The sequence below is a fragment of the Frigidibacter sp. SD6-1 genome (genome assembly GCF_030143255.1).
Lineage (GTDB): Bacteria > Pseudomonadota > Alphaproteobacteria > Rhodobacterales > Rhodobacteraceae > TMP-24.
On sequence record NZ_JARJNR010000002.1, the window covers coordinates 332013 to 387049 of the forward strand.

56 protein-coding genes (2 of these 56 cut by a window edge) are annotated in these 55037 nt (G+C 65.5%); 28 read left to right on the forward strand and 28 right to left on the reverse strand.

Going from position 1 to position 55037, the window contains the following annotated elements; translation table 11 throughout:
- Positions 1-483, reverse strand: the 5' portion of a protein-coding gene (locus P0645_RS06155; protein WP_284163698.1) for an FAD-binding protein. Its footprint begins 624 nt before the window's first position; the window shows 483 of its 1107 coding nt (coding positions 1-483); its start codon is at positions 481-483; its stop codon lies beyond the left edge, outside the window.
- A 67-nt stretch (positions 484-550) separates the two neighbouring features.
- The gene (locus tag P0645_RS06160) at positions 551-1984 is read right to left on the reverse strand and encodes an FAD-linked oxidase C-terminal domain-containing protein (RefSeq protein WP_284163699.1); all 1434 of its coding nucleotides are present in this window, start codon (positions 1982-1984) and stop codon (positions 551-553) included.
- 76 nt (positions 1985-2060) lie between these two features.
- Between P0645_RS06160 and P0645_RS06165 the strand changes: the two genes are divergently transcribed.
- The gene (locus P0645_RS06165) at positions 2061-2768 is read left to right on the forward strand and encodes a DUF599 domain-containing protein (protein WP_284163700.1); all 708 of its coding nucleotides are present in this window, start codon (positions 2061-2063) and stop codon (positions 2766-2768) included.
- A gap of 60 nt (positions 2769-2828) precedes the next feature.
- Positions 2829-4220 (forward strand): arylsulfotransferase family protein, encoded by a 1392-nt coding sequence (locus P0645_RS06170; protein ID WP_284163701.1) that lies wholly within the window; start codon positions 2829-2831, stop codon positions 4218-4220.
- An 8-nt stretch (positions 4221-4228) separates the two neighbouring features.
- Here the strand turns inward: P0645_RS06170 and P0645_RS06175 are convergent, their stop codons facing one another.
- The 4 genes from P0645_RS06175 to P0645_RS06190 are packed head-to-tail and all read right to left on the reverse strand — an operon-like array spanning position 4229 to position 11023.
- Positions 4229-6334 (reverse strand): hypothetical protein, encoded by a 2106-nt coding sequence (locus tag P0645_RS06175; RefSeq protein ID WP_284163702.1) that lies wholly within the window; start codon positions 6332-6334, stop codon positions 4229-4231.
- The gene (locus P0645_RS06180; RefSeq protein WP_284163763.1) at positions 6331-9114 is read right to left on the reverse strand and encodes a DUF4159 domain-containing protein; all 2784 of its coding nucleotides are present in this window, start codon (positions 9112-9114) and stop codon (positions 6331-6333) included. The genes P0645_RS06175 and P0645_RS06180 overlap by 4 nt, the downstream gene beginning before the upstream one ends.
- A 14-nt stretch (positions 9115-9128) precedes the next feature.
- On the reverse strand, positions 9129-10022 hold the full coding sequence (locus P0645_RS06185) for a DUF58 domain-containing protein (protein WP_284163703.1): 894 nt from the start codon (positions 10020-10022) through the stop codon (positions 9129-9131).
- On the reverse strand, positions 10019-11023 hold the full coding sequence (locus P0645_RS06190; RefSeq protein ID WP_284163704.1) for an AAA family ATPase: 1005 nt from the start codon (positions 11021-11023) through the stop codon (positions 10019-10021). The genes P0645_RS06185 and P0645_RS06190 overlap by 4 nt, the downstream gene beginning before the upstream one ends.
- Before the next feature lie 86 nt (positions 11024-11109).
- Between P0645_RS06190 and P0645_RS06195 the strand changes: the two genes are divergently transcribed.
- Together P0645_RS06195 and P0645_RS06200 are read left to right on the forward strand one after the other, a co-directional pair.
- A complete protein-coding gene (locus P0645_RS06195; RefSeq protein WP_284163764.1) occupies positions 11110-11682 on the forward strand; it encodes a DUF1285 domain-containing protein in 573 nt (190 codons plus the stop codon).
- Entirely contained in the window at positions 11682-12431 is a 750-nt protein-coding gene (locus tag P0645_RS06200; RefSeq protein ID WP_284163705.1) for a hydroxypyruvate isomerase family protein, read from the forward strand. Before P0645_RS06195 ends, P0645_RS06200 begins: the two co-directional genes overlap by 1 nt.
- 86 nt (positions 12432-12517) lie before the next feature.
- Here P0645_RS06200 and P0645_RS06205 read toward each other — a convergent pair whose 3' ends face one another.
- Positions 12518-13495 (reverse strand): cation diffusion facilitator family transporter, encoded by a 978-nt coding sequence (locus P0645_RS06205; protein ID WP_284163706.1) that lies wholly within the window; start codon positions 13493-13495, stop codon positions 12518-12520.
- Positions 13496-13569: 74 nt separating this feature from the next.
- On the opposite strand from P0645_RS06205, the gene P0645_RS06210 reads away from it, so the two are divergent.
- Entirely contained in the window at positions 13570-13980 is a 411-nt protein-coding gene (locus P0645_RS06210; RefSeq protein ID WP_284163707.1) for a MerR family transcriptional regulator, read from the forward strand.
- A 25-nt stretch (positions 13981-14005) separates the two neighbouring features.
- Here the strand turns inward: P0645_RS06210 and polA are convergent, their stop codons facing one another.
- The 6 genes from polA to P0645_RS06240 form a co-directional block, all read right to left on the reverse strand.
- The gene (polA, locus tag P0645_RS06215; protein ID WP_284163708.1) at positions 14006-16837 is read right to left on the reverse strand and encodes a DNA polymerase I; all 2832 of its coding nucleotides are present in this window, start codon (positions 16835-16837) and stop codon (positions 14006-14008) included.
- Positions 16838-16932: 95 nt separating this feature from the next.
- Complete coding sequence (locus tag P0645_RS06220) at positions 16933-17643, reverse strand: TIGR02117 family protein (protein ID WP_284163709.1); 711 nt, start codon at positions 17641-17643, stop codon at positions 16933-16935.
- 1 nt (position 17644) lies between these two features.
- Positions 17645-18058, reverse strand: a complete 414-nt coding sequence (locus P0645_RS06225) for an SRPBCC family protein (protein ID WP_284163710.1) — start codon at positions 18056-18058, stop codon at positions 17645-17647.
- On the reverse strand, positions 18055-18240 hold the full coding sequence (locus P0645_RS06230; RefSeq protein ID WP_267633468.1) for a zinc-finger domain-containing protein: 186 nt from the start codon (positions 18238-18240) through the stop codon (positions 18055-18057). The genes P0645_RS06225 and P0645_RS06230 overlap by 4 nt, the downstream gene beginning before the upstream one ends.
- 60 nt (positions 18241-18300) lie before the next feature.
- A complete protein-coding gene (locus P0645_RS06235) occupies positions 18301-18678 on the reverse strand; it encodes an HIT domain-containing protein (protein WP_284163711.1) in 378 nt (125 codons plus the stop codon).
- An 8-nt stretch (positions 18679-18686) separates the two neighbouring features.
- Positions 18687-20264 (reverse strand): DUF5928 domain-containing protein, encoded by a 1578-nt coding sequence (locus P0645_RS06240; RefSeq protein ID WP_284163712.1) that lies wholly within the window; start codon positions 20262-20264, stop codon positions 18687-18689.
- A gap of 138 nt (positions 20265-20402) precedes the next feature.
- Between P0645_RS06240 and P0645_RS06245 the strand changes: the two genes are divergently transcribed.
- Positions 20403-21221, forward strand: coding sequence for a sulfotransferase family protein (locus tag P0645_RS06245; RefSeq protein WP_284163713.1), 819 nt, complete (start codon positions 20403-20405; stop codon positions 21219-21221).
- A 56-nt stretch (positions 21222-21277) separates the two neighbouring features.
- On the opposite strand, the gene P0645_RS06250 is transcribed toward P0645_RS06245, so the two are convergent.
- Positions 21278-21919 carry a TetR/AcrR family transcriptional regulator gene (locus P0645_RS06250; RefSeq protein WP_284163714.1) on the reverse strand — a complete coding sequence of 214 codons (642 nt, stop codon included), beginning with the start codon at positions 21917-21919 and terminating at the stop codon, positions 21278-21280.
- Positions 21920-21999: 80 nt separating this feature from the next.
- On the opposite strand from P0645_RS06250, the gene P0645_RS06255 reads away from it, so the two are divergent.
- Positions 22000-22608, forward strand: a complete 609-nt coding sequence (locus P0645_RS06255) for an SDR family NAD(P)-dependent oxidoreductase (RefSeq protein WP_284163715.1) — start codon at positions 22000-22002, stop codon at positions 22606-22608.
- Between the two features lie 73 nt (positions 22609-22681).
- On the forward strand, positions 22682-24298 hold the full coding sequence (locus P0645_RS06260; protein WP_284163716.1) for an FMN-binding glutamate synthase family protein: 1617 nt from the start codon (positions 22682-22684) through the stop codon (positions 24296-24298).
- 281 nt (positions 24299-24579) lie between these two features.
- Here P0645_RS06260 and P0645_RS06265 read toward each other — a convergent pair whose 3' ends face one another.
- The gene (locus P0645_RS06265) at positions 24580-25449 is read right to left on the reverse strand and encodes a helix-turn-helix domain-containing protein (protein ID WP_284163717.1); all 870 of its coding nucleotides are present in this window, start codon (positions 25447-25449) and stop codon (positions 24580-24582) included.
- A 75-nt stretch (positions 25450-25524) separates the two neighbouring features.
- On the opposite strand from P0645_RS06265, the gene P0645_RS06270 reads away from it, so the two are divergent.
- Genes P0645_RS06270 through P0645_RS06310 form a run of 9 tightly spaced genes read left to right on the forward strand, consistent with a single transcriptional unit; the run spans position 25525 to position 33520 of the window.
- The gene (locus tag P0645_RS06270; protein WP_284163718.1) at positions 25525-26289 is read left to right on the forward strand and encodes an aspartate/glutamate racemase family protein; all 765 of its coding nucleotides are present in this window, start codon (positions 25525-25527) and stop codon (positions 26287-26289) included.
- On the forward strand, positions 26286-27524 hold the full coding sequence (locus P0645_RS06275) for an ABC transporter substrate-binding protein (RefSeq protein ID WP_284163719.1): 1239 nt from the start codon (positions 26286-26288) through the stop codon (positions 27522-27524). Before P0645_RS06270 ends, P0645_RS06275 begins: the two co-directional genes overlap by 4 nt.
- 13 nt (positions 27525-27537) lie before the next feature.
- Positions 27538-28776 (forward strand): branched-chain amino acid ABC transporter permease, encoded by a 1239-nt coding sequence (locus P0645_RS06280; RefSeq protein ID WP_284163720.1) that lies wholly within the window; start codon positions 27538-27540, stop codon positions 28774-28776.
- Positions 28773-29963, forward strand: coding sequence for a branched-chain amino acid ABC transporter permease (locus tag P0645_RS06285; RefSeq protein ID WP_284163721.1), 1191 nt, complete (start codon positions 28773-28775; stop codon positions 29961-29963). The genes P0645_RS06280 and P0645_RS06285 overlap by 4 nt, the downstream gene beginning before the upstream one ends.
- On the forward strand, positions 29960-30727 hold the full coding sequence (locus P0645_RS06290; protein WP_284163722.1) for an ABC transporter ATP-binding protein: 768 nt from the start codon (positions 29960-29962) through the stop codon (positions 30725-30727). Before P0645_RS06285 ends, P0645_RS06290 begins: the two co-directional genes overlap by 4 nt.
- Positions 30720-31424, forward strand: coding sequence for an ABC transporter ATP-binding protein (locus tag P0645_RS06295; RefSeq protein WP_284163723.1), 705 nt, complete (start codon positions 30720-30722; stop codon positions 31422-31424). The genes P0645_RS06290 and P0645_RS06295 overlap by 8 nt, the downstream gene beginning before the upstream one ends.
- Positions 31424-32251 carry an asparaginase domain-containing protein gene (locus P0645_RS06300; protein WP_284163724.1) on the forward strand — a complete coding sequence of 276 codons (828 nt, stop codon included), beginning with the start codon at positions 31424-31426 and terminating at the stop codon, positions 32249-32251. The genes P0645_RS06295 and P0645_RS06300 overlap by 1 nt, the downstream gene beginning before the upstream one ends.
- Entirely contained in the window at positions 32248-32847 is a 600-nt protein-coding gene (locus P0645_RS06305) for a lyase family protein (protein ID WP_284163725.1), read from the forward strand. Before P0645_RS06300 ends, P0645_RS06305 begins: the two co-directional genes overlap by 4 nt.
- On the forward strand, positions 32837-33520 hold the full coding sequence (locus P0645_RS06310; protein ID WP_284163726.1) for a hypothetical protein: 684 nt from the start codon (positions 32837-32839) through the stop codon (positions 33518-33520). The genes P0645_RS06305 and P0645_RS06310 overlap by 11 nt, the downstream gene beginning before the upstream one ends.
- A gap of 122 nt (positions 33521-33642) precedes the next feature.
- Here the strand turns inward: P0645_RS06310 and P0645_RS06315 are convergent, their stop codons facing one another.
- Both P0645_RS06315 and nth read right to left on the reverse strand, forming a co-directional pair.
- The gene (locus P0645_RS06315) at positions 33643-34596 is read right to left on the reverse strand and encodes an adenosine kinase (RefSeq protein WP_284163765.1); all 954 of its coding nucleotides are present in this window, start codon (positions 34594-34596) and stop codon (positions 33643-33645) included.
- Positions 34597-34631: 35 nt separating this feature from the next.
- Positions 34632-35276, reverse strand: a complete 645-nt coding sequence (gene nth / locus P0645_RS06320) for an endonuclease III (RefSeq protein ID WP_284163727.1) — start codon at positions 35274-35276, stop codon at positions 34632-34634.
- Positions 35277-35382: 106 nt separating this feature from the next.
- On the opposite strand from nth, the gene P0645_RS06325 reads away from it, so the two are divergent.
- The 3 genes from P0645_RS06325 to P0645_RS06335 all read left to right on the forward strand — a co-directional run bounded on the left by P0645_RS06325 (position 35383) and on the right by P0645_RS06335 (position 37896).
- Entirely contained in the window at positions 35383-36231 is an 849-nt protein-coding gene (locus P0645_RS06325) for a methylated-DNA--[protein]-cysteine S-methyltransferase (RefSeq protein ID WP_284163728.1), read from the forward strand.
- Between the two features lie 122 nt (positions 36232-36353).
- The gene (locus P0645_RS06330) at positions 36354-37022 is read left to right on the forward strand and encodes a YiaD family glycine zipper/OmpA-like lipoprotein (RefSeq protein ID WP_284163729.1); all 669 of its coding nucleotides are present in this window, start codon (positions 36354-36356) and stop codon (positions 37020-37022) included.
- A gap of 103 nt (positions 37023-37125) precedes the next feature.
- Positions 37126-37896, forward strand: coding sequence for an FCD domain-containing protein (locus P0645_RS06335; protein ID WP_284163730.1), 771 nt, complete (start codon positions 37126-37128; stop codon positions 37894-37896).
- 141 nt (positions 37897-38037) lie between these two features.
- On the opposite strand, the gene P0645_RS06340 is transcribed toward P0645_RS06335, so the two are convergent.
- The 6 genes from P0645_RS06340 to P0645_RS06365 form a co-directional block, all read right to left on the reverse strand.
- Positions 38038-38592, reverse strand: coding sequence for a F0F1 ATP synthase subunit B (locus P0645_RS06340; protein WP_502854508.1), 555 nt, complete (start codon positions 38590-38592; stop codon positions 38038-38040).
- A 5-nt stretch (positions 38593-38597) separates the two neighbouring features.
- Positions 38598-39182 carry a F0F1 ATP synthase subunit B' gene (locus tag P0645_RS06345; RefSeq protein ID WP_502854510.1) on the reverse strand — a complete coding sequence of 195 codons (585 nt, stop codon included), beginning with the start codon at positions 39180-39182 and terminating at the stop codon, positions 38598-38600.
- 82 nt (positions 39183-39264) lie between these two features.
- Positions 39265-39504: a F0F1 ATP synthase subunit C gene (locus P0645_RS06350; protein WP_263720507.1), complete on the reverse strand. Its 240-nt coding sequence runs from the start codon at positions 39502-39504 to the stop codon at positions 39265-39267.
- A gap of 47 nt (positions 39505-39551) precedes the next feature.
- On the reverse strand, positions 39552-40319 hold the full coding sequence (locus P0645_RS06355; RefSeq protein ID WP_284163731.1) for a F0F1 ATP synthase subunit A: 768 nt from the start codon (positions 40317-40319) through the stop codon (positions 39552-39554).
- Positions 40303-40659 (reverse strand): AtpZ/AtpI family protein, encoded by a 357-nt coding sequence (locus P0645_RS06360; protein WP_284163732.1) that lies wholly within the window; start codon positions 40657-40659, stop codon positions 40303-40305. The genes P0645_RS06355 and P0645_RS06360 overlap by 17 nt, the downstream gene beginning before the upstream one ends.
- A gap of 181 nt (positions 40660-40840) precedes the next feature.
- Positions 40841-41764 carry a DMT family transporter gene (locus tag P0645_RS06365; RefSeq protein WP_284163733.1) on the reverse strand — a complete coding sequence of 308 codons (924 nt, stop codon included), beginning with the start codon at positions 41762-41764 and terminating at the stop codon, positions 40841-40843.
- A 156-nt stretch (positions 41765-41920) separates the two neighbouring features.
- Between P0645_RS06365 and P0645_RS06370 the strand changes: the two genes are divergently transcribed.
- From P0645_RS06370 to P0645_RS06380, 3 genes are read left to right on the forward strand one after another with little or no spacing between them, the layout of a single operon-like run.
- A complete protein-coding gene (locus P0645_RS06370; RefSeq protein WP_284163734.1) occupies positions 41921-42250 on the forward strand; it encodes an ArsR/SmtB family transcription factor in 330 nt (109 codons plus the stop codon).
- Between the two features lie 44 nt (positions 42251-42294).
- Positions 42295-43062 carry a tRNA pseudouridine(38-40) synthase TruA gene (gene truA / locus P0645_RS06375; RefSeq protein WP_284163735.1) on the forward strand — a complete coding sequence of 256 codons (768 nt, stop codon included), beginning with the start codon at positions 42295-42297 and terminating at the stop codon, positions 43060-43062.
- Positions 43059-43544, forward strand: coding sequence for a pyridoxamine 5-phosphate oxidase (locus P0645_RS06380; protein WP_284163736.1), 486 nt, complete (start codon positions 43059-43061; stop codon positions 43542-43544). The genes truA and P0645_RS06380 overlap by 4 nt, the downstream gene beginning before the upstream one ends.
- A gap of 48 nt (positions 43545-43592) precedes the next feature.
- Here the strand turns inward: P0645_RS06380 and P0645_RS06385 are convergent, their stop codons facing one another.
- The 3 genes from P0645_RS06385 to P0645_RS06395 all read right to left on the reverse strand — a co-directional run bounded on the left by P0645_RS06385 (position 43593) and on the right by P0645_RS06395 (position 48124).
- A complete protein-coding gene (locus P0645_RS06385) occupies positions 43593-45890 on the reverse strand; it encodes a glycosyl hydrolase family 28-related protein (RefSeq protein WP_284163737.1) in 2298 nt (765 codons plus the stop codon).
- 152 nt (positions 45891-46042) lie between these two features.
- A complete protein-coding gene (locus P0645_RS06390; protein WP_284163738.1) occupies positions 46043-46441 on the reverse strand; it encodes a DUF4864 domain-containing protein in 399 nt (132 codons plus the stop codon).
- 102 nt (positions 46442-46543) lie between these two features.
- Positions 46544-48124 carry a lysine--tRNA ligase gene (locus P0645_RS06395; protein WP_284163739.1) on the reverse strand — a complete coding sequence of 527 codons (1581 nt, stop codon included), beginning with the start codon at positions 48122-48124 and terminating at the stop codon, positions 46544-46546.
- A gap of 73 nt (positions 48125-48197) precedes the next feature.
- On the opposite strand from P0645_RS06395, the gene P0645_RS06400 reads away from it, so the two are divergent.
- The 3 genes from P0645_RS06400 to P0645_RS06410 all read left to right on the forward strand — a co-directional run bounded on the left by P0645_RS06400 (position 48198) and on the right by P0645_RS06410 (position 50307).
- Positions 48198-48659, forward strand: coding sequence for a tellurite resistance TerB family protein (locus tag P0645_RS06400; protein WP_502854515.1), 462 nt, complete (start codon positions 48198-48200; stop codon positions 48657-48659).
- Between the two features lie 9 nt (positions 48660-48668).
- Positions 48669-48926, forward strand: coding sequence for a hypothetical protein (locus tag P0645_RS06405; RefSeq protein ID WP_284163741.1), 258 nt, complete (start codon positions 48669-48671; stop codon positions 48924-48926).
- Positions 48927-49014: 88 nt separating this feature from the next.
- On the forward strand, positions 49015-50307 hold the full coding sequence (locus tag P0645_RS06410; RefSeq protein ID WP_284163742.1) for a DUF2330 domain-containing protein: 1293 nt from the start codon (positions 49015-49017) through the stop codon (positions 50305-50307).
- A 13-nt stretch (positions 50308-50320) separates the two neighbouring features.
- On the opposite strand, the gene P0645_RS06415 is transcribed toward P0645_RS06410, so the two are convergent.
- The gene (locus P0645_RS06415) at positions 50321-51799 is read right to left on the reverse strand and encodes a D-alanyl-D-alanine carboxypeptidase/D-alanyl-D-alanine-endopeptidase (protein WP_284163743.1); all 1479 of its coding nucleotides are present in this window, start codon (positions 51797-51799) and stop codon (positions 50321-50323) included.
- Positions 51796-52386: a nicotinate-nucleotide adenylyltransferase gene (locus P0645_RS06420; protein WP_284163768.1), complete on the reverse strand. Its 591-nt coding sequence runs from the start codon at positions 52384-52386 to the stop codon at positions 51796-51798. The genes P0645_RS06415 and P0645_RS06420 overlap by 4 nt, the downstream gene beginning before the upstream one ends.
- A gap of 243 nt (positions 52387-52629) precedes the next feature.
- On the opposite strand from P0645_RS06420, the gene P0645_RS06425 reads away from it, so the two are divergent.
- Positions 52630-53919, forward strand: a complete 1290-nt coding sequence (locus P0645_RS06425; RefSeq protein WP_284163744.1) for a reverse transcriptase family protein — start codon at positions 52630-52632, stop codon at positions 53917-53919.
- A 65-nt stretch (positions 53920-53984) separates the two neighbouring features.
- Positions 53985-55037: the 5' portion of an energy-dependent translational throttle protein EttA gene (gene ettA, locus P0645_RS06430; protein WP_284163745.1), read on the forward strand. The gene runs 603 nt beyond the window's last position; 1053 of the gene's 1656 nt are visible here — the first part of the coding sequence; it begins with the start codon at positions 53985-53987; its stop codon lies beyond the right edge, outside the window.

Sequence of the window (55037 nt, forward strand, 5' to 3'; positions counted from 1 at the left end):
CCCGAGCGTCCCCCAGCTTCCGGCCATCAGCTTCACCAGATCATAGCCGGTGACATTCTTCATCACCCGCCCACCGTTCTTCACCACCGTCCCGGTCCCGTCGACGAACCGGACCCCGATCAACGCATCGCGACAGGCCCCCGCCTGCACCCTGCGCGGGCCCGAGACATTCGCGGCAACCATGCCGCCCACCGTCGGCTCGCCCGCCATCCCCAGAAGCCCGCGCCAGTCGGCCGGTTCGAAGGCCAGCCTCTGACCCTCGCCCGCCAACAGCGCCTCGACCTCGGCAAGCGGCGTTCCGGCCCGCACCACCAGCGTCAGCGCCTGCGGCTCGTAAAGCGTCACGCCGCGCAGGCCCGAGACATCCAGCACCTCGCCCGCAACCCCCCTCCCGACCGGGCGCGTTCCTCCGCCAAGGATGCGAAGCGGCGAGGTCGCTGAGGTGATCCACTCGGATAGTTCCTGCTCGGTCGTGACCTTCACCCTGCCGCCTTCATCTTGGTTCAAATACCTTCGGGGGTCCGGGGGCAGACAGCCCCCGGCGTTCGTCTCAGGCGCCACGCCGGGCGGCGCTCGCTTCCAGCGGAAAGACCTTCGCCGGGTTCAAGAGCCAATCGGGATCGAAGACATCCTTCACCCGCATCTGCGCCTCCATATCTTCCTCTGTGAATTGCGCCACCATCAGGTCGCGTTTCTCGATCCCCACGCCATGCTCGCCCGACAGACAGCCGCCCACTTCGACACATAGCCTGAGGATATCGGCCCCCAGCGCCTCGCATTTCTCCAGATCGCCCGGCTTGTTGGCGTTGAAGAGAATCAGGGGATGCATGTTGCCGTCGCCCGCATGAAAGACATTGGCCACATCGAGCCCGTACCCCCGGCTCATCTCGCCGATGCGCTTCAGCACATGCGGCAGGGCCGAGACCGGGATCGTCCCGTCGAGGCACATGTAATCGTTGATCCGCCCCATCGCCCCGAAGGCCGACTTGCGGCCAAGCCAGATGCGGGCGCTTTCCGCCTCCGACCGGCTTTCGCGCAGCTCGACCGGGTCGTGGCGCCGCGCGATTTCGCCGATGCGGGCAAGCTGGTCGTCGATCTCGGCCGGGCTGCCCTCGACCTCGATGATCAGAAGCGCCTCGCAATCGGGATAGCCTGCCTTGGCGAACTCTTCGCAGGCGCGGATGCAGGGCCGGTCCATGAATTCGATGGCGACCGGCAAGACGCCCGCGCGGATGATGTCGGCGACGCAGGCGCCTGCCACCTCGTTCGAGTTGAAGCCGATCAGCACCGGCCGCGCGCCCTCCGGCTTGGGCAAGACTCGTAGCACCGCTTCCGTCACCACGCCCAATTGGCCTTCCGACCCGCAGATCACGCCCAAGAGGTCGAGCCCGCCCGCCTCCATCCACGGCCCTCCGATCTCCACCACCTCGCCCGCCATCGTCACCAAAGTGACGCCAAGAAGGTTGTTGGTCGTCACCCCGTATTTCAGGCAATGCGCCCCGCCGGAATTCATCGCGATATTGCCGCCGATGGCGCAGGCAAGCTGGCTGGACGGGTCCGGGGCGTAGAAGAACCCCTCGCCCTCGACCGCACCGGTGACCGACAGGTTGGTGCGCCCCGCCTCGACCCGGATGAAGCGGTTGGCGAGATCGGTCTCCAGCACACGGTTCATCCGCCCGAGGCCAAGGATCACCGCGTCAGAGGTTGGCAGCGCACCGCCCGACAGCGAGGTGCCCGAACCGCGCGGCACCACCGGCACGCGCTCCTCGCGGCAGATCTTCAGCGCGGTCGCCACTTCCGCAGTGGTTCCCGGCAGAAGAACCGCGAGCGGCGGGCAGCGATAGGCCGAGAGCCCGTCGCATTCATAGGCGCGGGTCTCGGCCGGATCGTCGATCACCGCCGCGCTCGGCAATACCGCGCGCAGCCGCGACACGATGGCGGCCTTGCGGGCGATCACTTCGGCATTGGGGCGCGGCAGCTGCATTTTCCCTCCATTTGGTAAAATCATATTACCAATTTATGCGATTGGCAAGCGAAAGCGCCGACGGCAGGATGCGCGCATGAGCTTCCTGCCGACCCTCTCCGCCCTTTCGCCGCTGGAACTTCTGGCCGGGCTCTTCCTGCTGCTCTCCTGGCTCGCCATCGGCTGGTTCATCGAACATCCGCCAGCGCGCCACCCGTCGGTCAGCCATCTCATGCAGGCCTACCGGCGCGAGTGGATGCGGGAGTTCGTGACCCGCCAGCCGCGCATCTTCGACGCGACCATCGTCGACAGCCTGCGCCAGGGCACGAGCTTCCTCGCCTCGGCCTGCATGATCGCCATCGGCGGCGGTGTCGCCATGATCGGCAATGGCGAACAGTTGCGCGGCATCGCCGACGATCTGGCACTCGGGCCGGAGCCTCTGCTGATCTGGCAGGGCAAGATGCTGATCACCGTCCTGTTCGTCACCAATGCGATGCTGAAATTCATCTGGTCGCACCGGCTGTTCGGCTATTGCGCGATCCTCATGGGATCGGCGCCCAACGATGTGGACAGCCCCGTGGCCTATGCCCGCGCCGCCCAGGCCGCAGAGATCAACATCCTTGCCGCGCGCAGCTTCAACCGGGGCCTGAGATCGGTCTATTTCGCGCTGGGGTCGCTTGGCTGGCTGCTCGGGCCGCTCGCGCTTCTGGTCACGACGGCGGCCACGCTCTACCTGACATGGCGGCGCGAGTTCGCCTCGCGATCGAGGGGGATCCTGCTGTTGGGCGCCGAGCCGACGCCTTAATCTTCTTGCCAAAGCCCGCAGAAGCGTCAGTATGGCGCTGTTTAGCAAGCGTTCTGGTTCATGGCGTCCCTTTCCAAACTTCTTTTCGTCGTCGGCCTGTGTTTCCTGACATTCGTCTGGGGTGTCGTCGCAACGACGAAGCAGGTCTTTCCCTATCGCTATGTCCAGCATGTCCTGACCGGGATCGACGCCTGGAAGAAGATGGAAAAGACCCGCCTGCCGCAGCATGTCATCGGGCCGGCGCCCGATGCCAGCGGCCCGTCCCCGGTCCGCGCCCTCGCGACCAGCGGCTCGGACGACCTGATCCTGATGACCGGGGGCTTCTTCGAACGGCAGGATATCTGCCCGTCCTTCGGCTGCATGGCCGCGATCATGGACCGAAGCGGCAAGGTGCTTCACAGCTGGCAAGCCGATCCGGCGATCCTGTTCGCCACCGAGAAATTCGCCGACTTCACCGGACAGCCCGATCCGCTGAACATGAACGTCCAGGGCGTCGATATCGACGGCGACGGCAATCTGATCGTCGTGTTCCAGGGCCGCAACATCTTTCCCTATCAGGTGGGGATTGCAAAGTTCGGCTGGGACGGCGGGCTTCTGTGGCAGCGGATGGACAACAGCCATCACTGGCCGACGGTCGGCCCCGACGGTCGCATCTATGTGCCGATCTCGCGCATCGCCCGCGACGAGACCCATGTGGCCGGCACCTCCGAACCGCTCGATTGCAAGGGCGGCGCGGTCTTTGAAGAGGGTGTCCAGATCCTCGCCCCCGACGGAACCGAATTGCACCGGTTCTGGATGGCGGACGCGGTCCTTGCATCCGACATGCAGGGGCTTGCCTATTCGGTGCGCACCGACTGCGACCCATATCATGTGAACGGCATCACCCTTCTGACGCCCGTGGCGGCGCAGAAACTGCCCGGAACGCAGGCAGGCGACCTTGTCGTGTCGCTTCGCTCCTCGTCGTCACTTGTGGTGATGGACGCGGAGACCGGCGAGATCAAGCATGTGACGGTCGGGCCAATGGTCGCACAGCACAGCCCGCATGTCCTGCCCGACGGCAGCTTCGCGGTCTTCGACAATCTCGGATCGCACGACACGCCCGGCGGCAGCCGCGTCCTGCGGCTCGATCCGGTCACCGGTCGCAGCGAGACGATTTTCCCCATCGCCGAGAATGCGGCGGGCTGGGGCCTGAATTCGAACGCACAGGGCCAGATCAGCTTTTCCGACGATGGCACGCGCATGCTCGTGGCCTCGACGCTCGAAGGGCTGGTGTATGAGGTAGAGGTCGCGACTGGCAGGGCCTTGTGGGAATACAGGTCGATCTCCGACATGCGGCCCTATCTGGAGATGACGGGGCAGTCGCCCGGAACGGACCGCTTTTTCCGGCTACAGACACAAGGCGCCCGGTTCGTGAGGGCGGCCGACTATGAGAGGTTCGCCGCAAGGGGCTGACCCGCCTGTCAGCCCGCGCGCCGCCTCTGCCCTTCGCTCAGCCAAGCGAGCAGCATCAGACCGGCACCCACGAGGAGCCAGGCCCAGTCGGGCATGAAAGGTTGCAATTTCAGATCGACGGTCCGGTAGGCCTCGCGCGGGGTGATGCCGATCCAGCCGCGGCCGATGGCTGGGCGCCCGGCGCGGACGGCGCGCACATCGGGCAGCCCGTCCTCGATCCGCGTCACGCCGCCGCCGGTCGCCTCGGCAAGCGGCGCGAGAAGATCGCCGCTCGCCACCGCCGCCTCAAACTCGCGCGGGCTTGCCGAACCCAGCGCGAAGACCCGTTCCAGATCGCCCTCGACGATACGGTAGAGGCCCGGGCCGGGCGGTGCCCAGACCTTGGCGTAAAGGCCGGGCTTCACTTCGGCCAGCGGCAGATAGACCGTCTTTCCATCCGGCCCGGTGACCTTGGCGACATGCTGCCCGCCCGGCTCCATCGTCCGCCGCTCGATCGTGACCTCGGAGCCCTTCACCGTCGCGGTCAGCGCCTCTTCCTCCAGGTCCGGTTCCTTCATCGCCCAATGAGCGAGGCGACGCAGCAATTCCTGTTGCGGTCCGCCCCCCTCGAACCCGCGGGTCCAGAGCCAGGCCTGATCGGACGCCAGAAGCGCCACGCGACCCTCGCCCGCCCGGTCCACAACCAGCAGCGGCTTGCCCTCCGGACCTTCCATCAGCGTCTGACCGCGCGCATGGCGCACATCGACATAGCGCAGCCAGCGCCCCCAGGGCCCCTCGCCGCCCGGTGGCCTGTCCTTGGCCCAGGCTTCCTCCAGCCCGTCGGTCACCGGATGGCGCTTGCCTAGATCGGACAGCTTGGGAAGATAGGGCCCCTCCAGCACCCGCGTCGTCGGCGCGGCGGGCATGATGTCGCCGAGCGCCGAATAATAGATGCTCTCGACCGAGGCATAATCCGCCCCCGCCGCCACCAGAACCGCGCCGCCGTTGAGGACATAAGAGCGGATATTGTCGAGATATTGCGCGGGCAGGATGCCGCGCAGGGGATAGCGGTCGAAGATGATCAGGTCGAATTCGTCGATCTTGTCGACGAACAGCTCGCGCGTCGGGAAGGCGATCAGCGCCAGTTCCTCGACCGGCACGCCATCTTCCTTCTCCGGCGGCCGCAGGATGGTGAAATGCACCAGATCGACCGCGCTGTCGGACTTCAGAAGGTTTCGCCATGTCCGTTCGCCCGCATAGGGCTCGCCGGAAATCAGCAGCACGCGCAGACGGTCGCGCACGCCGTTCACCTGCACTACGGCGGCATTGTTCCGCTCCGTCAGCTCGCCCGGACTGGTCGCGACCGTCAGTTGCACGATGTTCTGGCCCGCATGGTCGAGCTTCAGCGGCAATTCAAGGTCGGCATTGACCGGGATGTCGTAGGAGGCCGCAGGCCCGCCATCGACCGAAATCGCGATCTGCACCAGCCGACCCGCCTCGGCAGCGGGCATCGCGCCCTGTTCCTCGACCCTGAGGCCGATCACGCTTTCCTCGCCGATGATACCGAAGGCGGGCGCCTCGGTGATCTTCAGCCGCCGGTCCCAATCGCGCTTGCGACCGGTCAGCAGTACATTGAGCGGCGCGGGAACCGTCAGCGCGAGGTCGGGGTCGTGGATCTGCCCGTCGGTGATCAGGATCGCGCCGGCGACGCGCGATTGCGGTTCCTCGGCCAGCGCCCGCGCCAGCGCGGTCTTCAGAAGCGTTCCACCTTCGACCTCGGCATCCGGCACCTCGATCCGCCGCACATCGACGCCGGGCATCGCGTCAAGCTCTGCCGTCACCTTGGCGAGCGCCGCGTCCGCCTCTGCCATGCGGTCCTTCAGTCCCTGACTGGCGCTGCGGTCGGTGACCACCAGCACGATATCGTCAAGCTTCTCGCGCGTCTCGAATTTCAGTGCAGGCCCCGCGAGGGCGGCAAGGAAGGCCAGGGCCGCAAGTCCGCGCAGGACTGTCCCCCTCAGGCCGCGCCAGCCGGACAGCGCCACGGCCAGCACCGCAACAGCGGCCAAGGCCAGAAGAACCGGCAGCGGCAAGAGCGGCGCGAAGGCCAGCTGGCCGAGGTCGAGACCGGTCATTGCCCCAGCCTTTCGAGAAGTGCCGGCACATGGACCTGATCGGATTTGTAATTGCCGGTCAGCACATACATCACGAGGTTGATGCCGAACCGGTAAGCGATCTCGCGCTGACGGTCGCCTGCAAGGCCGCGCCCGACCGGATAGGCGGGATTGCCATATTCATCCATCGCCCAGGCCGAGGCCCAGTCATTGCCACCGATCACCACCGGGCTGACCCCATCGTTGAGGTTGCGGAAGGGCACGCCCTCGGCCTGTTCGGCATCGGGCGGCGCCGCCTCGACCCAGATGGCGCGAGAGGTATGGCGGCCGGGGAAGTCCTGCAGCAGATAGAAGCTGCGGGTCAGCACATGGTCCTTGGGCATAACCTCCAGGGGCGGAATGTCGAGAAGCGCGGCCAGTTCCTGCAGGCGCCGACCCTCCGGTGTCTGCCCCCCACCACCCGCAAGGTCGGCATCCCGCGTGTCGAACAGAATCATGCCGCCGGTCTGCAGGAAGCGGTTCAGTTTGCGGTATGCCTCGACCGAGGGCGCGGGCTGGTTCAGCGATATCGGCCAGTAAAGGAAGGTGAAGACCGACAGGTCGTCCCGTTCCAGATCGACCGCCATCGGCGCGCCCGGTTCGACCGAGGTGCGCTGGGTAAGGATGGCGGACAGGCCCGAAAGCCCGGCCTGTGCCATCTCGTCCACCCGCGGATCGCCGGTCACGACATGACCAAGCACCATGCCGCCCGCCGCCTCCAGTAGCCGCGCCTCGTCCGTCTCCGCCGCCCGTGCCGTTCCCCCCATCAGGCCGAGAAGCGCCGCGCCGCCCACCACGGCCACGAAAAGCGCCACCGGCACCCTGCGCGGTGCGCCGAGGCGGCCCTTGAGGCGCCCCGTCAGTATCAGCGTTGCCAATACGTCTGCGAGCATCAGCAGCACTGCCAGCGACAGCACCCAGCCCTTCAGCGGCCGCTCCTCTGCCCGGTCCAACCCCTCGATCACGGTTCCAGCGGGCCAGCGGGCGGGGCCGAGCGTCCGGCCGGGCGCGAGCACGTTCAGCGCGAAACTGCGCTCGTCGCTTTGGTAAAGTCCGGGCGGCATGTCGGGCGCCGGGATATTCCCGGCCAGCCGTGCGCCGGGCACGCCGCCGATATCCTCGGCGGGCGCAAGCGCGCCGTAAGCGTCCATCAAACGCGAGGCCTGCCAGACGGTTCCCGTCATATCCTTTTCCGCCGGGCGGTTCGGCTGACTTGAAATCGCCAGCCGGTCGAGCATCGAGACATAGAGGCCCGACAGGGGAAGGCCCGACCATTCGGCATTGGCCGTCACATGGAACAGCACCACCTGCCCGTCGCCAAGCGCCGCGCGCGTCACCAGGGGCGTGCCGTCGTCGAGCGACGCCAGCACCTTGTCCGCGAGGTCCGGCGAGGGTTCGGCCAGCACCTGCGCCGTCACCTTCACCTCGTCGGGCACGGTAAGGCCTGCGAAGGGTGACCCTTCGGCAAACGGCGCCACCGTGCGTGGTGCGCCCCAGCTCATCGTGCCGCCGACCGACCGGCCGCCAGGGCGGAGGGTGACCGGCAGAAGCGGGTCGCGCATCCCGTCAAGGCCCACGGCGGCCGCAAGGCGCGGACCGGCGAAGCGGACGAGCAGGCCGCCTTCTTCCACCCATTCCGCCAGCCGGTCGGCATCCTCGCCCGGCAGGCGCGCGACATCGGCCATGACGATCACTTCGGGCGCCGCAGGCAGGGCATCGGCAAGCGTGCCTTCCACCAGATCGACGTTCGGCGCCAGCGCCTTGCGCAGGTAGTGCAAGGGTGACAGAAGCTCCAACCCTTCCTGCGGCGTCCCCGAGGCGATCAGCGCCACCTTGCGGCGCTTCAGCGCGTCATCGGCCAGAAGCACCGCGCCCGCCGAGGCCTCGCCCTCGATCTCGAGCCGCGTCACCCGGTTGCGCAACTCGGACGGCAGGTCGAAAGAGACCTCCTCGATCGCCTCGCCCGGCGTCAGTGCGACGGGCGTGCGTGCCAGTTCCCGCTCGATCCCGGCCGGATCGAGGCCCTTGGCGATCACCACCGCCTGCGGTGGCCCGCCGGGAAGCGGGTGGAACAATTTGGCCGTCACCTTGCCGTCGAGAAGCCGCATCTCGCCCAGCGCCCGGGCGCCGCGCGGGCTCTCGATCACCTGAAGCGTGCCGCGCGCGACGAGTGCCGTGGCGAGCCCTTTCTTGCCCTCTCGGTCAAGCCCGTCCGAGAGCCAGAGCGTGTCGAACCGGCCCGCAGGCAGGGCGGTGGCCATGTCTCCCATCCGCTCGGCACCGGGTTCCCAGGCCATCGGATCAAGCGCCGCGAGCCGCGCCTCAAGCGCAGCGCCATCAGAAAAGGTCAGGTCGAGCGGCGCAGGGTCGGCGAGGTTCAGGAAAGCCACTGCCCGGCCCGCCCTCCGCGCCTCTGCCAGTGCCGCACCCAGACGGGCACGCCGGGCGGACCAGTCCGCCGCATCCGCCCAGCTTGCATCCGCGACAAGCAGAAACGGCCCGCGGCCTTCGGTTTTGGCAGCGGGGTTCAGAACCGGACCGGCGAAGGCGAGGATGGCGGCGGCGATAAGTGCGAGCCGGATTAGTAGCAACAGGGGCGGCGTGCGCGCGGCGGCGCTGTCCTCGTCCTTCAGGCCAAAGAGAAGGACGATGCCCGGAAAGCGCCTGAGGATCGGCGCGGGCGGCACGATGCGCAGGAGGATCCAGATCACCGGCAAAGCGGCAAGCGCCCAGAGCAGCCAGGGTGTGGTGAAGCCGATCATGCCGCCGAAGAGCGTCACCGCGCACCCCCGAGGACCGTGTGGATCCAGACAAGCGCCGCCATCGGCGGCTGGTCGGTGCGGTGGATGGTGAACTGCCAGCCCGCCTTCGCGGCGAGCGCCTGCAACCGGTCGCGCCGCTCGGCCAGCCGTTCGATATAGCGGCGGCGCAGACCGCCCGCCTCCTGCGTCTCATGCCGCGCGGCACCGCTCATCATCTCGAAGACGGTGCGGCCCGCGAAGGGAAAATCCTCTTCCGCCGGATCGACGATCTGCATCAGCGCGCCGATCACCCCCCGGGCCGCCGCTGCAAGGACAAGTTCCGACATCCGGTCGATGTCCCCGAAGAAATCCGACAGAACCAGCGCCCGCGCCCCGCTGACGAGGGTCGCCGTGGCGAGCGCAGCCTCGGCCTCGGGCAGAGGCGCCTCATCTGCGAGGATGCCTGCCACGCGGCCAAGCTGGGCCCGTCCCGCGCGCGGCGGCGCACGGTCGTCGGCCAGTCCGAACCTTTCGCCCGCCCGTTCCAGAAGAATGGCCACCGCCAGCGCCAGCACCCGCGCCCGCGCGCCTTTTTCGGGCCAGCGCTCGGAGGAGCGGAAATTCATCGAGGCGGAACGGTCGACCCAGAGATGCACCGACTGCGCGGCCTGCCATTCCTTCTCGCGGATATAGAACTGGTCCGACCGGGCCGAGCGGCGCCAGTCAATGCGGCGGGCCTCATCCTCGGGTCGCGCCGTGCGATACTGCCAGAATTCCTCGCCCACGCCCGCACGGCGCCGCCCGTGTTCGCCGGTCTGGATCGCCGCGGCCAGTTGCCGTGCCTCGGCCAGAAGCGGCGGCAAGGCATCGGCAAGGCCACCGGCCTGCTGCCGGAGGCCCGCTGCCGCGGCTGGGCCTGCTGGGCTCATGCCGCGTCCAGCTTGAGCGCGCCACGCGCCACGTCGGCGATCAGTTGCCCCAGGCTTTCCCCCCGCGCCCGCGCCGCGAAGGTCAGCGCCATCCGGTGGCTGAGAACCGGCTTGGCCAGCGCCGCCACATCCTCGACCGACGGCGCGAACCGACCGTCGAGAAGTGCGGCCGCGCGCACGGCAAGCATCAGGGCCTGCGCCGCGCGCGGCCCCGGACCCCAGCTGACCGAGGCTTTCACCGCGGCGCCCGCATCCGTCGCATCCGGCCGGCAGGCGCGCACGAGATCGAGAATCGCCTCGACCACACCCTCGCCCACGGGCATCCGCCTGAGGACGGTCTGCGCGGCGATCAGCGCGGGCGCATCAAAGACCTGCGAAGCGATCGCCTCACCTGCCCCGGTCGTGGCCAGAAGGATGTTCCGCTCGGTCTCGCGGTCGGGATAATCCACGTCGATCTGCACGAGGAACCGGTCAAGCTGCGCCTCGGGCAGGGGATAGGTCCCTTCCTGCTCGATCGGGTTCTGGGTGGCGAGCACATGGAAGGGCGGGCCAAGCGGCCGATGCTGGCCTGCGACGGTCACTTGCCGTTCCTGCATCGCCTGCAAAAGCGCCGACTGGGTGCGCGGCGAGGCGCGGTTGATTTCGTCGGCCATCAGCAGCTGGCAGAAGATGGGCCCTTCGATGAAGCGGAAGGCGCGGCTGCCGTCCTTCGCGGTCTCCAGCACTTCGGAGCCCAGAATATCGGCGGGCATCAGGTCGGGCGTGAACTGCACACGCTGGGTCGAAAGCCCCATGACGGTGCCGAGCGTATCGACGAGCATGGTCTTGCCAAGCCCCGGCACGCCCACGAGAAGCCCGTGCCCACCACAGAGAAGCGCGGTCAGCGACAGGTCCACGACCCGTTCCTGCCCGATAAAGCGCCGGGCGATCATGGCACGCGCTTGCCCGAGCCGTTCGCCCAGCGCCTCGATATCTGCAACCAATGCGCTATCCTCAGCCATGACAGATCGGTCCTTCCCTGCTAGGTATCCCATTAAAGGCAGATTATGCGTCTGACACCAATGGGGAAAAACCGGAAGGACACCCAATCGTGAAGCCCTCGGCGGAAAACATCGCAGCGGCCGCGAAAGCCGCAGGCAAGAAGGGGCCGCCGCCGGTCCATCTGTGGTCGCCGCCCTTTTGCGGCGATCTCGACATGGAAATCCGCCGCGACGGAACCTGGTGGTATCTCGGCACGCCGATGGGGCGCATGGGGCTGGTGAAGCTTTTCTCCTCGATTATCCGCAAGGATGGCGACAGTTATTTTCTGGTAACGCCGGTCGAGAAGGTCGGCATACGGGTGGTGGACGCGCCTTTCGTGGCGACTGACTTCCGGGTCGAAGGTACCGGGCGAGATCAGGTGCTGACCTTCGTCACCCATGTCGACGACGAGGCGATGGCGGGCCCCGACCATCCGATCCGCGTGGTACGCGACGCCGAGACCGGCGAACCCTCGCCCTATATCCATATCCGCGCCAACCTCGAAGCGCTGATCGACCGCAAGACCTTCTACCGGATCGTGGAGCTTTGTGTGCATGAGGCGCACGAGGGCGAGCAATGGTTCGGCCTCTGGTCCAGCGGTGTCTTCTTTCCCGTCATCCCCTCGGCCGAGCTGCCCTGATGCCTGCCTTCGCGGCCAATCTGACCCTCCTCTTCACCGAACTGCCGCTGATGGAGCGGTTCGCGGCGGCGAAGGCTGCGGGCTTCGAGGCGGTGGAGGTTCTCTTCCCCTATGACGAAAGCGCGCAGGAGATGCGCGACCAGCTGGTGGTGAACGGGCTGACGTTCGTGCTGATGAACACGCCGCCGCCGAACTGGACCGGCGGGGACAGGGGTTTTGCCGCCGTGCCGGGTGCGGAGGCGCGGTTCCGCAAGGATTTCGACCGCTGCCTGCGTTTCGCCGAAGTTCTGAAACCGCAGCAGATACATGTGATGGCGGGCGTGACCGACGATCCTGCGGCGCGGGCGACCTTCGTCGCGAACCTGAAATGGGCCTGCGCCCATGCGCCGCAACGCCGCCTGACGATCGAGCCGATCAACCGGATCGACATGCCCGGCTACTGGCTCGCCGATTTCGATCTCGCCGCCGAAATCCTTGACGAGGTCGCAGCGCCCAATCTCGCGCTGCAGTTCGATGCCTACCATGCCCACCGGATCACCGGCGACGTGACAGGCACCTGGGCGCGCCACCGGCACCGCGCCGCCCATGTGCAGATCGCGGGCTTTCCCGGCCGCCATGAACCCTCGGGCGGAGAGATCGACTATCCCGCCTTCTTCGCCAGGCTTGACACGGATGGCTACCGGGGCTGGGTCTCGGCCGAATACAATCCCAAGGGCGAAACGGCAGCGGGCCTTGGCTGGCTGGGCTGACGCCCTCGCGCCAGACAGGAGCAAGAGGCACCGCCGCCGTCAGGGCGCCTCCCTCCCCCTTGTGGGGAGGGATGGGGAGGGGGGCCTCAGCAGGCCCGCCCCGCGCAGCCCGCGCCTGCCCGCTCGACCTCGAAGGTCGTGTGCGACAGGCCGAACCGGTCGGCGAGCCGCGCCTTGAGGCGCCGCGTGACATCGGCGGCCTCGGCCCCGTCGGCGAGCACAAGATGCGCCTCAAGCGAATTGCGCCGCTCGTCGATCTGCCACAGATGCAGGTGATGCACGTCCACGATGCCGTCCTCGGCCAGGATCGCCGCGCGCAGGTCGCCATCGGCGACATCCTCGGGAGCGGCCAGCATCAGGATGCGGATCACCGGCCCGACCTCCCTGAAACAGTGCCAGAGAATCCACACCGAAATCAGAAGCGTGATCAAGGGATCGGCCAGCCGCCAGTCGAACCACATGACCAGAAGCCCGCTGACGATCACCGCAAGCGAGGTGCCCGCGTCAGAGAGATTGTGCAGGAAGGCTGCGCGGATATTCACGCTTTCCCGCGCCAGCCGGAAGGTCAGAAGCGCAGTGACGGAATTCACGATGAGAGCGACCCCGGCGAGGATCACGACCACGCTGCCCTCCACCGGCGGCGGGTCGACCATGCGTTCGACCGCCGCATAGCCAAGCCAGAGACAGATGACGATCAGCGTGGTGTAGTTTACCAGCGCCGCGACCACCTCGGCGCGGGCATAGCCGAAGGACATGCCCGGATGGGCGGGCCTGCGCGCGATCCGCCGCGCGGCGAAGGCGATGATGAGCGCGAGCGCGTCCGAGAGATTGTGCATCGCATCGGCGATCAGCGCGACCGACCCGGCGATGATGCCACCCACGATCTGCGCGACGGTCAGAACGAGATTGGTCGCGACCGCCGCCGCCACCTGCCAGTCGCCTTTGCCCTCGATCCCGTGGCTGTGCGTGTGGCTGTGACCGTGGTGGTCAGGCCCACCCGCGCGGCCATGATCCGCATGATCATGATGATGGGCGCCGCCCGCCCCGTGCCTGTGTTCCGCCATCTCTTCCGCTCTCTTGCGACTCACCTGTCACGACCCTAATTCCTCTAGCGGCTAGAGGTTCAAGGACATTCCCCATGCTCTCGATCGGAGACCTGTCGCGGCGCACCGGCGTCAAGGTACCGACCATCCGCTATTACGAACAGATGGGCCTTCTGCCGCCCGAAGGGCGGACCGAGGGCAACCAGCGCCGCTATGGCCATGCCGGGCTGGAGCGGCTGGCCTTCATCCGCCATGCGCGCGACCTCGGCCTGCCGATTGAAGCTATCCGCGAACTCACTGCGCTTGATGGCAGCGATTGCGCGAAGGCGCATCCGATCGCCAAACGTCACCTGTCGGATATCCGCCGCCGGATCGAGGCCTTGCGCGGGCTGGAGGCTGAGCTTGCCCGGATCGCCGCCGCCTGCGATGGATCGGAGGGTGCCTGCCGGACGCTCGCCGCGTTCGGTGACCACGACCGATGCGAGAGCAGCCACGGCCGGTCGTGAGGGCAGCCGCACGATCAGCGGCCCGTCAATGCGCCTCGGCCCAGTTCAAACCCCGGCCCGCATCTACCGTCAGCGGCACGTCGAGATGCACGGCCGGATGGGCCGCGCCCTCCATCACCGCGCGCGCGGCGCTGATGAGCGCATCGACCGCGCCTTCCTCGACCTCGAAGAGGAGTTCGTCATGGACCTGCAAGAGCATCTTCGCGGGCAGGTCCGCGATGGCCTTCGGCATGCGGATCATCGCCCGGCGGATCACGTCGGCCGCCGCGCCCTGAATGGGCGCGTTGATCGCCGCGCGGCGGGCGAAACCTGCGGTGGGCCCTCTGGAATTGATCTCCGGCGTATGGATCTTGCGGCCGAACAGGGTCTGGACATAGCCCTTTTCCTTCGCGAAGGCGGTCGTCGCGTCCATATATTCCTTGATGCCAGGGAAACGCTCGAAATAGGTGTCGATGAAGGCCTGCGCCTCTGCCCGCGGGATGCGCAGGTTGCGCGCCAGGCCGAAGCCGGAGATGCCGTAGATCACGCCGAAGTTGATCGCTTTCGCCCGGCGGCGGACCATCGGGTCCATCCCCTCGACCGGCACGCCGAACATCTGGCTCGCGGTCATCGCATGGATGTCGATCCCCTGCCGGAACGCCTCTTTCAGGGCCGGGATGCCCGCGACATGGGCGAGGATCCTCAGTTCGATCTGACTGTAGTCGAGCGAGACGAGCCGCATGCCCGGTCCCGCGACGAAAGCCTCGCGGATGCGGCGCCCCTCGTCTGTCCGCACGGGAATGTTCTGCAGGTTCGGGTCGGTCGAGGCGAGGCGCCCTGTGTTCGCCCCCGCGATCGAATAGGAGGTATGGACGCGGCCCGTTTCGGGATTGATCGCCTGTTGCAGCGCGTCGGTGTAGGTGGATTTCAGCTTGGATATCTGCCGCCAGTCCAGCACCGCCGCCGCCAGCCGCGCCGCCGTGGGGTTCACGTCTTCAAGGGTGGTTATGTCTTCCAGCACATCCGCCCCGGTCGCATAGGCGCCGGTCTTGCCTTTCTGGCCGCCCTCGACCCCCATCGTATCAAAGAGAATTTCGCCGAGTTGCTTCGGCGAACCCACATTGAAGGGCTGACCGGCGATCTCCTGTATCTCGGCCTCGAGCCCCGCCATCTTCTGGGCGAAGGTATTCGACATGCGGCTGAGGACCTGGCCATCGACACGGATCCCGACCATTTCCATGTCGGCCAGAACCGGCACCAGCGGGCGTTCCAGCGTCTCGTAGACGGTCGTCACCTGCGCGCGATGGAGGTTCGGCTTGAACGCGCGCCAGAGGCGGAGCGTGACGTCTGCATCCTCGGCCGCATATTTCACCGCTTCGTCAATGGGGACCTGATCGAAGGTGCGTGCGGACTTGCCTGAGCCCAGAAGCGATTTTATTTCAATGGGCTGGTGCGACAGGTAGCGTTCCGACAGCCCGTCCATGCCGTGATTGTGCAGGCCCGCATGCATCGCATAGGACATCAGCATCGTATCGTCGATGGGCGCCATGCGGATGCCGAGGCGGGCGAGGATCTTCCAGTCGTACTTGATGTTCTGGCCGATCTTCAGGACCGCATCATCTTCCAGCACCGGCTTCAGCGCCGCAAGCACCTCGTCGCGCGCCATCTGACCTTCGGCAAGCGTGGCGGAGCCGAAGAGGTCGCCCGCGCCCTGCCGGTGGCCGACGGGGATGTAGCAGGCCTGCCCGGGGATGACAGAAAGCGAGATGCCCACAAGCTCGGCGCGCATCTCGTCAAGGCTTGTCGTTTCCGTGTCGATGGCCAGATAGCCACGTTCGCGGGCGAGTGCGATCCAAGCGTCAAGCGCGGCCCTGTCGCGGACGCATTCATAGGCGGCGTGATCGAAGGGAAACGCCTCTTCGTGCGCCTGCGGCTTCTCATCGGCGCCGGCCGCTGGCGCGGCGGGTGCCTCCGGCAGGGCGGGCACATCGATCTTCAGCGCCTCGGCCACGCGCTTGGTCAATGTGCGGAATTCCATCTTGGTCAGGAACTCCATCACCGCGCCCGCCTCGGGCGCCTTGACCTCCAGCTCCTCCAGCGCTTCGGCGACCGGCGCCGCGGCATCGAGCGTCACGAGCCGTTTCGAGATGCGGATCAGGTCGGCATTCACCTCCAGCGCCTCGCGGCGCTTGGGCTGCTTGATCTCGCCTGCCCGGGCGAGAAGCGTTTCCAGATCGCCATATTCGTTGATGAGAAGGGCCGCCGTCTTCAGCCCGATCCCCGGCGCGCCGGGGACATTGTCGACCGAATCCCCGGCAAGCGCCTGCACGTCGATGACCTTCTCGGGCGGCACGCCGAATTTCTCGATCACCTCGTCGCGGTCGATGCGGCGGTTCTTCATCGCGTCGAACATCACGACGCCGCCACCCACAAGCTGCATCAGGTCCTTGTCGGAGGAGATGATGGTCACATCGCCCCCCGCCTCGACCGCGCGGCGGGACAGCGTGGCGATGATATCGTCGGCCTCGTATCCCTCCATCTCCAGACAGGCGACGCCGAAGGCGCGGGTCGCCTCGCGCGTCAAGGGAAACTGCGGGCGCAGATCCTCGGGCAGCTCGGGCCGGTTGGCCTTGTACTTGTCATAGATCTCATCCCGGAAGGTCTTCGAGGAATAGTCGAAGATCACGGCCACATGCGTCGGCCCGTCCTTGCCCTTGTTGGCAAGGATCTGGCCCCAGAGCATGTTGCAGAACCCCGCGACCGCGCCGATGGGAAGGCCGTCGGACTTGCGCGTCAAGGGCGGCAGCGCGTGATAGGCGCGGAAGATGAAGGCCGACCCGTCGATCAGATGCAGATGGCTGCCCTTGCCGAATGACATTCCGTCCCCCGTTTCGCCTGACCTTCCGGTCTTCGCATGAAGAGGGGCGCTTGGCCAGACGCTGCGGTCGGGCGCCGCGGACTCGTCGGCTGCCGTCAGCCCTGCTCCTGTCCGAACCGCCACTGCGACAGGTTCACCGACCAGGTGGCGGGGGTCCAGATGCCGAAGCGGATACCGGCGGCGCGCAACTGTCGCCCGACCCAGACATTGCAGGTGTTGAAGAGGTGAAAGCGCGTGCGGCCAGCGAAGAAGGCGTCGCCTTCATAGAAACCCGGCGCTTGAACCAGAACCGGACTTCCCGTTGCCCGGTCGCGCGCGAACTCCGCCTCGATCCCGGCGATCAGGGCCTGATATTGCGCCTCTGTCAGCGCGAGCCGACGGTAGGTCGGCAGGCCCGCAAGATCGACATCCCGCCAGACCTCGACCCGCAGGACCGAGGCGTCACCAATGACCGCGCGCCAGACCGCACCGGGCGCGATGTCAGCCATCGTTCCGGTGGTCGTGTAGAAGGCGCGCGCGCCCCAGCCGACGATCAGCCAGCGGGCATCCGGATGCCCCACCGGCACGCCGCCCTGCTCGGCGAACTGGAACCGGCGGCGAAGGTCGGGATCAAGCGGGAAGACGAAATCATTGTGGATCGCCCCGGCGAGGAGACCGACTTCGCGCGCCGGATGCCCTGCGCCGCCGCGCGGGCCGCCGACCGGTCCCGCGATCAGGCCGCCCAGAACTGTCGCCGCAAGAAAGACGACGGTCGCGGCGACCAGCCAGCGCAGTGCCCGCAGAAGCCAACTTGCCGGTCGGATCACCCTACCCTCGCTCGGCGGCCGCCTTCAGATTGTCGAGATGAAAGGACCAACCGCGCTCGTGCGCCGCAATCAGCGCGGCGCGCCCGTGTTCCGGTGCGCCTTCCCAGCCGCTGTGAGTCAGGCCCAGGCGGCTCGTCTCGCCCGCTGCGGTCAGGTCGAAACAGACCTCGGTCACGAAGGTCCAGTCCTCATCCGCCCAGTCCAGCACCAGGCGCCGCGCCGGGTCGGCCAGGATCACCCTGCCGCGGGTCGCATGCGCCGCGCCGGTCGCGTCACGCCATGGTTCGCGGAACAGGCCGCCGGGCCGGGCCTCGATCACCACGTCCGGGCCCCACCACAGGCTTGGCTCCACCAGAACCGCCCACAAGCGCGAAACCGGTACCGCGACCGATCGTTCGAGCGAGAGCCCGTTCACTCCCTGAGTTTCTCGATGAAATTCTCGTGGACGTATTTCTTGTCGCAATAGCCGCATTCGACGACGCCGGTGTCATGCGGCACGGCCAGCCAGACGCGTGGATGGCCGAGCGCGCCTTCGCCGCCGTCGCAGGGGATTTTCCAGACGTTGATCACTTCGGTCTCGGGCGCGGGGATCGGCATGGTCGGGCTCTTCACAACAAGGGTTCGGCCCATTCTAGCGATGGGCGGTCGGGTGACAAGTCAGCGGGCGAGCATCGGGCCGAGCGGGCGCCCGGCAAGGAGATGCATATGATAGTGCGGCACTTCCTGATGGCCGTGGTGACCGGCGTTCGACAGCACGCGGTAACCCTGCCCGCCCTCGCCCGGGCTGATCCCCAGCTTGCGGCAGATCCCGGCCACGGCGCGGTGGAAATCGGCGATCTCCTCGGCGCTCGCATCGGCGGCGAAATGGTCGAAGCACACATAGGGGCCTTTCGGGATCACCAGAACATGCACCGGCGCGCTGGGGTTGATATCCTCGAACGCCAGCGTGTGCTCGGTCTCGATCACCGTCCGGTTCGGTATCTCGCCGCGCAGGATGCGGGCGAAGATGTTGGTCGGGTCGTAGCTGTAGGCCATGGTTGCTCTCAATCGGCAAAGAGATGGTCGGTCGCGGCAATCGCGCGCGCGGTCTCGGCGGGAATAGCAAGGAAACGCGCCAAAGACACGGCATTTTCCTCCGCACTCGCGCGCTCGCGCAGATGGAAGGTCTTGGGCAGGTCCGCATCGCGGATCCGGTCGCTTTCGAACCGCACATCGAAGCGCACGGTGGGCAGAAGCGCCTCCATCGTCTCGGGCCGGGTCGCGGGACCCGCAAGGCCAACGCGCTGCGCATGACCCTTCAGATAGTCATCGGAAAAGTCGCACTGGATTTCCAGAAGCCGCACAGTCGCGCGGTCGCCGTAGAAATCGCGGATCAGGTCGAAATCGGCGGTGTCGAGGCAGATCGCCATCCTGTCGGTGCCGAAGTGATCGAACAGCATCCGCAGAAGCGAGCGGCGATGGCGGCTGCGCTTGGCAAGCGTCGTCTCGATCCCGCCAAGATCGGGCAGCGCGGTCGCCTCTTCGGTGAAGAGATAGTCGAGCGCGGGAATGTCGCTGTGCGCGCGGATCGCGGCGGCAAGGCGCTTGGCCACGTGCCATTTCTTGCAGGCGACGAGCAGAAGCGTGCGGTTCTGCCCGATCCCCCCCTCGGCCTCCCAGAAGCGCGGAGCAAACCGCCGCCCTTCGCGGCCACGGCTGGTCAGAAACCCGTGAACCTTCTTGCCCTCGCCGGTGATGCCGAAACTGACACCGGTCTGCCCGTAAAGGTCGCCAAGCCGCGCCTTCAGATCCTGAGCTTCGGGGCTGATCTTGCGGGCGAAGAAGAAATCCTGCGCCAGAAGCATGTCGTGCTGGTCGTTGTAGAAGGCCGCGGGCATGCCATAATCGGTGAAGATCAGGAAGGTCGGCGTGCGGGTCCGGATCTCGCCCTCCGGGACCAGATGGCGCACGAGCGTCTGGAAGAAGGTCTCGTCCGGGATCCATGTCGTGCGGAAGAAGCGCATCACATCCGGCCGCGTCCGGCAAAACTCCAGCAGCGCCTCGATCGTGCGGCGCCTCAGACACCACCATTGGCTGCCGATCATGATCCTGAGGTCCGCCGGTATGGCACGCGCGAGGCCGAGGCGCTTCTGCCATTCGAAGCTCTGGTAGAAGAGCCATTTCTGCGTGCGTTCGTTGAAGACGTGGCGGTAGGTCAGCCGTTCTGCCCGCATGCCGGTCTTGATCCAGTCGCTGTCGAAGAAATCGAAGCTTTCGATATAGTCGACGTCCTCCCGGTCCAGCCGGTCGTGGATGAATTCCGCCGTCTTGATCGGCATGCAGTCGCCCGACAGCATGAAGAAATGCGTGGCGTCGGGAAAGGCCGTCTCGGCCGCGCGCACCGCATGTAGCGAGGCGGCGACAAGGCTCCATTCGCCCCAGCCGCACCTGATGCGCCGCGCGGCAAAGACCACCGAGGGATTGTCGGCAAGCGCCGCCCGGATCGCCTGATAGGCCTCCGTCGGCGCGCGCCGGTCGAAATGGATCGCGACATAATCGCCCGCCGCCGTCAGCCGCCGGGCCTGGGCGATGACCCCTTGCGGGTCCTTGTGACAGAGAAGTGTGTAAGCGATCTTCGCCATTTGCCTTGCGGTTGCCCGATTTTCGCACTCTTTCTCTGATAGATGGATTGTCCATTGAAAAGACAGTATTAGTTTGGTTCTGTCCGAAAAATTTCTTTTCAACCCCCGGATGTGAGGGGTGCAGCGAGGCGATCGGCGATGGGTTTCCCCGGAACGTGGATGACGGAAAGCGAAAGCATGGTCTATCGGGTGGTGCCGAAATGCGCCTGCTCGTCCATCGGCCAGATCATGTTCTATTCCGATCACGGCCGCTTCTTCGACGGCGACATCCATGATTCGACCGCTGGCCTTCACAAATGGGCGCAGGAGGCCAGCCAGCCGAAGATCGAGGCCAATGTGAAGGGGCACAAGAGCTTTGCCTTCACCTGTGTGCGCAACCCCTACGGGCGCATCCTGTCGTCCTTCTTCGACAAGATCGCGGGCATCCAGCGCAACGGCAAGCGCTATCGCGGCAATCTGGTGCCGATGCTGGCGCAGAAATACGGGATCGAGGTCGGCAGCCCCGAAAACGATTTCGATTTCGACCAGATCGCCAGCTTCCGGCGCTTCCTCTTGTTTGCGCGCGACACGATCCGCTGGCGCCGCCCGATGGAACCCGACATCCACTGGTCGGCCATGGCGGGCCATGTCTCGACCTATATCGTGAACGGCGGGCGCTACGACCATATCTTCTTCACCGAGAGGTTCGACGAGGGCATGCAGAAGGTCCTCGATCGGGTGAAGACGCCGGTGCCGGTCGTCCTGAAGGACGTGCCGCGCTTCAACGAAAGCGAAGGCCACGGTCCGAAGCGCGCCCATCCGATCTCGGCCTATTTCGACGATCTCTCGCGCCATCTCGTCTGGGAAATCTACAAGAAGGATTTCCAGCTCTTCCGCTACGATTTCGACGATCCCGACAACAAGATGCCGATCGGCGAAATCGACCTGGACGAGGTTCACGCGAAGCTCGGCCGCTGATACAGGGCGCGACGGCGCCGCCGAAAATCCTTCGCGAAGGATTTTCGGCCCGACCGTCAGGACAGATGGCCCGGCGCCTGCCCATCCGCACCGCCGGCCCGCGGACAGCCGAGGAGATATCCGAGCGCGGCGCGGCTCGTGCGCACACGAATCGCCTCGAAGTCGACCTGCCCCGTGGCGAGCGCCGTCGTCACGATCCCGCGGGTCATGGCGATCACATCCGTCGCGGCCTCTGACGGATCGGCGATCCCGCGTCCGCTGAGGCAGGACACCATCGCCTCACGGACCTGTCGCCGGCCCGCCATCACCTCCGGATCGCGCGGCAGCTGTGCCTCTGCGTCTTCCAGCGCCCGTGTCAGCCGCGGCTCCGTCTCATACTGCCAGACCGCCGCGACCATCATCAGGGGGATCGCCTCTTCCAACGGCAGATGCCGCGACGCAACGCTTGTCTCCGCGAGGCGCGCACTCATCGAAAGCCGCATCCGCCGGACGAGCTCCGACAGGATCGCGCCCCGGGAGGGGAAATACTGGTAGAGCGAGCCGACCGACACCCCCGCCCGTTCGGCGACCCGGTTCGTATTGATCGCGCCCAGACCCTCTTCTCGGAGAATGCGAGTAGCGGCTTCGAGAATCGCCTCGACCGTGGCGCGGCTTCGCGCCTGGGCAGGTTTTTTCCTGGGCTTTACAACGTCCTCCACCGAGGGCTCCAAAGGCGAGTAGGTAATGTGAGCGATTGCTCGCATTATCGGTCCATCAAAGGCAGAGGCAAGAGGCTCCGATGTTCGGGATGGAAAGCAACAGGTTCTTCGGCCGGAAGGTCCTCGTGACAGCGGCCGCCACCCCCTTGGGACGCGCACTCGCGCTTGGCCTGGCAAGGCGCGGCGCCGACGTCCTTGCCATCGACAGGGACATGGCCGGGCTCAGCGATCTGGCGTGGGATTGCGCGGGCGCCGTCCAGACAGGGACCGGCGATGCGACCATACCGGAAGAAGCGGCGGTGATCGCCAGCTGGATCCGGTCGGACCATGCCAGCCTTGCGGGTCTGATCGCTTGCCCGAATGCCGCGGGCCAGGCGCCATCCTCGCAATTGCTCCAGCGCCTCACGCGGCTCCTGCGCGGCAATCCCGACCCGTTTGCGGGCGTCGTCCTGCCTGACGGAACGGCGGAACTCTCAGGCCTTGGCGAGGGTCACGCGCCCGCAGAGCCCCGGTTCGGCATCACCCGGATCATCCTGCCACCGGGCTCGGGCGATTGCGACCATCCCGCCATGGCCGACGCGGCACTGCGCGCCATCAACGCGCGCGCAGCCGTCGTTCACCTCGCCGCCCGTCGCCCATCCCGGCGCCGCAGCGCCCTGAACCGCATCCTCGTGCGTGCCGCGGCCTGAACGGGACGAAGTTTGCTTGCCTGATCTCGCGTGCCGGTGCTAGCTCAACCCGCGCGACAGGGGAGGCCGACGCATGGGCAGACAATCACTCGAACGATTCACAACCTTCGGCGCGGTGGCGCTTCTTACAGTCCTGTCTCTCGCATCCGTCGCCCTCTCGCCCTGGGCCTGGCTCGGCGTCGGCCTCTTTGGTCTTCTCACGCTGGTCGGCATCCGCGATGTCACCCAGACCCGCCATTCGATCCTGAGGAACTATCCTGTCCTCGGCCATATGCGTTTCATGTTCGAGGGGATCCGACCGGAAATCCGCCAGTATCTGATCGAAAGCGATCATGACGAACTGCCCTTCTCGCGCGACGACCGCTCGCTCGTCTACCAGCGCGCCAAGGGGGTCGAGGACAAGCGGCCCTTCGGCACCCGCGCCCGGGTCTACGAGGCGGGCTATGAATGGATCACCCATTCTGTCCAGCCCAAACATATCAGCGACACCGATTTCCGGGTGCGCGTCGGCGGGCCGGACTGCAAACAGCCCTATGACGCCTCGGTCTACAACATCTCGGCCATGAGCTTCGGCGCACTTTCCGCCAACGCCATCCTCGCGCTGAACAAGGGGGCGAAGACCGGCGGCTTCGCCCATGACACAGGCGAGGGCGGCATTTCGCGCTATCACCGCGAGGGCGGCGGCGATCTGATCTGGGAAATCGGCTCGGGCTATTTCGGCTGTCGCAACAGCGACGGGTCCTTCAGTGCCGAGAAGTTCGCCGAACAGGCGGCAGACCCCCAGATCAAGATGATCGAGATCAAGCTGAGCCAGGGCGCCAAGCCCGGCCATGGTGGCGTCCTGCCCGCCGCCAAGGTCACGCCCGAGATCGCCGAGGCCCGTGGCGTGCCGATGGGCACCGACTGCGTCTCTCCCCCCTCGCACAGCGCCTTCTCGACGCCCCTGGAATTCATGCATTTCATCGCCCGCCTGCGCGATCTGTCAGCCGGCAAGCCGGTGGGCTTCAAGCTCTGCATCGGTCACCGGCGCGAATTCATGTGCATGGTCAAGGCGATGCTGGAAACCGGCATCACCCCCGATTTCATCGTGGTCGACGGGAAAGAGGGTGGCACCGGCGCGGCGCCTTTGGAATTCGCCAACCATATGGGCATGCCGCTGGTCGAGGGCCTGACCTTCACCCACAACACGCTGCGCGGCGCGGGGCTGCGCGACCGCATCCGCATCGGCGCCTCGGGCAAGCTGATCACCGCCTTCGACATCGCCAAGGCCTTCGCGCTTGGTGCCGACTGGGCCAATTCCGCCCGCGGCTACATGTTCGCGATCGGCTGCATCCAGGCCCAGGCCTGTCACACCAACCATTGCCCCGTGGGCGTCGCGACGCAGGACCCTTTGCGTGCCCGCGCACTGGTCGTGGGCGACAAGACCCAGCGCGTGGTGAACTTTCACCACAACACGCTGAAGGCTCTGGGGGAGCTGACGGGGGCCGCGGGCCTCGACCATCCCTCGGGCCTCCTGCCGCACCACCTGATCATGCGCGAGACCGACCGCGTCATGAAGACCGGCGACGAGGTCTATCCCTACCTGCCCGAAGGGTTTCTCCTCCGCGACGAGGAAGACCGCTTCGGCTACCTCCTGCGCTGGCGCCGCGCCAATTCGGCCAGCTTCGCGCCGATGGGGGCCTATGTGTGAGCGGTGATGGCGAATGGCTGCTTCGAGCCCATTGGCGACTTTCAGGAAGGCCGCAGCATCGGAGAATCATTCGCAGGCGCAGCAACGTTCCCGGCCCAAAGCGGACCTTCGAACCCGAGATTTCGTTTCTCGCGGCTTTCCTCATACCGGCCGGTCGAAGTTAGAGTTGCGCCCCCTGCATGCGTGCCGCACTGATCACAGGTCGCGGCTGGGCAGAAGAAGCTTCGTCAATCCACTGTCCACGCTCCTTGGCATCGACAATCGAAAGGCAGTGGGTCACACTACAGGATCGAGGGGTTATGAGCCTGAAACCCGAATGGCCCCGACGTACGGTTGTCGATCATCGGCAGAATATGTTCGGGAAGATCAGGATCATCCGGAGCCAAAAGTCCAACCCGGCGCAGGTTGGCAATCAGGCTCGCGCGGGGGGGCGTGCGCTCCAGATAGGTGCGCACGGCGCAGGGCACATGATCGCGATTGGCCGAGACGCCGACCTTCACCCCATGCAGCACACGCCAGCGAAAGCTGTAGTCGGGGTAAAGCACGGTCTGCGTCACCTCGATTCCGGCGCCGGTCTCGTAGTCGTTCATGAACACCCTGTCGCCGGTCATGAGGGCAAGACCTTGATAGCGGAAATGCCGGGTGACGACGGCCTTGGGATCGCCGATGCGTTCAAGGCGCCGATAGAAGAGATGCTCGCCCTCGGGGGCAAAGCTGACAAGCGAACGGATGACCGTCCCCGGCGTTGACATCGACCAGTAATACTCGAAAAAGCTGCCCGAAAGCTGAAAGAGGCGCGGATCATTGCGCGCAAGAATCCGGTCAAAATGCATCCGCAAAGTGCGTGACAGATTGTCCGACGACAGGCCCCGGAGTTTCACGATGGCGGCAAAATCGGCTGGGGGCAGTCGGATCTCGTGTTCCTCGACGCCGAAGTAATCACAGATCCGGCGCAAGAGCGCGCTGCGTGGCAAGGAACTGCCCGCCAGATAGCGATTGAATTGACTTCGGTTCAGCCCGAGGTCCCGGGCCACCGTCGAGATGGACGGTCGATAGCTGCACAGCAGGCGCAGGTTTGTCGACAATTCGGTCATGATGCTATTTGACCCTGTTTTTGCACCTGAATGCATCAAAGCGCAACTGTTTGCCAAATTGTCAAGCAGCAGCGCCGGACCTCAGTCTGAGCGCAAAGGGGCGCCAGACCCCACCCCTCAGGGATGTGATTCATGGACAAGACCGCCAGCGCCATTCCGCGTCGCGCCACCATTGGTATCGTTGCGGGTTCGGGGCCCGAGGCAGGGATTGACCTCTGGGCCAAGATCCTGCGCCGCAACGCAGCCGTGCTGGGCCCGTCCTTCCGGGGCGATCTGGATGCGCCGCCCGTCGTCGTCCTGTCCGAACCGCAGCTTGGCCTCTCGATGGACCTTGCCGCCAATGAAGGCCCGGTCTGGGAAGCAATGCAAAGCACCGCCTGCCGTATCGCGGCGCAGTCCGATGCATGGGCAATTGCCTGCAACACGCTGAACTGGTTTGCACCCCGTATCGAGAGTTTGGGGCTGTCCTCCGAATTTGTGAGCTTTCCCGAGGTAGTGGCCGACTGGATCGCCGCTACGGACATTCGAAGACTTGGCCTTCTGGGGGCCGCACCTGTAACCGATTTGGGCGCATGGTCGGCCTATCGAGACCTTGCCGGGCTGATCGAGATCGAAACGCCCGCCGACCGGGCCCTGCTGCAGGATCTGATCTATGATGTAAAACGGCTTGGTTCGGCCGATCCGGGCCTACGTCCGCGCTTTGCCCGGATTGTCGAGGCGATGCAGGCCGATACCCTTCTCTTGGCCTGCACAGAACTGCCGCTGATTGCCGATTTCCCAACCTCGAAAACGCTCGTCGATGTGACCGATCTGGTCGCCGACGCGCTTGTCGCGCGCTCCCTTGCGGGAGGGGACCGCGCCGCCATGACCCCCGCCCAACAGGAGAACGACGCATGAAGAAACTGCTTCTGACAGCAGGCGCCCTTGCGCTTGCAGCAGGCGCCGCGAACGCCCAGGTGGCCTGCCCGATCAAGATCGGTGCCACCGCACCTTTGTCCGCCCCCGGCGCCGTTACCGGCGGCGAGGCGATGCGCGACGCCATGGCCATCGCCGAGGCAGACATCAACGCAGCCGGGGGCGTGCTGGGATGTGACGTGCAGGTCGTGGTGGCTGATGACGAAGGGCTGCCCGAAAGAGGGCGCGCCGTGATGGAACGTCTGATCACGCAGGACGGCGTGGTCGCCGTGGGCGGCGGCTATCATTCGTCGGTCGGTCTGGCGAACATGGAAGTGGCCGATGCCGCAGGCATTCCGGTCGTCTATGCCGAAACCTGGAACGACGACATCACCGGCAAGGGGCTGAAGCACATCTTCCGCATCGCGCCCCTTTCGTCGGAAGTGGCCCGCATCTTTGCCGACTTCGCCGCGACCGTTCCGGGTGTGAAAAAGGTGGTCCTGGTCGCTGAAAACACCGACTACGGCCTGCCCGCCTCCGAACAGACCAAGGCGGGTCTGGACGCGGCGGGGATCAGTTCTTCGGTCTTCACCGTCGATATCGGCACCCAGGATTTTTCCGGCATCATCGAGCGGATCAAGGCCGAGGATCCCGACATGATCATCCAGCTTCTGACGGGCGAGGCCAGCTACAACTTTACCCAGCAATCGGCCGAGGCAGGGATCGGGCCGCAGGATATTCCCACCACCTGCGATCAGGCAGCGCTTGAATCTGGCGCCTTCTGGCAGAACGTGCCGGACGGAAACCTGTGCTTTGTGAACGCCGTCGGCCTGCCGCGCGCGCTGTACAACGACAAGACCAATGCCTTTGTTGCAGCCTATACAGCCAAGACCGGCAAATCGGCGGCGGAATCCTATGCGATGGAGGCTTACGATTCCATTATGATCTTGGCCGAGGCGATGAAGATCGCCGGATCGACGGATGGTGACGCCATCGTCACCGCGCTGGAGAACATCACCTACCAGGGCACTTTGGGAGAAATCAGCTTCCCCTACAATTCGGCTAATCCGCCGGCGGCGGCCGGCGTGGCGCCCTACTTCTGGCACCAGTTCCCGAACCCTGCCGTGACCATGGTGCAGTATCAGGAACCGGGCCAGCTGGCGGCTGATGCGCCGAACCTCTTCCCGCCGCAATACAAGACGGGCGAGCCGATCTGGCCAGCCTCTGTCCAGCAGTAAGAGGGGTATTCACATGGACCATCCGGGGTTCTTTTCCTTGGCCATTCTCTGGATGGTCCTTTGGGGTGCGATCGGCGGGGCGGTCATCCACCGCGCCTATCTGGCCCGAGATCTTGATGTGACCGCCGCCCGCACAGTCGGCGTGGCGGTCGGGGCGGCGACGGGGCCTTTCGGCCTTGTCCCGCTTTACCTGCGGACACCGACGCTGACCCGCGCGTGGCAGGCACTGCCATGGATCGGCGTGGTTACAGTATTTCTTTTCGCCTTTCGGGCGTCGGACCCGGACAATGTCTGTTTCACCTCGGGGACCTTTGTCACTTCGCAACTGGTCAACGGGCTGATCATGGGCACGATCTATGGGCTGATGGCGCTGGGTCTGGCGCTGATCTTTTCGATCATCGGCATCGTCAGCTTTTCGCATGGCGAATTCTACATGATCGGCGGCATGGTGGTGTACTACATGACCGAAGTCTGGGCCCCCGGGCTTGGACCTATTGCCGCTGTGATCGCAGCCTGTGCGGTTACCTTTGGCATCGGCGCGGCGTTCGAGCGGGCCTTTTTCACGCCGATCTATGCAGGAAAGGTCGAGCGCCCGAATGAATATGCGATCCTTGTCACATTCGGTCTGGCCTTCTTCCTGCAATATCTGGTGCAGGGGCTTTCAGGGGCGAACCCCGTCAAGGCCTCGCCTTTTTTCGAACTTCCGCGCAGCGAATGGCCCGCAGGCGCGCCGATCATCGAAACCACCCGGTCGAACATAAAGCTTTTCGACATGATCTCGATCTCGACGCCCCGCCTGACAGCGGCCATCCTGTCGGTGGTCATGCTGCTGGCGCTGATCTGGTTCCTTTACAACACTTGGACCGGGCGGGCGCTTCGGGCAACCGCACAAGACCGGCAAGCGGCGGCGGTCGCGGGCATCAATCCGGGGCGGATGAACATGCTGGCCTTCGGGCTGGGCTGCATGCTGGCAGGACTGGCAGGCGCGGTTCTGGTGCAGGCCTTTTCGTGGCTGCCCCAAACCGGGGCGATCCCGGCGCTGCGCGCCTTTGTCATCATCGTCCTGGGCGGCCTTGGGTCCTTGCCCGGCGCCTTCATCGGCGGGCTGATCCTTGGTCTGGTCGAGGCGGCAGGCGCGGGCTGCGTGCCTGATCCGACCCGGGCCGCGGCCTATCTGCCGGCCTATGGCATGATCATCCTGACCCTTGTCCTGCTTCTGCGCCCGCAGGGCCTGTTCGGGAGGAAAGTATGATTTCCCACGCCCCCAAGATCGCCGGCTCTGTCGCGGCGGCCCTTCTGGTGCTGTTCCCGCTGGTCTATTCGGCAGGCAATTACGACTTCGTGATGCACCTGTGGATCACGGCCTTCTACTACGCCATCCTTGCTTCAAGCTGGGCCTTGCTGGCGGGCTATGGGGGACAGTTCTCCTTTGCCCATCTCGCCTTCATGGCACTGGGGGCCTACGGCGCGGGCATTCTGGACAACTATGTTTTCCTGACCTCGCTGCCGACCGGCACCTGCACCGAGTTCGGGCTACTTGGCACCAACATCGTTTTTCTTCCCCCAGCAGGCACGGGCGACGCCGGGGCCTGCCTGACAGCGGCCCGTGCAACATGGCCCGAAGGCGCAACCGTCAGCCGCTTTCCGTTGCTTCTGCAGATTGCTTTCGGAGCAATCGTCGGCGGCGGGGCTGGCTGGCTCATCGGCACCTTGGTCCTTCGCCTGCGTGCGGCCTATCTGGCGCTGTTCACCGTGGGGCTGTCGGAAATTCTGCGCGCGGTCCTGTCGGCGGAAATCTGGCTGACCCGGGGTCAGGCCGGCATGCCAATGTCTCCGCTCTTCCCCGAGGGCATCACCATCCTTGGCACGACCTATGGCCCGGCGGCCAAGCTACCCGCCTATTACGTCATGCTGGCGCTGTTCTTCGCAACACTTTCGCTGCTGCTGTGGGTCGCGCGGTCTCGCATCGGGCTGTTCCTGCGCAGCTTGCGCGAGGATGAGGATGCAGCCGAGGCGCTTGGCGTCGATACCGTCAAATGGAAGCGCGCTGTCTTTGTTCTGACCGCGGCGATCGCGGCGACGGCGGGGGCGGTGCAAGGCCATTACGTCGGCCTCATCACCCCCAACACCCTCGTCCTTCTGCAAATGTCGCTGGTCATCGCCATGGCCGTCATCGGCGGGCTCGAGAACCTTGTGGCCGCCGCCATCGGCGCGATCCTGATCTCTTTCGCGCTCGAATTCCTGCGGACGGATTTCACCATTCTGGGCCTTGAGGTGGACATGACGACATGGCGGCTGGTGTTTTTCGGTCTTCTGCTGATGCTGACCCTGCGCTTCCTGCGCAATGGCGTGATCCAGGGGGCGCTGATGTGGATCGAACGGCGCGGTGTGGGCGCCGAGACCGTCGCCAAGCGGCGTGCCGCGGAGGAGGCGAAATGATCACCTTGGACGTCAAGGACATCCGCAAGAAGTTTGGCAATCATCAGGTCTTGAAGGGCGTCAGCTTTCGCATCGAGGGCCCGGAACTGGTGGGCCTGATCGGCCCCAACGGGGCGGGCAAGACCACGCTGACCAATGTGCTGGACGGCGCGATCAAGCCCGACAGCGGCACGATCCGCCTTAATGGGACAAGGATCGACCCGCTGCACCCCTATGAAATCGCCCGCGCGGGGCTGGGGCGCACCTTTCAGGTGACCCGCGCCTTCCGGCGGATGACGGTGCTGGAAAACCTCTACGTTCCCGCCATGGCCATGGACGCAAGCGTGAACCGCAAGGAAATGGAGGAAAAGGCCAATGAAATCCTTGCCTTCCTGACCATCGACCACTTGCGCAACGAATATGGCCGCGCACTGTCTGGCGGGCAGCAGAAGCTCTTGGAACTCGGTCGGCTTCTGATGCTCGACCCCGATGTCTACATTCTGGACGAACCCTTCGCCGGCGTTCACCCCAGCCTGATGGCCACGATCTACAAATGGATCGAGCGGGTGAATGGCGAAGGCAAGGCGATCATCCTGATCTCGCACCAGATGGAATCGATCTTCACCCTGTGCCGCCGCCTTCTGGTGCTGAACTTCGGCGACCTGATCGCCGATGGCCCGCCAGCCGAGGTCAAGAACGACCCGGCCGTGATCGACGCCTATCTGGGGGTCGAGGAAGACATGTCCGGCACCGGCCTGCTGACACAGGAGGCAAGCCATGCTTGAAGTCCGCAACATGGACGTGGGCTATTACCGCGACCTGAACATCCTGTCGGCGCTGAACCTCGATGTGAAGCCGGGCCAGATCGTCACCATCCTGGGGGCCAACGGCGTGGGCAAGTCCACCTCGCTCAAGGCGATCTACGGCTTTCTGCGCCCCAATGGCGGCACGATTCATCTGGATGGCCAACCGTTGATCGATGTGCCCACGCATGAGCGGATCAATCTCGGCCTTGCCTATATCCCCCAGCATCCCGGCATCTTCCGGGAAATGACGGTCGAGGAAAACCTGCTGCTTGGGGCCTGGACCTTCCGCCGGGACAAGGGCCGCATCGCCCGCAAGCTGGACGAACAATACAGCCGCTTTCCGGTCTTGAAGGAAAAGCGCCGCCAGCCGTCGGGGCAGCTGTCTGGCGGCCAGCAGCGGATGATCGAGATCGGACGCACCCTGATGGGCAATCCGAAGGTGCTTTTGGTCGATGAACCCACGGCGGGCCTGTCCAAGACCTATGCCGAAGATGTCTATCAGATGCTGCGCGATCTGCGCGACCGCGACAATCTGGGCATCCTGCTGGTCGATCAGGAAATCCGCCATGCCCTGCGGATTGCCGATTATGTCTATGTGCTGGAACTGGGGCGCAACAAGTTCGAAGGCCCGCCATCCGAGTTCGGCGATCTGCAAAAAGCGTTCTGGGTGGGCTGATGCGTCTGATCCATACCGGCGGCACGATCGGCATGGCTCCGTCGCCACAAGGCCTTGTTCCGGCGCCGGGGGTGGTCGAAGCGGCGGTCGGCGAACGGGCGCAGGTCACGGCCCTTGATCCGCTGGTCGACAGCGCGGCCATCGGCGCAGCTGACTGGAACCGCCTCCTCGACCTGATTGAGACCGCCGACGACCCGGTCATCGTGACCCATGGCACCGACACCATGGCCTATACCGGCGCGGCGCTTTCCCAGGCGCTGGCCGGGCGGGACGCTCCGGTTATCCTCTGCGGCGCAATGGCTCCGCTGGGAACCGGCGGCGATGCCGAGGGCAATCTTGACCTTGCGCTGTCGGCACAGCCAGGCCCCGGCGTCTGGCTGGCCTTCGCCGGTCGCCTGATCCCTGCGGCGGGCCTTGTGAAACACGACAGTCACGGCGCCGACAGTTTCCGCGCGGTGCCGCACGCGCCGTTGTCTCGCCCCCCGGCCCGCCGGTTCGGCCCGGCACGCATCGGCATCATTACCCTGACGCCGGGTATTCCGGCAGCGATGGTCCGCGCGGCCCTGTCCGAACTTGATGGTTGCGTGCTGCGGGTCTTTGGCGCGGGAACCGCCCCGCCCGATCCGGCGCTGTATCGGGCGTTGTGCGAGGCCCATCTACGCGGATGTGCCCTGCGGGCCGTTTCGGCCTGTGAAACCGGCGGCCTTGCCCCCGGCGCCTATGCGGCAGGGGCTACCCTTTGGGAGTCTGGGGTGCAGAACGGCGGGCTGGAAACAGCTGAATCGGCCTTCGTTCGGCTTTGGCTCCACCATTCGAAAGGGGCATGATGCGGCAGGACAAGGATTCTCTGGGGGTAGTAGACATCCCCGATCACGCGCTCTGGGGCGCACAAACCCAGCGCGCAATCGAAAATTTTCGCGCCAGCGGCATTCCCATCAGCCATTTCCCGTCGCTGCTCCGAGCGCTTGCGCAGGTCAAGCGGGCTGCGGCAGCCGTGAACGCATCTCAGGGGCGGTTAGACCAGGCTCTGGCCAGCGCCATCATGCAGGCCGCCGATGAGGTGATCAAGGGCGCGCATGGGACGCATTTTCCCGTCGGTGTCTTGCAAGGCGGTGCCGGGACGTCATCAAACATGAACATGAACATGAACGAAGTTCTGGCCAACCGCGCGCTGGCAATCCTGGGCCATCCGCACGGCGCGCACCACATCTTGCATCCAAATAACCATGTGAACCTCTGCCAATCCACCAACGATGTTTATCCGACCGCGATCAGGCTGGCGCTGATGGCCGAGACGATTGGCCTGCAAGCTGCGCTGGCCGGTCTTGCAGAGGCTTTCGCGACCAAGGGCGCAGCATGCTATAGGAAGACGGCGACGTGCCATGCCCCCTTTGATCTGCTAAGAATATCGCATGGCTTATGACCCCGATGACAATCCTGACGATAGGTTCCACTTTGAAATATGGAGTGGCCCAACCGAAGCTCTGAAGGCTACAAACCCCAGCGTCTCGTATTGCGAAAATCACAACGCAGACTTTGACTATGGATTGGCCGCATTGGACTTCAAGCTTTCGGCGCTGGCGCTGATGGAGCGACAGCGCGAGGACTGTCATTTGTCGAATTGGACAGCCCCAGTTCTGCACATGATCCGCCAGACACTCGAACTCACTTTAAAATCTCTGATTGAAACTGTTGGGTGGAAGGTCGGCGCTAAAGCCGGAAAAGTTCGGTTTAAGCATGACCTGCGAGACCTGTGGAAGCAAGGTCGTGATTGGTTGGTTGAAAACGGCTACCCGATCGACAACGATGTGCGTTTGGCAGCGACCGACGGCATCGTCGAGAACATGCATGCAATCGATCCAACGGGCGATCTGTTTAGATTCGGCACTTCAAGCAGAAAAGCTTTCGGAAGGAATAGGAGTTCCGACCGCGTTGGATATCGACAGGATCAACTATTCGAGGAATTCGAGCAGGCTTGCGAATTTCTTGATCACTGGTGCGGAGTTGTGATGCGAGAAATCATTCAAGCCGAACAGGGCTGGGAGAAGGACCCATTCTTTGATCGGGAAGACTACCCAAAGATCAAAAGCGATTAGTAGGTCAAGGCAACGGCGGGGTCGATAGGTCGATAATCTGGTTGAGGCCCTCACGCGAATTGAGGTGCTCCGGTCCCGTCCGCCGACCGAAGGTCTGGATCGCCCCGCATAGCGGTCAGCCCTCAGATCACCCCGTCCGCCCGGAACAGTGCCTTGACGTCCTGCTCGGGGCGCGGCCCGAAATGGCTGATGACCTCGGCCGCCGCGATGCAGCCCATGCGGCCGGCCGTCTGCAGGCCCTGGCCGGTCGCGAGGCCATAGAGGAATCCGGCCGCGAACTGGTCGCCCGCGCCGGTCGCGTCGACCGGCACAACGCGATGGACCGGCACCTCGACCCGCTCCGCGCCGCGGATCACGACGACATCGGCGCCCGAGCGGGTGCACACGATCAGCGGGCAGTCGGCCTTGGCCTCGGCAAGCGCCGCCTCCAGATCCTCGGTCTGGTAGAGCGAGCACCATTCGTGCTGGTTGCCGATCACATAATCCATCTGGTCATGCACCAGTCGCCGGAAATCCGCCCGGTGCCGGTCGACGCAGAACGGATCGGAGAGCGAAATGCCCGCCTTGCCGCCCGCCCTGTGGCAGGCCTCGGCGGCCTTCAGGAACGCGGCCTTGCCCTGATCCTTGTCGAAGAGATAGCCTTCCAGGAACAGGTAGTCGGCCGCCCTCACCACCTCCTCGTCGAGGTCCTCGGGGCCGAAATCGGCGCCTGCGCCCAGGTAGGTGTTCATCGACCTTTCGCCATCCCCGGTGACGAAGATCATCGAGCGCGAGGTCGGCAGGTCGGCTGCGGCCGACGGCGGGTTCGGGAAGGCCGTGCCCTCCGCCTCAAGCGATTTGGCATAGAAACGCCCGAGCGCGTCATCCTTCACCTTGCCGACAAAGGCCGTGCGGAGCCCCAGATTTCCAAGCCCGGCAATGGTATTTCCCACCGACCCGCCCGGCGCCTGAACCCGCTCCTTCATCGAGGCATAGAGCGTCTCGCCGCGTTCGCGGTCGACAAGCTGCATGATGCCCTTCTCGATCCCCATCCAGTCGAGGAAATCGTCGTCGCACTGGGTCAGCACATCGACCATGGCATTGCCAAGGCCGACGACATCGAAACGTTTGGTCACAGATTCTTCTCCTCATAGGGGCAGAGATCACGGATCAGGCAGGCCCGGCATTTCGGGCTGCGCGCCGTGCAGGTATAGCGGCCATGCAGGATCAGCCAGTGGTGGGCATGGTGCTGGAATTCGGCCGGGATGTGATCTTCGATGGCGCGCTCGACCTGATCGACATCCTTGCCGGGCGCGATGCCGGTGCGGTTGCCGACGCGGAAGATATGCGTATCGACCGCCTGCGCGGGGTGACGGAACCACATGTTCAGGACGACATTCGCGGTCTTGCGGCCCACACCCGGCAAGGATTGCAGCGCGGCGCGGGAAGACGGGACTTGCCCGCCGTACGCCTCGACCAGAATGCGGCTCAGTTTAATGACATTCTTCGCCTTCTGCCGGAAGAGGCCGATGGTCTTGATATGCTCCGTCAGGCCGTCCTCGCCGAGCGCCAGCATCTTTTCGGGGCTGTCGGCGATCTGGAACAGCGTCCGCGTCGCCTTGTTGACGCCCGCATCCGTCGCCTGCGCCGACAGCGCCACCGCGACCAGGAGCGTGAAGGCATTCACATGCTCAAGCTCGCCCTTGGGGTGGGCCTCCGCCTCCCGGAACCGGGTGAAAATCTCGCGGATCGTGTGATAATCGAGCTGGCGCGCCATGGCTTCCTCATGCCCTGTGCGCCCGCTACCGTGCAAGCAAAAAGCCGCAAAATCCGGGTCGCGCGCGACCTTCCCCTTCCCTATTCTCGGCGCAAGGAGAATTGCCATGCAGATCGACGGCCCCTCGGACGCCTATCACTATCAGGTCATCGGCCGCGCGCTGCGCGAGATCGACGCGGCGGGGCAATCGGCCCTTTCGCTCGATGATCTTGCCCGGCGGCTGAAGATGAGCCCCGCGCATTTCCAGCGCACCTTCTCGGCCTGGGTCGGCGTCTCGCCCAAGCGCTATCAGCAATATCTGACGCTCGATCATGCCAAGCGGCTTCTGGCGGAACGATTCACCCTTCTCGATACGGCGCACGAGACCGGCCTGTCCGGCACCGGACGGCTGCATGACCTCTTCCTGAGGTGGGAGGCGATGAGCCCCGGCGCCTATGCGGCGGCGGGCGAAGGGCTCGATGTCAGCTACGGCTGGTTCCCCTCGCCTTTCGGCGAGGCGCTGGCGATGGGCACAGAGCGTGGCCTGTGCGGGTTGGCCTTCGCCGAGGAATGCGGGCGCGCGGCGGCCTTCGCCGACATGACGGGGCGCTGGCCAGCCGCGCGGTTCAGCGAACGCCCCGAGGCGCTGCGCCCCTGGGTCGAGGCGGCCTTTGCCCAGAAGGGCGAGGCGAGGCTTTTGATGATCGGCGCCCCCTTCCAGATCAAGGTCTGGGAGGCGCTGCTGCAGATACCTTCAGGTCAGGTGACCACCTATTCGGAGCTTGCCCGCGTAACAGGCCATCCGACTGCGCAACGGGCGGTGGGCACCGCTGTCGGGCGCAATCCGGTCAGCTTCCTCATCCCCTGCCACCGGGCGCTGAGGAAATCCGGCGGGCTCGGCGGTTATCACTGGGGCCTGCCGGTCAAGCGCGCGATGCTCGCGTGGGAAGCGGCGCGCGAAGAGGAGGCTGCCTGACACGCTCCTGAAAAGGCCGCCATGAGCGGCATTCCGCCGACCCGCGCGTGGCGACGGATCGTTATTGCCTAACACAGGCGTTATGCAGAGCGTCGACCCGTCTTTATCATGGAGCTCTCCATATGCGTCTCAGTTCCCTTCTCATCGCGGGCCTCGCAGCGGTCGCCTTCCTGACCGCCTGCGTCGCACCGCAGCCCACCTACAATCCCAACGATCCGAACCAGCGCGCCAAGCAGGGCGTGGTTCTGGGCGCGCTCGGCGGCGCAGCGCTTGGCGCGCTGACGGGCGACGACAATGACAAGACCTCCGACCGGGCGCTCGGCGGCGCGGTCCTTGGCGCGGTCGCGGGCGGCCTCTACGGCAACTTCCTCGACAAGCAGGCGGCCGAACTGCAGCGCGACATCCGCACGAACGGCGTCAGGATCATCAACGAAGGCAACCGCCTGCGCGTGGTCATGCCCGAGGGCATCCTCTTCCCGGTCGACAGCGCCAGCGTTAACCCCGGCATCATGAACGACCTCTACACGGTCGCAAGCAGCCTGCAGCGCTATCCCAACAGCCGCGTCGATATCGTCGGCCATACCGACAATACCGGCTCGGCCGCCTATAACCAGGACCTCTCGCAGCGCCGCGCCGGGTCCGTCGCCGCCGTCCTGCGCAGCGCGGGTGTCACGGGTGCCCGCCTCAACCCCTATGGCGCGGGAGAGGACCAGCCGGTCGCCTCGAACCTCACCCCCGAGGGCCGGGCCCAGAACCGCCGGGTCGAGATCATCATCGTCCCGAACGGCTGAGGCCGCACTGACGGTTGCGAAAGGGGCCGGGGCTTTCCCGGCCCCTTTTCATTTGAACAATGCCGTGAGCGGTCATATGTCTTGACCAATTCCAGAGAATGCCATGCCGTTTCAGAAGATCGACTCCGAGAAGCTTTCCCATTCCGTCGTCCGCCAGATCGAGCGGCTGATCCTGCAGGGCGTGCTGCGCCCCGGCGAGCGGCTGCCATCGGAACGTGACCTTGCGGAACGGCTGGCCGTTTCGCGGCCCTCGCTGCGCGAGGCGGTGGCGGAACTGGAGGAAGCGCGGCTTCTGGTCACCCGTGCGGGTTCCGGCATCTATGTCGCCGAGGTTCTGGGCTCGGCCTTCTCGCCCGCGCTGATCAAGCTCTTTTCCGCGCATGATGACGCGGTCTCCGACTATGTCGATTTCCGCCGCGACATGGAGGGGCTGGCCGCCGAACGCGCCGCGCGGCTCGCCTCGGACACCGACCTGCAGGTGATCGACACGATCTTCGCCCGGATGGAAGCGGCGCATGCCAAGCGCGACCCGTCCGACGAGGCGGCGCTCGACGCCGAATTTCACATGGCGATCATCGAGGCGGGGCATAATGTCATCATGCTGCACATGATGCGCTCGATGTTCGATCTGCTGAAGGCGGGAGTCTTCTATAATCGCCAGGCGATCTTCCGGCAGCGGCAGACCCGCGACACGCTTCTAGACCAGCACCGGGCGATCCGCGACGCGATCCTCGCGCGCGATCCGGGTGCGGCGCGCGCGGCGGTCGAGGCGCATCTGACTTTTGTGCAGGATTGCCTGACCGACCTGCGCCGCGCCGACCGCAACGAGGATGTGGCGCGCCTCAGGCTGCAACAGGAACAGACGCGGGGCTGAGCGGCGCCTCGTCGAGCACTTCGTGCACTCCTCGGCAACGGCGGCGCCCACCTCGCGAGGAGTGCACGAAGTGCTCGACGAGCGCGCTTCAATGAAAAAGGCCCGCGAGGATCGCGGGCCTTTGTTCTGGCAGGTTCAGGCTCAGTGCAGCTTCGCTTCGACCTCGCCGATCGCCGCATCGACCAGCGCTCCGCGATCGGCCGCTGTCATGTTGCTGGCGATCAGGTCGCCCGCGGCGGCCACCGCCACCTGGACGGCGCTATCGCGCACTTCCTTCACCGCGGCGGCCTCGGCCGATGCGATCTGGTCTTCGGCTGCCTTCAGGCGGCGCGCGATCGAGGCCTTCAGGTCGACCTTGGCCTGTTCGGCCGCATCCATCGCCTCGCGCTTCGCGGTCTCGACGATCTGCCCGGCCTGTTCCTGCATCTCGCGCTTCTTCCGGTCGTAAGAGGCGAGAAGCGCCTTGGCTTCCTCATGCAGCGCCTTGGCCGCGTTCAGATCATCGCGAATCCCTTCGGCGCGCTTGTCGAGAAGCCCGCCGATCATGCCCGGCACCTTCAGCTTCAGAAGAAGCGCCACGAAGAGGATGAAGGCGATCGTCACCACGAAGTTGGTGTTGCGGAGCGAGAAGAAGGGCCCACCGGCAGCCAGAGCCGGGGTAGCGGCGAACATCAGGGCGAATGCAAGTCTCTTCATGTCCGTCAGCCTTTCATCCGGGCCGCGACGGCCGCCGCGACGCTCTTGGCATCGGCCTTGCCGCCGAGGGCGGCAACGATGGCTTCGGCCGTGTCCTTGGCCACGTCGCTGACCGAGGCGACCGCGCCTGCGCGGATCTCGTCGATGCGCTTGGCGGATTCTGCGGCACGCGCCGCGATCTCGGCATCGGCCTTGGCCGTCGCCTTGTCGAGGTCGGCCTGTATCTCGGCCCGGGCGGCGGCAACGATCTTGCCCGCTTCCGTGCGCGCGTCGACCAGCGCCTGCTGATAGGCCTTCTCGGCCTCCTGGGCCTGGTCCTTCAGCCTCGCGGCCATTTCCAGGTCGGAGGTGATCCGGCCCTGACGATCGGCAAGGATCCCGGCCAGACGCGGCAGCGCGATCTTCGCCAGGATGAAATACAGAACGACCAGCGTCACCAGAAGCCAGAAGATCTGGTTGGGGAAGGTCGAGAAATCGAGTTGCGGCATGCCGGCGGATTCGGCCGCATGACCGGCGGCGTCCGCAGCGTGGCCAACGGCCTCGGCGGTGCCTTCAGCGACGTCGGTCGCGGTGGTTGTGGTATTGGCCATTCTTTCCCCCGGAGATGCTCATTCCCTTCGCGGGCGGGTGCGCAAGCGCCCCCGCCCGGCCGTAAGGATCAGTCGCTCAGGATCAGACGGCGAACATCAGAAGGAGTGCTACGAGGAACGAGAAGATCCCCAGCGCTTCGGCGAAGGCGATGCCGATGAAGAGGGTCGCGGTCTGGCCGGCAGCGGCCGAGGGGTTGCGAAGCGCGCCAGCGAGGAAGTTGCCGGCAACATTGCCCACCCCCATCGCCGAGCCGCCCATGCCGATGCAGGCAAGGCCGGCGCCGATGAATTTGCCGAGAGCGGCAGCAGCTGCGAGTTCCATGTGTATCTCCTTACGGTTGGATAGTGCAGTTGAGTTGAGACCCGAGGTCAGTGGCCCGGATGCAGCGCATCGCGGAGGTAGACGCAGGTCAGGATGGTGAAGACATAGGCCTGGATGAAGGCCACGAGAATTTCGAGCGCATACATGGCCACGATGGCGAGGATCGACAGCGGCGTCACCGCGTAACCCACCGCCGAGAAAAGGACGAGCGGCGCAAAGGCCGCGAACACCTTGATAACGGCGTGACCGGCCATCATGTTGCCCGCAAGACGGATGGAGTGGCTGACGGGACGCACGAAGTAGGAAATCAGCTCGATCACCGCGAGGATCGGGCGCAGCGCGAGCGGCGCCGACGAGACCCAGAAGAGCCCGAGGAAATGCAGGCCGTTCTTGGCGAAGCCGAGGATGGTGACGAAGAGGAACACCATGACCGCCATCACCGCCGTGACCGCCACATGCGAGGTGGTGGTGAAGGCGCCGGGCAGAAGGCCGAGGAAGTTCGAGAAGGCGATGAAGATGAAGAGCGTGAAGATGTAGGGGAAGTACTTCACGCCGTCATGGCCGGTCACATCCTCGACCATCTTGTAGACGAAGCCATAGGCCAGTTCCGCGATCGACTGCATCCGTCCCGGCACGACCGAGCGCTTGGCGGTGCCAAGGACAAAGAGAACGATGACGCAAAGAACCGCGACCGCCATCCACAGCGTCACGTTCGTGATCGAGAAAGCGCTCAGCGCATCGCCGAACAGCGGCCCGACCTTGAACTGGTCCATCGGATGGAACGTAAGGCCCTGGGCTTCAGTCTCGGCTGCCATCTTCTTCCCCTTCCGTCCGGGCGTCGCCACCCGCGTTTCGTTCCATGTTCCGCTTCTGGAACTCGCCCGCCGTGCGCATCATCACCCGCACTCCGGCCGCGAAGCCCAGCAATGTGAAGACCACCAGAGCCCAGGGAAGCGTCCCCAGAAGGCGGTCGAGCCCGTATCCGATGGCCGCGCCGATCCCCAGACCCGAGACCAGTTCGATCACCATGCGCCAGCCCAGGTCGGCGGCGCCGAAATCCTTCACCACCCGAGGCTCCGGTGTCCCGGCCTTTTTCAGGGCCTCGATGCGTCTTTCCAGATCCTTCAGACGAACGGGATCGGGACCTTCCTGCATGGTTCGGCCTTTCGCGGCAGTCGGCGCGGGTCTAGACGGCCAGCAGGCCCGAGTCAACGGCGAAAATCCGCCCGCCTTCATGTCATAAGCATCTGAATCTATTGACGTTCAGCCTGCGCCGGTCGCCCTGGCAACCCCGCGCCACACGGTCGTAGACCGTATTTCGGCAGGATTGCGATATTCAACTTTCCGGTTGACCTTTCGCCCTGCCCACCAAACGCCCGCCTCGGCGCAGCCATGAGACCAGCCGTCCATCGATCATCAGAAGTCCCGCGAAGATCACCGCCATCCCTGCGAGATGCTGCCAGAGGACCGGCTCGCCCAGCACATGGACCCCAAGCGCGACGGCAGAGATCGGGGCGACGAAAGTGACGGTGGAGGTGGCCGTCGCCCCCGCCCGCGCGAGCAGCCAGTAAAACAGCGTGAAGCCGACCGAGGTCAGAAGAAGACCGATGGTCAGCAGCGCGCCCCAGGTTTCCGCCCGCGTGATGCGGGGCATGCCATCGAAGATCAGCGCAAGCGGCAGGATGAAAAGCGCCGCGCCACTCAGGGACCAGGCCGCCAGCACCGAAGGATCGAGCGTGCGGAAGCGGCGGGCGAGATTGGTGGCGATGCCGTAGCAGACCGGCGCCAGAAGCGCCGTCAGGATCGCCCAGAGGGCGGGCATCTGCCCGGCCCCGATATAAGGCAGGGACAGAAGTACAATCCCGGCAAAGCCGGTCGCGACGCCTAGCGCGCGCGCCGCCATCGCCCGCTCTCCCCCCGGCCAGAGATGCGAGACGATGACGACCAGAACCGGCGTCATCGCATTCACGATCCCCGCCACCCCGCTTGGCAAGTGGCGCTGCGCGACCGGGTAAAGCGCGAAGGGAATGGCAAAGAAGACGATGCCCAGCAGGAAAAGGCCTCCGACGGTGCGCGGCGGCAGGCGCGCGGCACGCCCGCTGATCCAGACCCACGCCCAACAGCCCATCGCGCCCACACCGACCCGGCCAAGCGAGACGGTGAGTGGCCCCAACTCGCGCAGCAGGACCGCATTCATCAGGAAAGACCCGCCCCACAGGATGCCGAGCGTCAGGATCAGAAGCCAACAGCGTATGGGCATCGCGCACCTCCGGGCAGCGACAGTCAATCCCGACCGCCCCGCCCCGTCCACCCGGAACCTGCGCATGCCTGATGGAGATTTGTGGTCGGGCCGATCACCGGCCCGAATGACCGCGCGCCACTTCCGCGACGGCCCGCCGGACGCTAAGGTCATGCCATGACGCTCGACCTCATCTTCGCGGCCCTTGCCGACCCGACGCGCCGGGCGATCCTGACCATGCTTCTGGAAGATGACATGGCGGTGACCGATGTCGCCCATCCGTTCGACATGTCGCTTGCCGCGATCTCGAAACATCTGAAGGTGCTGGCCGAGGCGGGCCTCATCGCGCAGGAACGGCGCGGCCGGGTGATCTGGTGCAAGCTCCTGCCCGATGCGATGCGCGCGGCCACCGTCTGGATCGCCGGTTTCGGCCTGTTCGAGGCGCTGGACCTCGACGCGTTCGAGCGGTTCCTGGAAGAAGAGATCGCGCCCGAACCGTCGGAATGACGCGCCCCGTTGCCCCGATCGCCACGCCGCGCTAGGGAAAGTCCATGCCCCGCTATGCCCTCAAGATCGAATATCACGGCGGCCCGTTTGCGGGCTGGCAGCGACAGGCCGGCCAACCCTCGGTGCAGGAAGCCATCGAAACCGCGCTGCGCAAGCTCGAACTCGACGCAGGCCCGATCCAGGGCGCGGGCCGGACGGACGCCGGGGTGCACGCGACAGGCCAAGTCGCGCACTGCGATCTTTCGAGGGACTGGGACCCGTTCCGCCTGTCTGAGGCGCTGAATTTTCATCTCAAGCCCGCGCCCATATCGATTCTCGTCGCGGCACGCGTCGCCGACGATTTCCACGCCCGCTTTTCCGCGACCGAGCGACGCTATCTCTTCCGCCTTCTCTCCCGCCGCGCGCCGGCGACCCACGACAAGGGCCTCGTCTGGCAGGTCCAGCATCCGCTCGACCCTGACGCGATGCGCGACGGCGCCGCCCATCTGGTCGGGCGGCACGATTTCACTACCTTCCGCTCGACCCTCTGCCAGGCCGACAGCCCGGTGAAGACGCTTGACGAAATCGTGATCGACGCCCACCCCGTGCCGCACGGCACCGAGTTCCGCTTCCGCCTGCGCGCCCGCAGCTTCCTGCACAATCAGGTCCGCTCGATCGTCGGCACGCTGGAGCGCGTGGGCGCCGGCGGCTGGGCCCCCTCGGACGTCCGCGCGGCGCTTCAGGCTTGCGACCGCGCCGCCTGTGGCCCGGTCTCGCCGCCCTCGGGCCTCTATCTCACCCATGTGAGCTATCCCGAGGATCCGTTCCGGTGAGCCCCCGCCCCGATCCCGTCCTGGCCGCCGACGAGGCCGCCCGCGCGCTGGCCCGGTCTCTCTGGCACAACGCCGACACAGCGGCGCTTGCCTTCACTGACCCCGCGACCGGCGCCCCGATGATCGCCCGGATCGGATTTGGCCTTGCCGCCAACGGCACCGGCCTGACCCTTGTCTCCGACCTCGCCCAGCACACCCGCGCCCTCCGCGCGTCCGCCCGCGCCGCGCTCCTTATCGGCGAACCCGGACCGAAGGGCGATCCGCTGAACAGCCCCCGCCTCTCGGTCGCCGTCGCCGCCCGCTTCGCCGCGACCGAAGACCGCGCGACCCTGCGCGCCTGCTGGCTCGCGCGCCACCCCAAGGCCAGGCTCTACGCCGATTTCGCCGATTTCCACTTCGTCCGCCTCGACGTCATCGAGGCCTTCCTCAACGGCGGTTTCGGCCGCGCCCACCGGATCGCGGCCGAAGACCTGCAGGGCTGACCGGATCGGCGCGCCCGGGGTCGGGCCACCCGGGTCAGAGCGGCCCGATCAAAGCGGATTATCCATCCGCACCCGCATCAGAAGCCGCCCCTTCGAGGCCTGCGGCCATACGACCCGCACCTCGTCCTTGCCCGCACCCTGCTCGAACTGAAGATAGGGCATCTCACCCCTGATCTCGCCCACCGGCCCGGTGATCGCCCCTTCGGCACAGATCGATTCGACATTCCGCGCCCAGCCAGAGAACGGCAGGAACGCCCCGGGTTGAGCCACCCAGACGGTCGCCGCCGTTGCCTGATCATGGGCATGAAGCACCGGGTTCTCGACAGCCTGCGTGACGCCGTTGAACGTGTTGCCCGCGAACAGGACGTTGCGCATCCGGCTCCGGTCCAGATCCGCGAAGGTCGTGTCGATCCCCTCGACCCGGTCGATGGACCCGCTCATCGACCGGAAAACGTTGCCGGACACGTTCAAGCCCTGGATGAAATGACCCGCCCCGTAGGGCTTGATGCTGATGAAGCGGAACCAGGGCGCGACATCGGTGCATGTGAACGTGTTCCCGGTGATCGTCAGGCCGCCGAACGAGAACTGGTTGATGAAGGCCGGTGTCGCCTCATATTCGTTGGTCAGTTCGATGAAGCTGTTGTCCACGTAATTGCCGGTGATCGTCGACCGGTGGTTGGTCGTCGCCAGAACCAGCCCCGCAAGCCTCAGGCCCTGCGTCTCGTTATCCCCCTGAAACCAGTGATTTCCCACGACCAGATGGCCGGTGCCCGCCAGAACGCCGAAATGCCGGAAATGGACCACGCGGTTTTCCCTGATCTTCACGTCGTTCGCGTTCACGTTGAACACGATCGACTGCCGGTCCTGCGAGCGCAGCGGCGATTCATTCGACAGGAACTGGCAGCGGTCGATCAGCATCCCCTGGCAGCCGGTCCCGGACGAAGTGATGCCGCGATCCTTCGGCGCGGTGATGAAACAGTCCCGCATCTGGAAGATGCCGCCGCTCGGCGCCAGCATCACGCCGCTCGCCTGCCCGTTGCACTGGATGTCGATGTCGTCGAGGATCATCTTCTCAAGCTGCGCGAAGCCCGAGAAGTCCAGCACATATTTGAACCGCGTGAATGTGTAGCTCTGGGTCCCCGGCGCGCCGTAGAGCGGCTGGCTCAGCGTCAGCGTGCCATTGCCCACGTTCTTCGCCGTCACATAGACCTCGCGCCCGACGCCCGCGCCGGTCACCAGCGCGCCGACCGGCACATTGGCGATATTGGCGACCGCGCTCAGCGTCGTCGCACTTGCCGCCGAATATGTGCCCTGCGAGGTGACGACCGTCGGCGTCCAGGCCGCACCCGCGACCACGTTGAACTGCCCGTTGCGGATCACCCGGCGCGTGTTGAACGTTGCCTTGTTGTTCACCGCAGCCTGCATGTCGATGGGCGCCGTCACCTCAACCCGCCGCCCACCAAGGTCGAGCGCATCGTGATCGGCGAAATTCAGAAGCGCCTGGAAGGCCTTCTTGAAACCCAGTTCCTCGCTGCCGAAGGCCTCGGCATAGAGCGGCAGGTTGAATCCGCGCGTCAGCGCAAGCCGCTTGTCGACCGGCATGGTGACCGTGCCCTCGAACCGGCAATCGGAATCGATCTGCACATCGTTGGCCAGCAGGAAGGTGCCCTTGGAAAACAGCACCGTCCGCCCCGTCGCCAGAGCATCCGCATCCGCCGCCTCGACCGCCGCGCTGTCGTCGGTGACGCCGTCGCCCTTGGCGCCATAGTCGCGAACGTCGACCCAGTCCATCATGGTCCGAAGGAAGGCCTCGGTGACGTCCTCGATGACAATGTCATCGACGCGCACCACGCCGCCCGTCGGCCCGGTCAGGTCGATGCCGAAATGGCCAAGCGTCGCGGTCGTGCCCCAGCTCATGTCGACGCCCTGGCGGAACCCGATGCCGATGATCGCGCTCACCGTCTCGACCCGGCCGTAGGCGGTCAGCGCGACCAGCGGACCGACCTCGACGACACCGGTCAGATGGGTCGAGGCATTGACGCCCGCCCAGGCCGCGATCCGGACCAGGGGCAGGTTGCCGCTCATCGCCTTGACCTTCGCCGTCACCCGCAGGTAGCAGCCCGGCAGGATCGGCGTGTCGCCCTTGTAGCGCAGGCTCATCGTGACCGAATTCTTCTGCATTTCCAGGCAGCTGCCGAAATCCTGATCGGCCGGTACGAGTGCGGCATCGGCAAAGCCCTGATAGGTGGGCGAGCCCGGCGTGCCGTCGGTCCGCGACCATTGCGACAGCCCCGCCTCGAACGGCGCGGGCATCAGGACGATCCCATCGGTGATGACCTTGTTCATTCACGACCCCTTCATGGTTCAATCTCGACCGGCACGAAGGGAACCGTTCACCCCGAGGGGCGTCCAACCACAGCTCTGCCGGAAACGGGGCGCGGCCCCTGCCCGACCGGAATAGCCGAGAAGCTTAAGAGATCGCTAAAGGGGGCGCGCGGTCAGGCGCCGAGGCTCTGGTCCTCGACCGGCCAGACGCCGTTGATCCGCCAGGTTCCGTCGATCAGGATCATCTCGTAATCATAATAGCGGATCGCCCCGTCCGGACCCCGGACCTCGACCCGCTCCAGCAGCCGCCCGCCCGCCTCGCGCAGCCCGAGATACCGCACCCGATCCGCGCCCCAGATCGCCGGGTAACCGCCCTCGACCATCCGCCCGAAATTCTCCGCTGTGCCAAAGACCTGACGGATGAAGGGCGAAGCGAAGCCGAAGGCGGCCTCGACGTCACCGGCGCGGAAGGCCTCGAACTGGCCACCGATGACCGCCTCGATCTCGGCGTCCTGCGCCCACGCGCCTGAAGCCATCACACCCATCATCAGGGCAAACACCCATCGACGCATCGCCGCCTCCCTCGCTTCACATCGAGGATACGGCAAGACGCCCTGAAAAGTTGCCGGTCGCAATCAGATTTTCGCGACCGGCGCCCGGACGAAGTCAGCCGATCAGGCCACAAACTCTCCGGCCAGCGCCCGTTCGATCAGCGTGACGGTCTCGCCCACGCCGTAAAGCGCGATGAACCCGCCGAACCGCGGCCCCTGGCTCGCACCCAGAAGCACCTCATAGAGCGCCGTGAACCAGTCGCGCAAAGGTTCGAACTGGTGCGCCGTGCCGACCGCGAAGACCATGGTCTGCAGGGCCTCGGCATCCAGCCCGCCCTCCCAGATCTTCAGCCGCGCCACCAGATCCTCCATCGCCGCGCGCTCCTTGTCGGACGGCAGTCGGAAGACCCGCCCCGGCGCCACAAAATCGTTGAAATAGCGCACCGCGAATTCCGCCGCCTGATCAAGCTGCGGGTTCTTCTCCGGGCTCGCATCAGGCGCATAATTGCGGATGAAGCCCCAAAGCCCCGCCTTGTCCTTCGCCCCGGCAACCGACGCAAGGTTCAGAAGCATCGCGAAGGACACGACCATGTCCGACGCGGGCGGTTTTCCGTTGTGGATATGCCAGACCGGGTTCGCCAGTTGCTGATCAACCGCCTGCGCCGGGAAAGCGTTCAACTGCTGGTGATATTCATCCACCGCCTTGGGGATCACGTCCCACCAGAGCCGCTTCGCCGTCTTCGGCTTCTGATACATGAAATAACCAAGGCTTTCCGTCGCCGCATAGGTCAGCCATTCGTCGATCGTCAGACCATTGCCCTTCGACTTCGAAATCTTCTGCCCCTGCTCGTCGAGGAACAATTCATAGGTGAAATGCTCCGGCTTCCGCCCGCCCAAGACCTCGCAGATCCCGTCGTAGATCGGCGTATTGGTGGAATGGTCCTTGCCATACATCTCGAAATCGACATCCAGCGCCGCCCAGCGCGCACCGAAATCCGGCTTCCACTGCAGCTTCACATTGCCGCCCGTCACCGGCAGCGTCCATTCGCGCCCCGTCTCGTCGTCGAAGGTGATCGTATGGTTCACCTTGTCGACATGCTTCATCGGCACATAAAGCACCCGCCCCGTCTCTGGATGGATCGGCAGGAAGCAGGAATAGGTCTGCTGCCGCTCCTCGCGCAAGCTGGCAAGCATGATCTCCATGATCGCCTCGTACCGCTCCGCCGCCAGCCGGAGCGTATCGTCGAACTGCCCCGACTTGTAGAACTCGGTCGCCGAGATGAATTCATACTCGAACCCGAATGTGTCGAGGAACCGGCGCAGCATCGCATTGTTGTGATGGCCGAAGCTCTCATATTCCCCGAACGGATCGGGGACGGAGGTCAGCGGCCGCTGCAGGTTCTCGCGCAGCATCTCCTGCTGCGGCACATTGTCCGGCACCTTCCGCATCCCGTCCACATCGTCGGAGAAACAGAACAGCCGCGTCGGAATGTCCGAGATGATCTCGAACGCCCGGCGGATCATCGTGGTGCGCTGCACCTCGCCGAATGTGCCGATATGCGGCAGGCCCGAGGGGCCGTAACCGGTCTCGAACAGCACATATCCCTTCTTCGGCGGCGCCTTTTCATAACGTTTCAGCACCCGGCGCGCTTCTTCAAAAGGCCAGGCTTTCGAATTCATCGCAGCATCGCGGAGCGTCGTCATGGTCGCACACTTTCAAAGGTTGGAAACGGCACCCGATGCGCCGCAAGGCCCGTCCCTATTGTGCGGGGGGCGAATGGTCAATAATTTCACGCCAAACAGAAGGAACGAACCCTTGCCCAATACCCTGCCCGCCTTCTCCGCCCAGGACGCGCTCGTGGCGCTCATGGTCACCGTCTCCGTCTCGGACGAAACGATCCGCACGGCCGAGCTTGTCGCCATCGAACGTCAGGTCAACCACCTGCCGATCTTCGCGAATTACGATATGGAAACCGTGCGAGAGGTCGCCCAGACCGTCTACAAGCTGATGGAGGATGAAGACGGGCTCGACACGCTTTTCGCCATGATCCGCGCGGCCCTGCCCGAAAAGCTCTACGAGACCGCCTATGCGCTTGCCTGCGATGTCGCCGTCGCCGACGTCCGGCTCGGCCAAAGCGAGCTCAGGCTCCTCGAAGAGGTCCGCGAGGAGCTGGACATCGACCGGCTTCACGCCGCCGCCATCGAACGCGGCGCCCGCGCCCGCCATATGACGCTCTGAGAGGTTGCCATGCGTGTAACGATTGTCCCCCTTCTCGTCCTGCCCCTGCTGGCCTGTCAGGACAAAAGCTGTACGCCCGAAGATCTGGCCCAGCAGGCAACCGACCTGATGGTCGCCGCCCGCACCTACGGCCTGACCCACCGCGACCGGATGCAGGAGACGGGCGAAAAGGTCGCCGACCTCGTCGATCGCGCCAACCGGGCAAGCGGCGATCTGCAACCGCTCTGCGACGAGATCGCCGCGCTGATGAAAGAGATCGGCGGCTGACCCGCCTTGGGCGAAAGGCGCCATCGATGCCCGCTTGACCGGATCGCGCGCCCGTCGGACAACACTCCTGTCGGATAGGGAGAGTTCCATGCGCCGCCGTCAGCTCGTATCTGTGTTCATCGCCCTGGCGGTCATGATTACCGCCCTGCCGCAGCGGGCCGCCGCCTTCTGCGGCTTCTACGTCTCACGCGCCGACGGCTCGCTCTACAATCAGGGCTCGCGTGTGATCTACACCCGCTTCAACCGCACCTCGGTCATCACCATGGCGTCGGACTACAAAGGCCCCGCCTCCGATTTCGCCATGGTCGTGCCAACGCCCTTCGTGCTGCAGAAGAACCAGGTGAAGATCGTCGATGCGAGGACGGTGGACCATCTCGACGGCTATACCGCGCCGCGCCTTGTGGAATATTTTGACTATGATCCCTGTGAGGTCGGCTTTGCGGAGCCGGTCATGGCGGAGGCGGCCGTCGAAAGCGGAAGCAACGCCAAACCGACCCGCCGCGATGGCGCGAGGGCGCTCGGTGTCAAGATCCTCTCCGAATATGCGGTCGGCGATTACGATATCCTGATGCTGTCGGCCAGGGAATCGAACGGCCTCCTCACCTGGCTCACCTCCGAAGGCTACAAGCTGCCGACCGGGGCCGAAAAGACCGTGCAGGCCTATCTCGACATGGGCATGAAATTCTTCGTGGCCCGCGTGAACCTCTCGCGCCATGCCGCGAATGAACGGCAGGAACTGCAACCCCTGCAGATCACCTTCCGCTCCGACGATTTCATGCTGCCGATCCAGCTTGGCAAGCTGAACGGCGACGGGCCGCAGGATCTGATCGTGATGACACTCACGAAAGACGCCCGCGTCGCGCTGACCAACTACATGACGCGCGAACTGCCGACCGACGTCAATGTGCCCGTCTTCGTCAAGGACATGTTCCCCGATTTCTACCGCACCATGTTCGCCCGCGCCGCCGGTCCGAACGGCGCTTTCCTCGAATATGCCTGGGACATGGGCTGGTGCGACCCCTGCGCCGACGATCCGCTGACCTTCGACGAGTTTCGCGAACTTGGCGCCTCCTGGATTACCCGCAAGAATGCCGACATCCCCCCGGCCTTCGTCACCCGCATCCATATCCGCTACGACAGCACCAGCTTCTTCGAGGACCTGAAATTCCGCGAGACCGAGAACCGCGAGAATTTCCAGGGGCGCTATGTGCTGAACCATCCGTTCGACGGCGAGATCACCTGCGAGGCGGGCAAGGACTATGTGAAAGAGGTCCGCGCCCGTCTGAAGGAAGAGGCCAAGACCCTGCGCGACCTGACGGGCTGGAGCGAAAAGGCCATCCGCCGCGAGATGCGAAAGACGGTGCCCGTTCTCTATCAGTGAAGGTCCGGCACTCTCACGCCCAGCTGCCGATCAGCCGCAGTTCCATCCGACGCGCCCGCTTGGCCCAGCTTGAGGCACCCGGCGGGTTTTCGCGGTCGCCGGGCGGCACCGCATCGCGGCGCGCGACATCGGCGGCATAGATTGCAAAGACCCGCTCCTCCCCCGCCGCCGTCGTCAGATAGCCCACAAGACCCGAGACGAAATTCAGCGTACCGGTCTTCGCGACCACCCGTTGCGGCGCGCGGGCCGACCCCAGATCCTTGGCATCCTTGAACTTCACCGGCTTCATCAACCCGCCAAGCCCCGCGCCCGGCCCCAGACGGCGCAGCGCCTCCGCCATCTCTGCCGCGCTGACGCGCGAAGCGCCGCCCAGCCCCGAATGATCGACGAACTGCGCGCCACGCCTTCCGATCCCGCTGGCAAGCCAGTCTGCCATCGCCCGAGCCGACGCGGCATGGGTCTTCGCCCCCCGCACGACCGAGGCGGCCATCCCCACCGTCTCGGCGGTCATGTTGGTGGAAAATTTCAGCATGTCGCGCAACACATCGGGCAAGGGCGCGCTCTCACGGCCGCGCAGCAGCGTCGGACCGGGCGGCACCGATGCCAGCACCTCGGGCCGGTCGAGCCTGATCCCCTGCGCCGCCATCAGCGTGCGGAACACGTCGCCCGCGTAAAGGTCGGGCCGCCGCACCGGCAGCCAGCGGCTGCCATCCTTGTTCAGCGCGGCCTGCGCCACCGTCCAGTCCTCGGTCCGGCCACCATCGGCATAGGTGAAGATCGGCAGGTCGCGCGCCACCACCTTCATCCGCGCCATCTCGACCGCTGGCGCAAACCGCTCCGCGCGCGCGTCGAACCCCACCCTGTAGCCGTCGCCGCCGCGCGCCCAGGTGAAATTCACCCGGTTGAAGTTCAGGTTCAGCCCCGAGACCGCCGGGTTATAGCCCAGCCACTCCGGCTGGCCCCGGTCGATCTCGGGCAGATAGGGCAGCGCCCCGCCCCAGACAAGGAAGCGCCCCGCGACTGAGGTCACGCCCGCCGCCCTGACCGCTGCCGCCAGATCGCCCAGATCGTCGGTCGACAGCGAAGGATCGCCGCCGCCCGCCAGGATCAGATCGCCCGCGACCCGACCGCCCTTGACCGGCCCGGTCACCAGAACCCGCGTCGAGAAGCGATGCCCCGCCCCGAGTGTCCCCAAGGCATAAAGCGCCGTGACCGCCTTCAGCGTCGAGGCGGGCGGCATCGGCCGGTCAGGCTCCCGCGCCGCCAGCACCTCGCCGCTTTTGGCATCCATGAGCAGATAGCAGACGGCAGCACCGGGCAACTTCGCCTCGGCGATGATCGCCTCGGCCAGGTCGGCCGAAGGCACCGCAGCCGCACCACGCACCGGCCGGGCGGGTGGCACCGGCGAGCGCAGCGGAGCCTCTGCCAGGGCGGGCCAGGCCGCCCCCGCCATAAGCCCCGCCAGAAGGCCGCGCCGCGTCAGTCCCGTCATTCCGTCCGTCTCCATTCGCCCCGTGCCCGGATCGCGGAAGAGGACATGTCGTTCAGCGGCATGTCAAGAAAGACCCAGGCCGGCGCCCGCCTGCGGGCCAGAAGGCCCGCCGCATGGCCAGGCAGCCGCCAGCGCGCATATTCCTCCGCCGCCCGCGCCCCCCGCGCCGCCAGCCGCTTGCCCGGCCGGGCGAAGATGGCGATCGGCACATGCCGCATGATCCAGTCCCAGCGGTCCCACCGGTGAAACTCGGCCAGATTGTCCGCCCCCATCAGCCAGACGAAGCGCACGCCCGGATAGATCGCCATCAACCGCTCGAGCGTCTCGGCGGTGAACCGCGTCCCCAGCCGCACCTCGATGTCGGTGATCGCGACACGCGGATCGCCCATCACCCGCCGCGCCCGCGCCACCCGCTCCGCCATCGGCGCAGGCGGATTGGCCTTCAGCGGATTGCCGGGCGAGACCAGCCACCAGACCCGGTCCAGCCCCAACCGCTTCAACGCCTCCCGGGTCAGATGCGCATGGCCATCGTGGGCCGGGTCGAACGATCCGCCCAGAAGGCCGATGATCATGCCGGGGGTTGCGATGGGAAGTCCTGCTCGCCTCAACTGCCTCGACCCCCGGTTGAATTCATGACTTGACCGGAGCCCCGTCGCGCCTACCATGCCCAAAGCAGAAGCGGTGCTCAAGATGCCGGGCGTACCGGCTGGCCGGGGTTTCCCCTGCCTTTCATCGTGAGAATGCACATTCGGCGCATGACCTCCGCTGGGCTTCACCCAGATATGGTCATGCAGGACAGGACTGGTTGGGCATCGTTTCTGCGTTTTCAAATGAACCTATCGGATGTTCTCAGGCCCTTCGCGGCCTCCCTTTCCCAGATTGACTGGACCGACCTGGCACTTGAAACCCACCTGCGCCAGCGCCTGCCGACACGTCTGTCTTCCATCGCGCGACCGCTCGCCCGCGCCTTGAAACACAGGTTCCCCGCAAGTGTCGCACCGGATACTGCGCTGCTCCTGCGCTTTCTCCGCACCCGCCCCGAAGCCGGCAGGATCCTTGCGCTCGCGAAGCGCTTGGGCGACATCCCCGCCCCGCCCTTGCTGACAGCCGGCTTTCGCCCGGATCCGGCGCTTGCAACGCTTGGGCTGCCCGCGCTCGACACGACCGAGGCTCTCGCAGACTGGTTGGGTCTTACCGAGAGCCAGCTTGTTCGTTTCGCCGACCTGCGCGGGCTCTCTGCTCAGGCGGCGTCGCACTTCGCCGGGCATTATCGCCATCACCTGATCCCGAAGACGGACGGCCAGTTTCGGCTGATCGAGGAGCCGAAGCCGCTGATGAAACGTCTGCAGCGCCACGTCCTGCGCTGGCTTCTCGACCGGGTTCCGCCACATCCCGATGCCATCGGCTTTCGCAAGGGCACCTCCTGCTTGACCGGCGCACGGCGCCACGCGGGCGAACAGGCCGTCGTATGCTTCGACCTCACCGATTTCTTTCCGACGATCGGCTTCAGCCGCGTCTACGCGATCTTCCGCACCCTGGGCTACCCGACGCCCGTCGCCCGAGCGCTGACCGGCATCTGTACCGCCGTAACGCCCGACGAACTCCTTCAGGACAACCGGATCGCCGCGCGCAATCTTCTCACGGGCCGCCATCTGCCGCAGGGCGCCCCCACCTCGCCCGCGCTTGCCAATCTGGCCGCCCGCGCGCTCGACCGCCGCCTCGCGGGCCTCGCGCGCAGGCTCGGGGCGAGTTACAGCCGCTATGCAGACGATCTCGCCTTCTCCGGCGACCGGCATGTCGTTCCAACCCTGCTCTCCGCGGTTCCCGATATCGTCCGCGAGACAGGCTTTCGCCTCAACCCCGCCAAGACCCGGAAGGCGCACTCAGGCCAGCGCCAGACCGTCACCGGTATCGTCGTGAACCGTCACCTGAACCTTGCGCGGCCCGTCTATGACGAGGTGAAGGCCATCCTCCACCGCCTCTCCGATCCGGCGGACCCGCGCCGCCGCGACCCGGCGTTCCTCGCGCATCTCGACGGCCGTATCTCCTGGGCCGAACAGGTCAACCCCGCGCGCGCCCGCAGCCTTCGCGATCGTTTCGACGCCCTCGCCCTCGGCTAAGCCCGATTGCCCTTTGCCCCCATCTCCCCTACATGGGGCGCAACCCCTGTTCCCGCGAGGATTCCATGGCTTCCTACCAGTATGTCTACCACATGGATGGCGTCTCCAAGACCTATCCGGGCGGCAAGAAATGTTTCGAGAACATCCGCCTGAACTTCCTGCCCGGGGTCAAGATCGGCGTCGTCGGCGTGAACGGCGCGGGCAAGTCCACGCTGCTGCGCATCATGGCCGGCATCGACAAGGATTTCACCGGCGAGGCCTGGGCCGCCAAGGGCGCGCGCGTCGGCTACCTGCCGCAGGAACCGCAGCTTGACGCCTCGCTCGACGTGCGCGGCAACGTCATGCTGGGCGTTGCCGCCAAGAAGGCCAAGCTCGACCGCTACAACGACCTCGCCATGAACTATTCCGACGAGACGGCAGACGAGATGGCCGCCCTTCAGGACGAGATCGACAGCCAGAACCTCTGGGACCTCGACAGCCAGATCGACGTCGCGATGGAAGCACTCCGCTGCCCGCCCGACGACGCCAATGTCGACACGCTCTCGGGCGGCGAAAAGCGCCGGGTGGCGCTCTGCAAGCTTCTTCTCGAAGCGCCCGACATGCTGCTCCTCGACGAACCGACCAACCACCTCGACGCCGAAACCATCGCCTGGCTGCAAAAGCACCTGATCGAGTACCAGGGCACCATCCTGATCGTCACCCACGACCGCTATTTCCTCGACGACATCACCGGCTGGATCCTCGAACTCGACCGCGGCCGCGGCATCCCCTACGAGGGCAACTATTCTTCCTGGCTTGAACAGAAGGCCAAGCGCCTGGAACAGGAAGCGCGCGAGGACAAGGCGACCCAGAAGACGCTCGAACGCGAACTCGAATGGATCCGCGCCGGTGCCAAGGCCCGGCAGGCCAAGCAGAAGGCCCGTATCAACGCCTACGAGGAACTCGCGGGCAAGTCCGAACGCGAAAAGATCTCGACCGCCAAGATCATCATCCCCAATGGCCCCCGTCTGGGCGGCAAGGTGATCGAGGTCGAGGGGCTGGCCAAGCACCTCGGCGACAAGCAGCTGGTCGAGGATCTCTCCTTCTCGCTGCCCCCCGGCGGCATCGTCGGCGTCATC

Bases quoted from the DNA above. Each gene is read 5' to 3' on its own strand.
- P0645_RS06160 (WP_284163699.1), bottom strand. From the start codon at position 1,984: ATGCAGCTGCCGCGCCCCAATGCCGAAGTGATCGCCCGCAAGGCCGCC.
- P0645_RS06165 (WP_284163700.1), top strand. From the start codon at position 2,061: ATGAGCTTCCTGCCGACCCTCTCCGCCCTTTCGCCGCTGGAACTTCTG.
- P0645_RS06170 (WP_284163701.1), top strand. From the start codon at position 2,829: ATGGCGTCCCTTTCCAAACTTCTTTTCGTCGTCGGCCTGTGTTTCCTG.
- P0645_RS06175 (WP_284163702.1), bottom strand. From the start codon at position 6,334: ATGACCGGTCTCGACCTCGGCCAGCTGGCCTTCGCGCCGCTCTTGCCG.
- P0645_RS06180 (WP_284163763.1), bottom strand. From the start codon at position 9,114: ATGATCGGCTTCACCACACCCTGGCTGCTCTGGGCGCTTGCCGCTTTG.
- P0645_RS06185 (WP_284163703.1), bottom strand. From the start codon at position 10,022: ATGAGCCCAGCAGGCCCAGCCGCGGCAGCGGGCCTCCGGCAGCAGGCC.
- P0645_RS06190 (WP_284163704.1), bottom strand. From the start codon at position 11,023: ATGGCTGAGGATAGCGCATTGGTTGCAGATATCGAGGCGCTGGGCGAA.
- P0645_RS06200 (WP_284163705.1), top strand. From the start codon at position 11,682: ATGCCTGCCTTCGCGGCCAATCTGACCCTCCTCTTCACCGAACTGCCG.
- P0645_RS06205 (WP_284163706.1), bottom strand. From the start codon at position 13,495: ATGGCGGAACACAGGCACGGGGCGGGCGGCGCCCATCATCATGATCAT.
- P0645_RS06210 (WP_284163707.1), top strand. From the start codon at position 13,570: ATGCTCTCGATCGGAGACCTGTCGCGGCGCACCGGCGTCAAGGTACCG.
- polA (WP_284163708.1), bottom strand. From the start codon at position 16,837: ATGTCATTCGGCAAGGGCAGCCATCTGCATCTGATCGACGGGTCGGCC.
- P0645_RS06230 (WP_267633468.1), bottom strand. From the start codon at position 18,240: ATGCCGATCCCCGCGCCCGAGACCGAAGTGATCAACGTCTGGAAAATC.
- P0645_RS06235 (WP_284163711.1), bottom strand. From the start codon at position 18,678: ATGGCCTACAGCTACGACCCGACCAACATCTTCGCCCGCATCCTGCGC.
- P0645_RS06240 (WP_284163712.1), bottom strand. From the start codon at position 20,264: ATGGCGAAGATCGCTTACACACTTCTCTGTCACAAGGACCCGCAAGGG.
- P0645_RS06245 (WP_284163713.1), top strand. From the start codon at position 20,403: ATGGGTTTCCCCGGAACGTGGATGACGGAAAGCGAAAGCATGGTCTAT.
- P0645_RS06255 (WP_284163715.1), top strand. From the start codon at position 22,000: ATGTTCGGGATGGAAAGCAACAGGTTCTTCGGCCGGAAGGTCCTCGTG.
- P0645_RS06260 (WP_284163716.1), top strand. From the start codon at position 22,682: ATGGGCAGACAATCACTCGAACGATTCACAACCTTCGGCGCGGTGGCG.
- P0645_RS06270 (WP_284163718.1), top strand. From the start codon at position 25,525: ATGGACAAGACCGCCAGCGCCATTCCGCGTCGCGCCACCATTGGTATC.
- P0645_RS06275 (WP_284163719.1), top strand. From the start codon at position 26,286: ATGAAGAAACTGCTTCTGACAGCAGGCGCCCTTGCGCTTGCAGCAGGC.
- P0645_RS06280 (WP_284163720.1), top strand. From the start codon at position 27,538: ATGGACCATCCGGGGTTCTTTTCCTTGGCCATTCTCTGGATGGTCCTT.
- P0645_RS06285 (WP_284163721.1), top strand. From the start codon at position 28,773: ATGATTTCCCACGCCCCCAAGATCGCCGGCTCTGTCGCGGCGGCCCTT.
- P0645_RS06290 (WP_284163722.1), top strand. From the start codon at position 29,960: ATGATCACCTTGGACGTCAAGGACATCCGCAAGAAGTTTGGCAATCAT.
- P0645_RS06295 (WP_284163723.1), top strand. From the start codon at position 30,720: ATGCTTGAAGTCCGCAACATGGACGTGGGCTATTACCGCGACCTGAAC.
- P0645_RS06300 (WP_284163724.1), top strand. From the start codon at position 31,424: ATGCGTCTGATCCATACCGGCGGCACGATCGGCATGGCTCCGTCGCCA.
- P0645_RS06305 (WP_284163725.1), top strand. From the start codon at position 32,248: ATGATGCGGCAGGACAAGGATTCTCTGGGGGTAGTAGACATCCCCGAT.
- P0645_RS06310 (WP_284163726.1), top strand. From the start codon at position 32,837: ATGGCTTATGACCCCGATGACAATCCTGACGATAGGTTCCACTTTGAA.
- P0645_RS06315 (WP_284163765.1), bottom strand. From the start codon at position 34,596: ATGGTCGATGTGCTGACCCAGTGCGACGACGATTTCCTCGACTGGATG.
- nth (WP_284163727.1), bottom strand. From the start codon at position 35,276: ATGGCGCGCCAGCTCGATTATCACACGATCCGCGAGATTTTCACCCGG.
- P0645_RS06325 (WP_284163728.1), top strand. From the start codon at position 35,383: ATGCAGATCGACGGCCCCTCGGACGCCTATCACTATCAGGTCATCGGC.
- P0645_RS06330 (WP_284163729.1), top strand. From the start codon at position 36,354: ATGCGTCTCAGTTCCCTTCTCATCGCGGGCCTCGCAGCGGTCGCCTTC.
- P0645_RS06335 (WP_284163730.1), top strand. From the start codon at position 37,126: ATGCCGTTTCAGAAGATCGACTCCGAGAAGCTTTCCCATTCCGTCGTC.
- P0645_RS06340 (WP_502854508.1), bottom strand. From the start codon at position 38,592: ATGAAGAGACTTGCATTCGCCCTGATGTTCGCCGCTACCCCGGCTCTG.
- P0645_RS06345 (WP_502854510.1), bottom strand. From the start codon at position 39,182: ATGGCCAATACCACAACCACCGCGACCGACGTCGCTGAAGGCACCGCC.
- P0645_RS06350 (WP_263720507.1), bottom strand. From the start codon at position 39,504: ATGGAACTCGCAGCTGCTGCCGCTCTCGGCAAATTCATCGGCGCCGGC.
- P0645_RS06355 (WP_284163731.1), bottom strand. From the start codon at position 40,319: ATGGCAGCCGAGACTGAAGCCCAGGGCCTTACGTTCCATCCGATGGAC.
- P0645_RS06360 (WP_284163732.1), bottom strand. From the start codon at position 40,659: ATGCAGGAAGGTCCCGATCCCGTTCGTCTGAAGGATCTGGAAAGACGC.
- P0645_RS06365 (WP_284163733.1), bottom strand. From the start codon at position 41,764: ATGCCCATACGCTGTTGGCTTCTGATCCTGACGCTCGGCATCCTGTGG.
- P0645_RS06370 (WP_284163734.1), top strand. From the start codon at position 41,921: ATGACGCTCGACCTCATCTTCGCGGCCCTTGCCGACCCGACGCGCCGG.
- truA (WP_284163735.1), top strand. From the start codon at position 42,295: ATGCCCCGCTATGCCCTCAAGATCGAATATCACGGCGGCCCGTTTGCG.
- P0645_RS06385 (WP_284163737.1), bottom strand. From the start codon at position 45,890: ATGAACAAGGTCATCACCGATGGGATCGTCCTGATGCCCGCGCCGTTC.
- P0645_RS06390 (WP_284163738.1), bottom strand. From the start codon at position 46,441: ATGCGTCGATGGGTGTTTGCCCTGATGATGGGTGTGATGGCTTCAGGC.
- P0645_RS06395 (WP_284163739.1), bottom strand. From the start codon at position 48,124: ATGACGACGCTCCGCGATGCTGCGATGAATTCGAAAGCCTGGCCTTTT.
- P0645_RS06400 (WP_502854515.1), top strand. From the start codon at position 48,198: ATGGTCAATAATTTCACGCCAAACAGAAGGAACGAACCCTTGCCCAAT.
- P0645_RS06405 (WP_284163741.1), top strand. From the start codon at position 48,669: ATGCGTGTAACGATTGTCCCCCTTCTCGTCCTGCCCCTGCTGGCCTGT.
- P0645_RS06410 (WP_284163742.1), top strand. From the start codon at position 49,015: ATGCGCCGCCGTCAGCTCGTATCTGTGTTCATCGCCCTGGCGGTCATG.
- P0645_RS06415 (WP_284163743.1), bottom strand. From the start codon at position 51,799: ATGACGGGACTGACGCGGCGCGGCCTTCTGGCGGGGCTTATGGCGGGG.
- P0645_RS06425 (WP_284163744.1), top strand. From the start codon at position 52,630: ATGAACCTATCGGATGTTCTCAGGCCCTTCGCGGCCTCCCTTTCCCAG.